This window comes from Bacillus sp. B1-WWTP-T-0.5-Post-4 (genome assembly GCF_009183795.1).
GTDB lineage: Bacteria > Bacillota > Bacilli > Bacillales > Bacillaceae_G > Bacillus_A > Bacillus_A cereus.
The window spans coordinates 1-48,683 of sequence record NZ_WEIJ01000019.1 but is presented as its reverse complement, the minus strand read 5'-3'; the positions used below and the strand labels follow the sequence as shown (position 1 = coordinate 48,683).

The following is a 48,683-nucleotide window of genomic DNA, read 5'->3' as shown; positions in this document are numbered from 1 at the left end:
GCCGATCACCCTCTCAGGTCGGCTACGCATCGTTGCCTTGGTGAGCCGTTACCTCACCAACTAGCTAATGCGACGCGGGTCCATCCATAAGTGACAGCCGAAGCCGCCTTTCAATTTCGAACCATGCAGTTCAAAATATTATCCGGTATTAGCCCCGGTTTCCCGGAGTTATCCCAGTCTTATGGGCAGGTTACCCACGTGTTACTCACCCGTCCGCCGCTAACTTCATAAGAGCAAGCTCTTAATCCATTCGCTCGACTTGCATGTATTAGGCACGCCGCCAGCGTTCATCCTGAGCCAGGATCAAACTCTCCAATAAAGTTAGTTTGTCTAGCATCTAAAATAAAAATTGACGTTTCACGTTGTTTGTTTCGTTCAGTTTTCAAAGAACTACTTCGTCGCTCAGAAGCGACTTTATCAATATAACATTTCGTTATATTTTCGTCAACAACTTTTTTCAATAAGTTGTTTTTCGTTTGTTTTGTTTGTTACCTTTCGTGGCAACGAATATAAATATACCAGTTTGATTATTAAAATGCAATAGTTTTTCTAATAAAATTTTTAACTTAGTAAAAAAGTATAAAAACAGCACCTTTCTTCTATATAAATATAATTTCTCGCACTATCAAGATTTACTATACCCACGCAACTCATGCTCAAATAAAAAAAGCTTTGGAGAAATCTCCAAAGCTTAGTCTTGTTTATGGCGCATAGCAGGGAATAATAATACATCACGAATAGATGGTGCATTTGTTAATAACATAACTAGACGATCAATACCGATTCCTAATCCACCCGTAGGAGGCATACCGTACTCAAGAGCTTCAATATAATCGTCATCCATCATATGAGCTTCATCATTACCTTGTTCGCGCTCTTTTAATTGCGCTTCAAAACGTTCTTTTTGATCGATTGGATCATTTAACTCAGTGAATGCATTTGCATGTTCACGCGCAACGATAAATAATTCGAAACGATCTGTAAATCTTGGATCTTCATCATTCTTTTTCGCAAGCGGCGAGATTTCTACCGGATGACCGTAAATAAATGTTGGTTGGATTAATTTATCTTCTACTTTTTGTTCGAAGAATTCATTTATAATATGACCAACTTCCATTGTATCTTTAATTTCTACATTATGTTCTTTTGCAAGCTCACGTGCTTCTTCTACACTCATCGGATTCCAGAAATCAGCTCCAGAGTATTGCTTAATCGCATCTACCATATGAAGACGTGTCCATTCTGGTTCTAGATTAATTTCATAATCACCATACTGGATTGTTGTTGTACCCAGTACTTTTTTCGCGATATGAGCAACCATATCTTCTGTTAACTTCATAATATCTTTATAATCAGCGTATGCTTCATATAATTCAATCATCGTAAACTCAGGGTTATGACGAGTTGATACACCCTCATTACGGAATACACGGCCGATCTCATATACTTTTTCCAAACCACCTACAATAAGACGCTTTAAATGTAGCTCAATTGCGATACGCATATATAATTCCATATCTAACGCATTATGATGTGTAGTGAAAGGACGCGCAGAAGCTCCACCTGCAATTGCATGCATCATAGGTGTTTCCACTTCAAGATAACCGTTGTCATCTAGGTATCTTCTCATCTCACGAATGATTTTACTACGAGTAACGAACGTTTCACGACTTTCCATACTTGTAATTAAGTCTAAGTAACGTTGACGGTAGCGTTGTTCAACATCTTTTAATCCATGGTATTTATCTGGTAATGGACGAAGAGATTTCGTTAATAGCGTAAAGCCTGTTGCTTTTACTGAAAGTTCTCCAACGTTTGTTTTGAACACTTTACCTTCAATACCTACTAAATCACCTAAATCTGCTGTTTTAAATAATTCGTACTCGTCATCTCCAACAGCATCTTTACGAACATAAATTTGAACTTGTCCATGTAAATCTTGAACGTGTGCAAATCCAGCTTTCCCTTTTCCGCGTTTTGTCATAATACGACCAGCGATAGAAACAGCGATTTCCTTCTCCTCTAATTCTTCCTTAGAGAACTCTCCATATAGACTCACTAAATCAGTTGTTGAATTTGTGCGTTCAAATCTTTTACCGAACGGGTCAATTCCTTGTTCACGTAAATTATGTAGCTTTTCACGACGAACAATCAATTGGTCGTTTAATTCTTCGTGGTTCATGTTATCCATGATATTGATATCACTCCAGCTCTATTTAATTTTACAATATATACAGTATAGCATTTTCTACTCAACTAGAAAAACTGCCAGCAACTAACTGGCAGCTCTTCTTTCTTTCACGTAATTATAGGAAGTGTATAGAAGAATGTCAATCTCCTATGTCCATTATTAACCAACGTAAATTGTTTGTTGTTTCGCTTCCACTTCTTCTACAAATGTACCTAACACATTCGCAAGGTCTTCCCGTGTGTTACAAGCATTAATACCATTACGTACACTCGCATTACCACGAACACCTTTTAAATACCAAGCTGCATGTTTTCTCATCTCTCTTACAGCGACACTTTCGTTCTTTAAGTCAATAAGACGATCTAGATGTAACATACATACATCAATTTTCTCGCGCACTGTTGGTTCCGGCATTAATTCACCCGTCTCCAAATACTTTACCGTACGATAAATCATCCACGGATCTCCAAGAGCCGCACGACCAATCATAACACCATCTACACCAATTTCATCAAGCATACGCTTTGCATCTTGCGGCGTTGCGACATCACCATTTCCGATAACCGGGATATTTACAGATTGTTTTACTTGTTTAATAATATCCCAATCCGCTTTTCCTTCATACATTTGCACTCGTGTACGTCCGTGAACCGCCACAGCTTGGCCACCAGCACGCTCAACAGCCCTAGCATTTTCTATTGCGAAAATATGTTCTTCATCCCAACCGATACGCATTTTAACTGTAACCGGCTTTTCAACAGCATCTACAACCGCTGCTACCATTTCATATATTTTATTCGGATCTAAAAGCCACCTTGCCCCCGCATCACATTTAACGATTTTCGGCACTGGACAACCCATATTAATATCAATTATGTCTGCTGTCGTATATTTATCTACATATTTCGCAGCATCTACAAGAGTTTCTTTCTCTCCACCAAAAATTTGTAAACTTAATGGCTTTTCTCTCTCGTCGATATATAACATATCTAATGTTCTTTTATTATTAAGTAATATTGCCTTATCACTTACCATTTCAGCACAAACTAAGCCGGCACCAAATTCTTTTACTGTTAAACGGAATGCAGAGTTACACACTCCCGCCATCGGTGCTAGTACAACCGGATTTTTCATCTCGATATTTGCAATCTTTAACAATCAACCTACTCCTTCCTGTACAATCACTTTGGCATTAATTCCTCTATCGAAACATTTAATGCCTTAGCAACTTCTACTACAAAATCTTGAGAAGGCGATCTATTCCCTCTCTCAACCTCACCTAAAACAGATACAGATACCCCTAGTTCTTTAGCAAAACCTTCTTGTGTATAGCCTTTTAGCTTTCGAAAAGCACGAATGCGTCTTCCCCATTTTTCTGCTTCCATACCGTTACTCCCTCTCGCCTTTTCATTTCTTCTACTTGTGAACGTGAAATGTTTTGTTTTATGTCTTGATTAATCTCTAACAACGGAACGATAACAAAAGCTCTTTCAAACATCCGCGGATGCGGAACAATAAGATTCTCTGCTTCAATATTCTCTTGATTATAAAGTAAAATGTCAAGGTCGATAGTCCTCGGCCCCCACCTAATTTCCCTTTTTCTTCCTAGGTCATTTTCTACTTTTTGTGTTACTTTCAATAACTCTTGTGGTGATAAATTGGTAGAAATTTTTATAACTAAATTTAAAAAACAACTTTGGTCAGTATAGCCAACTGGCTCAGTTTCATATACAGATGAAATATCATCAACCTGAATATAAGGATTTTTATTTAAAAACTGAATCGCTTCAGTTAGATACGTATAACGCTCTCCAATATTTGACCCTAATGCAATGTAAGCTATATTGTTCATGGACGTTCTCTCGTAATTTCTACTGCTACAGCACGATAATGACCCGGTATCGGTGGATCCGGCTTAATTACCTTAATTGTACAGCGTGAAATACTTTCATATTGTTTTAATATATCTGCAGCAATATTTTCAGCGATACTCTCCACAAGCTTATACTTTCTATCCTCAACAACTTTTCTACATAATTCGAAAAGCTCTCCATAATTGACCGAATGCTCTAAGTCATCACTTTCCCCTGCACGCTTTAAATCCAACTCCACCGTTAAGTCAACTTTAAATCTCTGACCTAATTTATTCTCCTCTGGGAACACACCATGATAACCATAAAACTCCATATCATGGATATAAATTTTATCCAATTACCTTACCCCCTTACCAATCATCGCATCCATCATTTTAGCCATACGCGCCATTTCTTTCACATCATGGACACGAACAAACTCACAACCCTTTTCAATACCAAGACAAACGGTAGCTCCTGTTCCCTCAAGACGTTCCTCCACTGGCAAATCTAATACGTGCCCAATAAAGGACTTTCTCGAAGTACCTAAGAGAACCGGATAACCTAGCACATTTAACTGTTCTAAATTACGCATCGCCTCTAAGTTCTGCTCAGGTGTTTTAGCAAAACCGATACCTGGATCTAAAATAATATTCTCATCTGGCACACCAGCATTTTTAGCAATTTTAATACTGTCATACAAATCAGCAATCATATCCGCCATTAAATTACGATAATTCATATTATCGCGGTTATGCATTAAAATGATGGGTACATCATAATGAGCTGCGACTTCAGCAATTTTTGGCTCCGCCTTCGCTCCCCAAATATCATTAATAATATGAGCACCAGCCTCAATTGCTTGCTTTGCAACTTCAGCTTTATATGTATCGATAGATATAGGCAATTTTACTTCTTTTGAAACTGCTTGAATCATCGGGACAACTCGCTTTATTTCTTCTTCTACTGATACTTTAGCAAAACCTGGGCGAGTAGATTCGCCACCAATATCAATAATATGAGCACCTTGACCTTGCATTTCTTTTGCGTGACGTACCGCAGCATCTACCTCGTTGTAACTCCCACCATCAGAAAACGAATCTGGTGTTACATTTAAAATCCCCATAATTAATGTTTTTTCATTTAAATTCAATGTATATTCGCCGCAGCGCAAATCATAATCCCACTTCAAACTACACATCTCCTCTTCGTAATTCATTTCTGCTCCATAATTTCTCTCTTTGCATTCCATAAAGGTACATTAAACTTTTTGTAACCACTCCTACTTTACCCGGGAAATCCTGCGCTTCTATACGATAAAGCGGAACAATTTCTTGAATGGAGTTTGTTACGAAGACTTCATCCGCTGAAAGTAGCTCATCTTTTGTAAAGAAACCTTCCTTTACTTCTATATTTAATTCTTCAGCACTCTTTATAATAAACGCACGAGTGATACCATTTAAAATCCCTGTCTCTAACGAAGGTGTATATAAAACATCACCTTTCACAAAAAATAGATTCGAAACAATGCCCTCTGCAACATAACCTGCTTCAGTGAGGAAAATACCTTCCTTACTCACAACATTTCCAATTTCACGCTTCCCTAAAATATTATTTAAATAGTGATGAGACTTCAGGCGAAATGTCCCTTCCGGTGTATTTCGCACTTGTTTTAGAATAACACCTTCTTTTTCCACTACATCCCCTGGAGCTGTTAAAGGTTTTATAAAAACAATAACAGAAGGCTCTTCATACATTTCCGTTTTTAATCCTATTTCATCTATACCCGCTGATACATTAAAACGTACATATGCATGCTTCAATTCATTCTTAGCGAGTAAATCTTTCAAAATAAGCATCACATCATTTTTTGTCATTGTCCATTTAATTTGCAATGTATCCAGCGCCTCTATTAAACGGTTATAATGATCATCCAATAAGAAAGGATGACCATTATAAATACGAAACGTTTCAAAAACTCCAAGACCATATAAATAACCATGATCATAAGGAGAAATTCTCGCTTCACTTGCTTCTACATACTGACCATTTACGTAAATTAACATAATGTCGCACTTGGACTGTATTTACGAATGAAATTCTGCAACAGCTCTTTCCCATGAGAAGTCATAATAGATTCTGGATGGAATTGCACACCCTCTATCGGCAATGTCTTATGACGAAGTGCCATAATTTCCCCTTCCTCTGTCCAAGATGTTACCTCTAAGCAATCGGGTAACGTCTCTTTCTTAACAATAAGGGAATGATAGCGCGTCGCAGTAAACGGATTAGGAATATCCGAAAAAATCGTCTTTCCATCATGATGCATAAGCGAGGTTTTTCCATGCATTAATCGCTCTGCACGGACAACCTCTCCCCCAAACACTTGTGCAATAGATTGATGCCCTAGACAAACACCAAAAATCGGAGTCTTTCCAGCAAAGTATTTAATAGCTTCCATACTAATCCCAGCTTCATTAGGACTACATGGGCCTGGAGAAATCATTAGAAAATCTGGTTTCATATTCTCAATATCTGAAATGGTCACTTCATCGTTACGTTTAACAACGAGCTCTTGTCCAAGTTCTCCAAGAAACTGCACTAAATTAAATGTAAAAGAATCATAATTATCAATCATTAATATCATTTCTCTCACCTAACCGTTTCTTCGCTACGTTCTTTTGCACGCCATAAAGCAATCGCCTTTTTTAACGACTCTTTATATTCATTTTCCGGATTTGAATCAATTACAATTCCCGCCCCTGCTTGTACATGAGCTTTTCCATCTTTAGCAAGAAGTGTTCTAATTACAATATTCAATTCTGTATCTCCAGAATAACCAATCCAACCGATTGAACCTGTATAAATCCCTCTTCGAACAGGTTCTAATTCCTCAATAATTTCCATCGTACGTATTTTTGGGGCACCAGTAATTGTTCCCCCAGGGAATACAGCCTTCACTAAATCAAAAGCATCCTTATCTTCTTCCACCTCACCACGCACATTAGAAACAATATGCATAACATGTGAGTATTTCTCAATTACCATAAATTCATCTACTTCTACAGTTCCATATTTACAAACACGTCCTAAATCATTTCTTTCTAAATCCACAAGCATTACATGCTCTGCTCTTTCTTTTTCGTTCTCAATTAATTCTCTTGCTAATTCTTCATCCTCTTGCTCATCCGCGCCTCTAGATCTCGTTCCAGCAATCGGTCTTGTACTTACTTCAGTTCCTTGTTTCTTAATTAACAACTCTGGCGATCCACTAACAATTTGAAAATCCCCAAGCTCCAGGTAACCCATATATGGAGATGGATTAATCTCACGAAGACTTGTATAAATTTCTAGTGGGTGTGTCTGTAACGTTCTTTCTTGTCTCGTCGACAAGTTTACTTGGAACACATCACCCGCCCCAATATATTCTTGAATACATTCAACTGCCTTCATAAAGCTGGCTTCAGTAAAAGCAACTGCTTCACTTTTCTTTTCAGGACTTTCAAAGGGCACGGTCACTTCAGGCGCTTCTGTCATCCAAAGACTCTTCCACTCATTTAGCCGTTCTTTCGCCTCTTCATATTTATCTATATAATGCGTAATAACCCATAACACTTGTTCTTTTTGATCATAGACAAATACGTCATCAAATAATAAAAAGAAGATGTCAGGTATATTAATATCATCTTCCGCAAGAGAAGGCAGCTTTTCAATATAACGGATACAGTCATAACTGAAATAGCCAATTGCACCACCTTGAAAAGGCGGATACTCTGGGTTATAGTCCGTCTTCCATTGTTCCATATATTCTTGCATTAAATCTAACGGATTCCCTCGTTTTATTGTTTCCTTACCACTTTCACTTATATGTAACGTTTCATCCTTCCCTCGAATTACCGCTACTGGGTTCAGCCCTACAATGTTATAACGACCGCCACGGCCGCTTTCTAACAAAATATGTTGCGATTTACCCTGAGAAAGAAATTTATATTGCTTAAAGAAATCTAACTGATATGGAATAGAAAGCGCTAAAGATTTTCTTCGTTGCATATCAACACCCCGTCTTCTTTTATCCCACCCTCTTAGATAAACCAGCTCAAACTACATAAGTTATTTATATAGAGATTGATTATACTCGAAGGCTAGTGAAAATAATTTAATTATACTACCTCTTATTTTACATGAAGTTTTCTAGTCATTCACTCTTTTCCTATTTCCAATCCCAAAAGAAAAAGCACCCTTTTTCAAGGATGCTTTTTCAATCGCATTTAATTAGGATTCAAATTGATAAAGTGGTGTACTTAAATAACGTTCACCGTTACTCGGGATAATAACAAGTACCTTTTTCCCTTTACCTAACTTTTTCGCAACTTCTGTTGCTGCATAAATAACTGCGCCTGAAGAGATACCAACTAAAATACCTTCCTCTTTAGCCACTCTTCTCGCATATTCAAATGCTTGCTCTGTTTTCACTTGAATAATTTCATCATATACTTCTACATCCAACGTCTCCGGAACAAATCCCGCCCCAATTCCTTGGATTTTATGTGGACCTGGCTTCCCACCAGATAATACTGGTGAATCTGCAGGTTCTACTGCATAAATTTTAATATCTTTATACGCTTCCTTCAGTACTTCACCAGCACCAGTAATCGTTCCACCTGTACCAATACCTGCAATAAACGCATCTAATTGGTCGCCCATTTGTTCAATAATTTCTGGACCTGTTGTTAAACGGTGAATTTCTGGATTCGATTGGTTTTTGAACTGTTGTGGTATAAAGTAGCCATGTTCTTTTGCTAATTCAGTCGCTTTACGAATTGCTCCACCCATTCCTTCAGGCCCTGGAGTCAATACTAATTCCGCACCGTAAGCACGTAATAAATTACGACGCTCAATACTCATTGTTTCTGGCATTACTAAGATTGCATTATATCCTTTAGCAGCCGCTACCATCGCTAAACCAATTCCTGTGTTACCACTTGTCGGCTCAATGATTGTATCGCCCTCTTTTAATAATCCCTTTTTTTCAGCATCTTCAATCATAGCTAATGCGATACGATCTTTAACACTACTCCCCGGATTCATAAATTCTAATTTTAAGTATATATCTGCGCTGTCTGATTCTACGATGCGGTTCAACTTAACGATCGGCGTTTTCCCGATTAATTCTGAAACTGATTGTGCCACTCGCATTCCTGTCACTCCTAACACCGAGTATTTTTATTGGTTTTATCTATATTTAGATTTTGTCAGAAAATTCCCTGTTTGTCAATTCATTTGGAGGATTGCTCCTCTTAATTCCCTTATTACAAATTCTCGATTAAATTTGTAATATCTTCTTTAGAGAACTTGTATCGTTCATTACAGAAATGACAGTGAACTTCTGTCTCTTCCTCTTCTTCACGAACTTGCTCTAACTCTGTTTTACCTAAACTAATTAATACACTCTCAATACGCTCGCGTGAGCATGTGCAATTAAATTGAACATCCATTGTTTCTAATACTTTTACTTTATCTTCTCCAAGAACTGCATATAGTAGCTCTTCCGGAGAAAGACCTTGTTCAATCAACGTTGATACAGGTGGAATCTTTTGTAAACGGTCTTCAATAAATGAAATCGTTTCATCTTGCGCACCCGGCATAATTTGAAGGATGAATCCACCTGCCGCTAATATGCTATCATCTCCATTTACAAGAACACCAACACCTACAGAAGAAGGCGTTTGTTCAGAAACTGCAAAATAATACGTAAAGTCTTCTCCTAATTCTCCTGAAACGATTGGAGATTGACCAATAAACGGCTCACGCATTCCAATATCTTTAATTACAGTTACAAACCCCTCTGTACCTACCGCTTGATATACACGTAACTTCCCTTGTTCTGTTCCTTCAAAATCAACATGCGGATTCGTTACATAACCACGTACATCTCCATTTGCATGAGCATCTACTAAGATAGGGCCAATTGGACCGTTACCTTCTACCTTAATCGTTAACTTTTGCTCGCCCTTTAACATTGCGCCCATCATTGTACCCGCAGTCAAAGAACGCCCTAGTGCCGCTGAAGCTGTTCTCCATGTATCATGACGTCTTTGCGCCTCACTTACTGTATTTGTTGTACGCACACTATACGCACGCACTTCTCCATCAAATGCTAACGCTTTTACTAAATAATCTTTCATACGTATTTATTCACCTTTCTCATGCTGTAAATTTGCATTACGTTCATATAACATATACAAACCTTTTAACGTTAAAAACGGATCTACAATATCAATTACATTCGATTCTTCGGAAATTAATTTTGCCAATCCACCTGTTGCAATAACTTTAGGTTCTTGTCTAGCTTCTTCTTTCATACGCTTAACAATACCTTCCACTTGTCCAACATAACCATAAAGAATACCAGATTGCATCGCACTTACTGTATTTTTCCCAACAACACTGCTTGGTTTTGTAATTTCGATACGAGGAAGTTTTGCTGCTCTGCTATATAAAGCCTCTGCTGAAATCATAATTCCTGGCGTAATAACTCCACCCATATAATGTTTTTCTTCGTTAATATAACAATATGTAGTAGCCGTACCAAAATCAACAATAATGAGCGGACTTCCATATAAGTGGATTCCTGCTACTGCATTTACAATTCGGTCTGCGCCTACTTCACGCGGATTTTCATATTTAATATTTAGTCCTGTTTTTATCCCAGGCCCTACTACAAGCGGTTTAATTTTAAAATATTTTTCACACATGCGCTCTAAAGCAAACATAATTGGTGGTACGACTGAAGACACAATAATACCTTTCACATCTTCAAACGAAAGACCCTCATGCTCAAGCAATTGCTTTACAAGCATTCCATATTCATCTTCTGTCTTATGACGATCTGTTTCCATGCGCCAATGCTGACGAAGTTCCCCCTCTTCAAACACACCTAGTACAGCATTTGTGTTCCCTACATCCAATACAAAAATCATATTCTCACCACTTATCTTATTTAATCTATATTTGTGCAGTATGTATAAAACTTATAAAAACATCATATCACACATACTTATATAATCAGCTTTCCTACCCTCATCATTTTACAAAAAGATTGCTCTCTATTTCAATTTTTAATACTAGTTTTACTTAAATTACTTTATCCACTAAGTTCTCAATAGTAATTAACAAAGATTTTAACAAACAAAAAAGGAGTGACGATAGTCACTCCTTCACTTCTTACTTATCTTCTTTATCTTCATCGTCTTTCTTCATGTTGATGTTTACTTTCACATCATCTGAAGATGTTGGACGTTCTGGCAATCTGCCGTAATCACATAAATGATTGATTTGCTCTGCATCTAATGTTTCTACTTCAAGTAACGTTTGTGCGATAATATCTAGTTTATCACGGTTTTCAGTAAGAATTTGTTTTGCACGAGCATAACATTCTTTCATAATTGATTGCATTTCCATATCGATTTCATGTGCAATCGCATCACTATAGTTTTGTTCTGAGTGGAAGTCTCTTCCTAAGAACACTTGACCACCTTGCGAGCTACCAAATTGCATCGGTCCAAGTTTGTCACTCATACCAAATTCCGTAACCATACGTCTTGCAATACCAGTCGCACGTTGGAAGTCATTATGAGCACCTGTACTCACTTCACCAAATACAATCTCCTCAGCTACTCGGCCACCAAGTAAACCAGTGATTTTATCAAGTAACTCTGGTTTCGTCATGAAGTAACGATCTTCTTTCGGAAGCATTACCGCATATCCACCAGCCTGACCACGAGGGACAATTGTTACTTTATGAACGACATCTGCTTCATCGAGAACAACACCAATTACAGTATGACCTGCTTCATGGAAAGCAACGATATTACGTTCTTTTTCAGAGATAACACGACTTTTCTTAGCTGGACCTGCAATAACACGATCCGTCGCTTCATCGATATCACTCATATCAATTTTCTTCTTATCTTGACGTGCAGCTACTAAAGCAGCTTCGTTTAATAAGTTTTCAAGATCCGCACCAGAGAATCCTGGTGTACGAGTCGCAATCGCTCTTAAATTAATATGCTCATCAAGTGGTTTATTACGCGCATGTACTTTCAGTACAGCTTCACGGCCATTTACATCTGGACGATCTACTGTAATTTGACGGTCAAAACGACCTGGACGTAATAACGCTGGGTCAAGAATGTCTGGACGGTTTGTCGCAGCAACGATAATAATACCTTCGTTTGCACCGAATCCATCCATTTCAACAAGTAATTGGTTCAATGTTTGCTCACGCTCATCATGACCACCACCAAGACCTGCGCCACGTTGACGACCTACTGCATCAATTTCATCAATGAAAATGATACAAGGAGCATTTTTCTTTGCATTTTCAAATAAATCACGTACACGTGATGCACCGACACCGACAAACATCTCTACGAAGTCAGAACCACTGATAGAGAAGAATGGAACGCCAGCCTCACCTGCAACAGCACGTGCTAATAAAGTTTTACCTGTACCTGGAGGTCCAACTAATAGGACACCCTTTGGAATACGAGCACCAACTTCAGAGAACTTACGAGGGTCTTTCAAGAATTCAACTACCTCAACAAGTTCTTGTTTCTCTTCATCCGCACCAGCAACATCTCTGAAACGAACTTTTTTCTTTTCATCATTATATAACTTCGCCTTACTTTTCCCGAAGTTCATAACACGGCTACCGCCGCCTTGAGCTTGGTTTAATAAGAAGAAGAATAAAATGAAGATGATGACAAATGGAATGATTGAAGTAAAGAATGTTACCCAAGCACTTGTTTCTTCTGCTGGTTGATACTTAACTTCGGCACCTTTCGCTTTATCATTAATTTTCTTTTGTAATTCCTCAGTATTTGGTGCATAAGTAACAAATTGTTCTCCTTGGCTAGAGTTATTAAATTGTCCTTTTACCTCAAATACACCATTTTTCGGTTGAAGTTGCACATTACGCACTTCACCGCTTTCTAGTTTAGTAATGAATTTGTCGTAGCTAACTGATGTCGTTTTTTGTGTCGAACCATTAAAATAGCTCACGATTCCAATTACTACTAAGAATATCAGTAAATAAAAGATGGTATTACGGAAGATACGATTCATTCCTAACCTCCTCTCACGGCATAAACACTATAGTAAATCGTAACATAGAAAAACTTTCCTATACAATTGTGAAGCCTATATTTAATTAATTTGAGTAAACGCTTGGTTTTAATACGCCTACATAAGGAAGATTACGGTACTGCTCTTTATAATCTAATCCATATCCTACTACAAATTCATGTGGAACAGTAAATCCAACATAATCCGCTTTCAGATCAACCTTACGGCCTGTTGGCTTATCTAATAATGTAACAATTTTTACAGACTTCGCTTTACGATATTTGAATAAGTCTACTAAGTAGCTTAGTGTAAGACCACTATCAATAATATCTTCGACGATTAAAATATCGCGACCTTCTACAGAAGTATCAAGATCTTTTAAAATTTTCACTTCGCCTGTTGAAACTGTAGAGTGACCGTAACTAGATACAGCCATAAAATCCATTTCAAGATATGTATCTGTTCTCTTTAATAAATCTGCCATGAATGGCATTGCGCCTTTTAATACACCAATTGCAAGAGGTACTGTGTTTTTATAATCCTCTGCAATAATTGCACCTAGTTCGCGCACCTTTTCTTGTATTTGCTCTTCAGAAATTAATACTTTTTCGATATCTTGATTCATCATTTCATTATCCTCCCGGAAGACTCCTTGCTTTTGTAGTGAATAATCATATATTTATCCTTCTTTGCCATCTCTTTCGAAATTGCAAATGCAGATCGTTTCAACAAGGGTACCCAAATAATAGTCCCACTTGCATCACAAACGACCGGCCATTCTTCTCTTTTTTCTTTCGGTACTTTCGCTTCGATAAAAATAGCTTTTATCTTTTTCGTACCATTCATACCTTGTATTGACATGCGATCTCCATTTTCTCTAGAACGAATACGAAGTGGATATGATATATCATTATACTTAGCAACAAATACTGTTTCATTCATGTTACTTGGTATATCTTCGCTCACCTCTGTTACAAATTCATCCCCGTTCAATAGCGTAATGGTCCCGGGTACTAATAAATCTTGTGAAAAAGGAGAGACAATTTCTTGTTTAAATCTAAAGCTACACTCCTCGTATGAACGAACAATTTTCAAATCACCCGGAAAATCAAGTGAACCTGAAGGTTGTGTCCGCTTAAAAAACTCAATCAACTTGTCAATATGTATAGAAGAAAGAGAAGATGGAATCTTATATTCATAAAGATAGTTTAATATTAGTTGAATCCCTCTTCTTTGTAAAGGCATAGACATGGATTCAAAGGCAGGAATTGATAAGCTAATTTGTTTATCACTTTTTTTTGTAATTACTTTATTCATTTTCTCAAAAGCTAATTCCTGCAAATAAGCCTCATCCTCTTGCATCTGCACGCTAAATTTTTGGAATTTCTCATGCATTTGTGGATTTTCTTCTTTCAAATGAGGAAGGACATATTTACGTAATCGATTCCTTGTATATACTTCCTTTTTATTACTCGGATCTATACGTGGCATTAAATTTAGCTTATTACAGTAATCAACAATTTCTTCCTTCGTTACGCCAAGTAACGGCCTAATTAAATATCCATTATGAAAAGGACGCTTCACTGCAATTCCTGCATATCCTTTCGGAGTACTCCCTCTTACAAGACGCATTAAAATTGTCTCGACTTGATCATCTCCATGATGTCCAAGAGCAACATATCTCGCATCATATTTCTTCATTATTCTTTCCAAAAATGCATATCTGCATTCTCTCGCAGCAACCTGTGCATTCATTCCGTATTGCTGTTGATATTGTGATACATTAATCCTTATCGTTTCACAAATAATTCCCAGTTCTTCACAAAGGCCCTGCACAAACTGTAAATCCTCATAAGATTCATCACCTCTAAACATATGATCCACATGAGCAACTACAATTTCCAACTGTTTTTCCGCTCTTTTTTCTAATAAATAATATAAAAGCGCTAACGAGTCAGGACCACCAGAAACTCCCACAACAATTGTTGAATCATTCTTTAATACATCATGCTGCTTTACAAAGTCATCTACTTTTTCAACAAATGTATCTTTCAACTTCGCAATCACCTTTCATTAAACAAGAACAGCAACCTTAGTCACCTTGTCTACAATGGTACAACTTTTACAAACATTGTGCAAAAAAAAGATATACAAAAATTACATTTTTATCTTACATCCTCCGTGTATATTCACAAAATTAATAACATTACCTTTTCCCACAAAAAAACCTAGGTATTCACCTAGGTTTTTAAAATCAAATTATAGATAAACATTCCACTTACATTTTACTGCGCCTGCATTCCTACAATCGGAATCGTAGCCCACTTCGGCATATTTTTCTTCACTTTTGCCACTACAATAGTCATATCATCATTTATATAACCATCACAAGAGCGAATCACTTCTTCCATAATGATATCAGCAATTTCTTGCGGGTCTTCGGTTTGCAATTCTTTAATTTTTCGTTTCATCCACAATTCATGATTCTCCACATGCTGTGCTCCTTCAAAAATCCCATCGCTCATCATAATAAGAATATCGCCCGTTTTTAATTGTTCACCCACCACATCAACTTCAACATCTTCGATGATTCCCATCGGCAAATTACTTGCTTCAATTTTCAAAATATTATTTGCGCGTTTAACAAAACTCGGCGTCGATCCAATCTTTAAAAACCTTGCACTCGCATCCCGCAAATCTACCATAGCTAAATCTAATGTCGTAAACATTTCTTCTGTCGTTCTCAAAGAAAGAATTGAATTGATAGACTTAATTGCTATTTCTTCATCAATGCCTGATTGGAGTATTTTTTGTAATAATTTCACCGTTTCCTTACTTTCCATATGAGCTCTTTGCCCATTACCCATACCATCACTAATCGCAAGTGCATATTTACCAACACTTAAATCCATCATCGCATAAGAGTCACCCGAAACAAATCCACCGCCTTTTGCAGCTGTAGCCAATCCTGTATCAAGAGAATACGTCTTCGCCGAACCAAATGATATTAAACTATGGCCATTTGGATAAGACGACTTTTCTTCATGTTTAACGACAATATTTTCTTTAAGGATATCTGAAAGCATCGGTGCAACTAACTTTTCACACTCACCATGTTCATTAGATGCAACTGGAATTAACATTTCAATATCAATACTTCCTCTATCTAAACAATAAATATCAACATGCTCTACTTCAACACCAAAATCTCGGAACGCTTGCATAATCTGTTCTTCCTGCACTTGATGATTTTCACGCTCTCGTTGTATCTCCTTAGCAAAATCCTCCATAACCTTTGATACACCTAATAGTTGCTCCGCTACTATTCTACGATTTTCCTTCATTTGTTTTCGTAATTTTTGTCCCTCATAGAAGTGATCTAATTCACCGGCTACTAAATCCGTCACTTTTTTCCCTCTCACACAATGCTTGTCCCACTCACGAACTAATTTACGATTATGTTGCAGGGTTCCTTCTTCCGTTTCATTCATTATTTGTTTCATATAATCGTACGTTTTATCAAAATTCACTACCCAGCATTGATCCTTTTTAAAGCATGTTTGACATGTTTTCGCAGTAATTGTACTCAAAAACAAATCTGCTTCTGTCTCTTTATCTTCTTCCTCTACATACCCATATACAGAAAAGCTATTAGATAAAGCAGCAAATACATTTGCAAATTGGTTGATTTTATTTGCTGTAACATCACGCATCCTTCTTAAATATTGTTGTTGATCTTGCGAATGCTCTTGTGTACCTGGCATAAATTTAGCAATACGATCCAAAACAAGCTTCGGTGTTAATAAGAAGATAACAATCGCTACACCTGACTCAATTAAAGTTGTTACAATATTTGTCTGTTTGTCTACATATAATGTAATTAAGCTTGTCCCAATTAATAAACCTAAACTAACACCTAAACGCTTTCCTTCTTTTAACAATCCACCAAGCAATCCAGAAAAAGCAAGAAGGCTAAGCTGAGACAAGCTAGACACATTTGCTAAACTTAATATTAGTCCTGTTACAACCCCCACTGTAGACCCTGTGGCAGCACCCGCAATAAATGCAAATACTAGCACTAAATACCTTGTAAAAATATGTTGAATAGAAGCATCATATACAAACCAATCTGTTGTACCCGTTAAAACAGATGCTAGTAATATAATCAAACAAACAATTTCTTCCGTCTCTAATGCCTGTTGTTTTCCTTTCCTTTCCACTAAAAGCGGGACACTTTGTAAAAATATCATAGTTAATACAAAACTAAGTCCAGCCTCAATGGTACTAACGAGTAAATCGTACATGGTGACAGTTTGTTGCGCAAAATATACAACAACTAAGTGTGCGGTTAATGCGGAGATAAATACTTGAAATGGAACAAGTCCAACAGTTTTACGTGTAAATCGACTAAAGAAGATATTATAAATGAAGAAGGTAAAGATAGATGCAAAGGTAAAAAACAAATTATCTATCGATACTGAAAGAGCTCCTCCCATTAGAGCTAAAAATGCTAGCGGCATCTTATCCCGCTTCATAACATAAACAGCAGCAAAAAATGGCAGTGCAAACGGTAAAATATTTGTTAATATATATGCTCGTCCCAAAAGAAAACCAATAACAACAATAATAAATCCCCATCTAAAGAAAACTTGCTCAAATTTCATTCGCAACTTACTCGTCCACTTTATTCCACCAAGCTGACTCTCATTCATTGCCAATGCACTTGTATTCATAGTATTCCTTCCTGCTTTAGGCATATTTTTAACACCACCTGCATAGTTTAATTACTGTCATTATAAAAGATGATTGTTGGTTTTTTTGTCAAAACAACAGTTTTCACTTTTATAATCGTTCGACTTTTTATTCGAAATAACTCTACAGATATACAGGGTATGTAAGTTATTTTCGATATTTTAATTAAATATTCAGAAAATATAGGGTGATTTTGTAGAAGTGTTGTATATCTTAATTTATTTAACAAAAAAAGATCATGCAAATTTGCATGATCTTTTTAGATGACCCGTACGGGATTCGAACCCGTGTTACCGCCGTGAAAGGGCGGTGTCTTAACCACTTGACCAACGGGCCGTTAAATTAAATATAGCGGCGGAGGGGATCGAACCCCCGACCTCACGGGTATGAACCGTACGCTCTAGCCAGCTGAGCTACACCGCCATGTCGTCTTATTTAACGGACAATTAGTATCTTACATCAGATACTGATTAAAGTCAACACATCTCAAAAACTTTTTTGAAAATATTTTTTACATATAAAAAAGCACCCTGAGCCATCACTCTGGGTACCTCTCTATATGTTAAAAACTAAACGTCCTTATTATCCGCGACGCGCGCCACGGCCACCACGTTTAGACTCTGTGTTACGCTTTAAAGAAGTTAAACGATCTTCGCTATCTTTTAAGAAGCGTGCCATCTTTTGCTCAAATGTTTCTTTCGGAGCTCGGTCGTTACCGCCACCGCGATTATCTCTGTTGAAAGAGCGATTATTACGTTGTGGACGTCCAGAACGTTGTTGATCACCACCGCGTTGGTATTCACCACGTGGACGATCTCCTTCTGTTTTTTCACGTTCTTTCGCTTTTTTGATAGATAAACCAATCTTTCCATCTTTTTCAACATTAATAACTTTTACTTCTACTTGGTCGCCCACTTTTAAGTGATCGTTAATATCTTTTACATAGTTATCAGCAACTTCACTAATATGAACAAGACCCGTTAAGCCCTCTGGCAGCTCCACAAAAGCCCCAAAATTTGTAATACCTGTTACTTTACCCTGTAACTTGCTGCCTACCTCGATTGACATAAAAAAAATGCTCCTCCTTAGTGGTTAAAAAGTCAAATTTTACTTTATTATATATAATCCTAAAATATAGTGTCAATAAGACATACTCTACTTAGAAACAGGAAAAATTATCTCCCCTTTACCAGAGAAGAAATAATCCCTTCTAGCAATCTTTAATACGTACTCTTCATCATTTAACTTTTGAACTTCGTCTTTTAGACTTTTTTCTTTATTCGTTAATGAATCCAGTTCTTTTTTCATGTCCTTAACTTTTGCTTCTTTTGCTTTAATGGAACTGTTTTGTTGATAAAACGTTACACTAATACTCGCAATAATTGTAAAAGTAAAGACAAGAAAAACCGCTAAACGGCGATAAAGTCGCTTCCTGTTCTCATCCGTTTGTATTATATGCTCTTTAACAGGATTTGGACTCTGTTTTTCGATTGTTCTTTGTCTCAGTTCCCTCATTTCCGAGGTCCCCCTAACTTCTTTTTTATATGCTCCCATAGTTGGAAGATATGTCCCTTCAATTTTGCTATATATTGCAGGAACCCTATATGTTTCACTATAAAAAGTTTAACACGATTAGGGAGAAGTTTCCATATGAGCGAAGCAATAAATCGAACAGGCCAGAAAAAAACTTTCCATATGAAAAGTAATATCCAAATCACCATTTTCCATAACACATGTCCAATTGAAAGCAGTATACGAAATAAGAATAATATAAATGCAATAAATAGCTGCGCTATAATAATAACAGGTTTTATCATGAGTAGCTGTATAATTCGAACAAAAAAATATGTTGTTTGCATAAAAATATAGATGAGAAAATTTAACAGCTTCATGTATAGTGCCTTCAATAAGCTTTGATATGCCGCAAAACCACATAATAATGCCAAAAACACATATATACGTAGCTCAGCTTCATTTACGAGAAGCAATACATAAAAGACGAATAATGCTTGGACAATCCAAAATAATATATCATGTATAAATACAAGCCAACGTTTACGTTCTTGGCGCTTTAAAAAACGTTGATATGTATCTAAAGACGCTCCAATCCAAGCACCCATTCCAATCATTGAAAGCATTGTATACAACTGAATTGTTAAGCTCATTTAAACAACTTACTAAAGAAACCTTTAGTTTTTTCCCCTTGATTTTCATCAATATACAGCATCTCATTAACTTTCCCTTTAATCGACACAATACCTTTTTCCACATCTAAATTTTTCATTTGTAAATTTTGACCACGAATCGTTAAAAAACCCATTACGGTCTCTAGTAAAAACTCTTCGCTATCAAAACTCTCTACCTGCTTCACACCGGTAATATCAATTATACGCCTGCCACGCATAATAATGTCATGCTCTACAGAAACATTTTGTTGATTAGAAGACGTAGGTGAGTAACCATTATTCACGTAAATCCCCCCATAGGTTTTTACTAGCTAATAGTAATGTATGAGGGGATAAATGATTTTAGAACAAGCCTTCTTCCGCTTTTACTTTTTCTTCACGAACTAAGCTATACATATTTGCTGCATCTTCTTTTTTAGTTGTTTCTTTTAATTCATTTATTTTCACAGTCACTATTTTTTGACCAAAACGAATTGTTAATTCATCAGCTACTTTCACATCAGAACTCGCTTTTGCCACTTGACCATTAATAGATATTCTTCCTTGATCAGCTACTTCTTTCGCTAATGTTCTTCTTTTAATTAAACGTGATACTTTTAAAAACTTATCTAGACGCATATCAAATCCCCCTATTAACGCTCTGTTTGTTTCGCTTCTTCCCATAAAACATCTAACTGTTCTAATGATAAATCTTTCATCTCTTTATTCATTTCAGCTACTTTTGCCTCCATGTATAAAAAACGACCAGTAAATTTCTCATTAGTTGAACGTAACGCCTCTTCTGGATCTATTTTGTAATGACGAGCTATATTAACAAATGCAAATAGTAAATCACCAAACTCACCCAGCATCTTTTCCTCATCCATATTTGTAACCTCTTGTTGGAACTCTTGCCATTCTTCCAAAGCTTTCTCTATCATCGGTTGCACATCAACCCAATCAAATCCAACCTTACCAGCTTTCTTCTGAATTTCATAGGCGCGTAGTAACTGTGGCAAACTTTTGGGAACGCCATTTAAAACAGATTCTTTCACGAATCCTTTTTCTTGTTTTTTAATTTCTTCCCAATTTGCAATCACTTCATCAGCGCTGTTTACATCCGTATTTCCAAACACATGCGGATGGCGACGAACCATTTTCTCAGATAGAGTTCGAATGATATCATCTATAGAGAACCAACCTTCATCTTCTCCGATTTGAGCATGAAGCATAACTTGTAATAATATATCACCTAATTCTTCTACTAAGTGATCATCATCCTCTTCATCGATTGCTTCCAACACTTCATAAGCTTCCTCAATTAAATATTTCTTTAATGATTGATGTGTTTGCTTTTTATCCCACGGACAACCATTTGGACCACGAAGTTCCGCAATAATTTCTCTAAGAACATCAAACTGTTGATACAAGGACGCACGCTCCTGAACTGGCGGCACGTACACACTCGTTAAATTATTCAATTCCGTTTCATGATCTAACATGTACAACGGTACCTTCTTTACTTGTTCAAATGAAGTTCCTGCAGCTGTTACGATATACACTTCATAATCATCTGGTAACATCTCCATTAATGTTAATTTCACATCAGATGCAACGAATGCATCATATACTTGGCAAAAGATTAAATGTTGACGCAGTTCTAATTGCCCTCTTTCAAATGATGTAGCATCAAGTAATTGGAATCCTTCAATCGGATCAATCTTTAGACTTGCAAACATAGGATCAAGGAAACTTTGTCCACCCTCAATTCGCACTTCAACATTTGAAACTTCTCCTTTTTCTAACAGCAGCTGAACTGTTCTTTCTGCTACAAGTGGATGCCCGGGAACAGCATAGATAATTTCTGTACCTTCCGCTTGTTCTAACAATTTATTCGCAATTGTTTCATATACAATTTCAAACGTATCATGTGCTTCATATACAGCATCAAAAGACGTATATTGTACGCCTTCTTTCTCCAATTCTTCTATAACTGGATGTTCTTTCGTTCTAACAAACAGATGGTCTGCTTCTTTTATTTTTCGATATACACCCATCGTTAGCTGATCTAATTCACCAGCTCCTAAACCTAAAATAGTAATGATTCCACTCACAACCAGTCACCTCTATCCACTCTTCTTCAATGAACCTTCTTTTTTCTCTTGTTTCATAACGGTTCCTAATTCTTTTTTTGTAAATACACGTAATTTCAAAATAAAAAACATATATGTCAATCCGCCGATGGCTACACCTAACAACGCTTCAAGCGTCGCGCTTCCTCTATGTTCCGTATTAATTACTAATCCAGACATCTGTAACACACGTGTGAACACCATTAATACAAATCCCATACAAATACCACTAATTACTATCCCTAACATATTTCGCTTATTGATAAGTGACCCTGATACAGCTCTCGTAAGCAACAAACTATTTAATCCAGAGATTATAATTAACGCACATAAAGTCGCAAAAGCTGCACCTTTCACACCAAAATAAGGCATGAATATATAATTTAACGCTAACTTTAAGCAACCTCCAAATACAACAAATAATGCTGGCTTAAACGTTTGCCCTAATCCTTGTAAAATAGAAGCTGTCGTAATTGACAATGAACTAAATAAAATAGATAACGATAAAATAGATAAAACATCTGATCCATCACTGTTTTCAAACAACATAATATTGGTAGGTTGAATAATACAAGTTAGTCCAATAGCTGCTGCAAGTCCAATAACAAATGTTATTTTCATTGCTAACTTTACCTTTTCTTGAATAAAGGAAAGATCTCCTCTTTCCTTCGCCGCTGTAATAATCGGAATAAGTGACAACGAGAAAGAAGTCGTCACAACAGTACCTAATTGCATTAGCGGAATACTTCTATCATAAACACCCTTTAATACCTTTGCATTTTCAGCCTGTTCTCCCGCACCAATAAGTAAGCTGTAAAAGGACACTGAATCAGCCATCTGTATAAAAATAAGCACTAAATTACTAACACAAATCGCTAACCCCTGCCAAAAAAGGATTTTAACTATCTTCCTTTTACCCTTAATTCTCGCTGCACTTTTGAAGAATATAGAACGAAAATCTTGACGCATATACAATATAAGTACAATAATCCCAATAAGTCCACCCGCAATTGAGCCTAACATAGCCCCTGCACCAACTGTATATAAATCAAATCCGTGAGCAATTAGGAATAGCGATAAAAACACAATAATAGAAACTCGAATTGTTTGTTCTATTACTTGCGAAACAGCCGTTGGCATCATATTATTAAATCCTTGAAAATACCCTCTTGCTACAGACAAAAATGGCATCAATAAGAATGAAAATGAAATAACACGTAGTAACTTATCTAAGTGTATATCGCCCATAGCTGCCGCAATTGTTTCGGCCCCAAAAAACAATGTAAAGAAGCCTATAAAACCAATTCCTAATAAGAACCAAAAAGATACACAAATAATTTCTTCTGCTTCTTTTTGTTTTCCCCGCTCTAGTCGTTCTGCAACCATTTTCGAAATGATAACAGGAAATCCATAAGTAGCTAAAATTAAACAAAATCCATAAAACGGGTAAATTTGTTGGTAAATATAAAACCCAATATCCCCCGCTATATTTTGATATGGAATACGGTAAAAAGCGCTTAATACTTTTGTAACAAAACTTGCAATCGTTAATATAATAGCCCCACGCCAAAAGGCTTGATACTTCTTCGCTTCCATACAAGAAAACTCCTTTTTCTATTCTCACCTCTCGTATTATATCATAAAGAAAAGAACAAACTCCCTTACCAACACGGGTAATAATGAGTTCCTACATGTTAAAAATATTCAACGAAAAAAGGTAGCAAAGTGCTACCTTCATTCAATATACATATATCTCCAAATAATTGATTTCTCAAAAAGAAAGATCATAATTAGGAAAGATTGCTACTTCTAAAATCAATATACCCTTACTGTTCCATTTGTTTCGCTAAGAAACTGGCAGCAGTATTAACCGCTTTATGCTCGATCTCGCTTATAATGGCTTCTTTTGAGAAAATAATGACGGCTCCAATCGGATCTCCGTTTGCAACAATCGGTCCAACTGTATAAGAATGAACCTTTTCTGTTACACCATCAATAATGGAAATATCACTTTCATCCGTCATAATAACAGACTTTCGTTCTTCCATCGTTTTTTCAATTAGATCGCCAACACTTTTATTTAAGTATTCTTTTTTCGATACGCCTGATACTGCGATGATAGAATCTCGATCACACACAAGCACATTATGTCCTAAGCTGTCATATAAAGCATCAGCATATTCTTTTGCAAAATCACCTAGCTCACTAATTGGAGAATACTTCTTTAAAATTACCTCTCCATCGCGATCAACAAATATTTCTAGTGGGTCTCCTTCTCGAATACGTAAGGTTCTACGAATTTCCTTCGGGATTACTACCCTGCCTAAATCATCAATTCGACGTACGATTCCAGTTGCTTTCATTCTAATGCTGCCTCACTTTCTACTGATGATCAAAGTGGTGAATTTACCTGTTCATGTAAAAATCACCAACTGTTAGACATAGTATTTTACACATTAGTTCTTCTATGCACGTCGAATTGTATTTTTTTATCTTATTTTAGGCATTTATTACTTCTTTTTTTACATCTGGTAAGCCTTTTAATAAATTTTCAGCAATTGTTAACCACTTCGATGTCTCTAAGCCATTTGTTTTCATAACAATTTTCAATTGTGATCCTTCCATTCCTAAACCGATCATACGTCCAAAACTATTTCCGAGCATGAATAATTTTCCACCATCAATATTTTGGCTTGCTTGTTCAGAAAACAGGAATGTTACTTCAAATTTATTCTGCTTAATTAATTCAATTTGTTCTTTCATTGCCAACACTTTAATATTTGCAATTTGTAATAAATAACCAACTTCTTGTGGATAATCGCCAAATCTATCGATCATTTCTTCCTGCAATTCTTCAATATCCTCAATTGCAGAAACACCTCTAAATTGTTTATACATCATAATTTTTTGCTTACTATCTGAAATATAAGCATCTGGTAGATATGCATCTACCTCTAAGTCAATTTCAACATTAACTATATTTTCAGCCCCATCTGTTCCTCTACGCTGTTCAATTGCATCTTTTAACATTTGAGAATATAAATCAAATCCGACAGAATCAATAAATCCATGCTGTTCTGCCCCTAACAAATTACCTGCTCCACGAATAGATAAATCTCTCATCGCAATTTTGAAACCAGATCCAAGTTCCGTGAACTCTTTAATTGCTTGTAGACGCTTCTCTGCAACCTCTGACAGCACTTTGTCACGTTTATATGCAAAGTATGCATATGCAACACGATTAGAACGTCCAACACGCCCACGAAGCTGATACAACTGTGATAATCCCATACGATCTGCATCAAATACAATTAACGTATTTACATTCGGAATATCTACACCCGTCTCAATAATTGTTGTACTTACAAGAACATCATGCTGTCCTTCTAAAAATGATAGCATAACAGACTCTAATTCGCTTTCGTTCATTTTCCCATGTGCGTACGTTACGCGGGCATCTGGAACTAACATCGAAATTTCATCCGCTTTTCTTTCAATATCCTCTACACGGTTATATAGGAAGTAAACTTGACCACCTCTTGCAAGCTCTCGCTCTATCGCCTCTCGTATTAATGCTGGATTATACTCTACTACATACGTTTGGACTGGGAAACGATTTTCTGGTGGTGTCTCAATAACAGATAAGTCGCGCACACCAAGCATAGACATATGAAGCGTCCGCGGAATCGGAGTTGCCGTTAATGTTAATACGTCAACATTCGCCTTCAATTGTTTAATTTTTTCTTTATGTGTTACACCAAATCTTTGTTCTTCATCAATAATAAGAAGCCCTAAATCTTTATACGTAACATCTTTAGATAAAATACGATGTGTTCCGATTACAATATCTACTGTTCCATCCTTTAAGCCCTTAATTGTTTCATTTTGTTGTTTTCTCGTACGGAATCTACTTAATAAGCCTATATTGATCGGATAATCTTGAAAACGCTCTCGAATTGTTTCATAGTGTTGCTGCGCAAGAATCGTTGTCGGTACTAAAATTGCAACTTGTTTTTCATCCATAATTGCTTTAAATGCCGCACGAATAGCCACTTCAGTCTTTCCATATCCTACGTCACCACAAAGGAGCCTATCCATTGGGCGTCCGCGTTCCATATCTTTTTTAATCTCGTCAATAGAACGTAACTGATCCTCTGTCTCTTGATACGGGAAAGATGATTCGAACTCTTGTTGTTCTGCCGTATCTGGCGTATATGCATAGCCTTTTGAAGCTTCGCGCTCAGCATATAGTTTAATTAGGTCATCCGCAATGTCTTGTACAGATTTTTCAACTTTCGTTTTAACCTTCTTCCAATCACTACCACCTAATTTATAAACTTTCGGATCCTTACCTTCAGATCCTACATATTTTTGAACTTGATCAATTTGTTCAATTGGAACGTATAGCTTATCATTACCTTGATATTTAATATTTAAATAATCTTTATGAACACCATTAATCTCTAATGTCTCAATACCTAAAAATTTACCTATACCATGATTTACATGAACTACATAATCTCCAACTTTTAATTCCGAATAACTTTTAATACGTTCAGCATTCGATAACTTTTGTTTACGTTGTGATTTTTTAACTTTCTTATGAAAAAGCTCCTTTTCAGTAATGACAACAAGCTTTTGCATCGGCATTTCAAAACCTGCATGTAAATCACCTACAGCAATTTGTAACCTTCCAGGCAATAAAATATCTGTACCTTCTACAATATCTGCCTCAATATCATAATCACTTAAAATATGTTGTAATTTTTTCACACGTTCATCATCTGTTCCAAGTACAACAGTCGTAAAATGCCCTTCATTCCATCTATCAATTTCTGTTTTTAACAAATTCATCTGTCCATGGAAATCTTGCATTGTTTTACATGTTACATTAACAATATTTTGCGGATGTGTGTGTGCGATATGACGCAAGAATAACGTTAAATATACAAAACTTCTTTTTTTATGATGAAGAAACCCCTCGAATGGGTGAGAGAAAGATAAATCTTGAATAATTGTTCCTTCACCAAGAAGTGATATATACCATTCCGCCTCTTCTGTTTCAAGATGCGATGCTGTTTCTTGAATACGGGAAATCTCGTCTAAAATTACAACACCGTCTTCTGGTAAATAATCTATCAGACTAGCAGGTTCTTTATAGAAAATAGATAAGTATTTAAACATCTGTTCTATACTTTGCCCGTTTTTCAACATCTCAATTTCATGACTTACCGTCTCAAGCACTGTAGTCTTTAGTTTATCATCAGAAAGTTTTTGCATCGTCTTAGTCAAACCTTCTTCAAGATGCTGAATTCCTGATTTTAATTCTTCCTGTGAAAATAAAAACTCTGTTGCTGGACCAAACCTAACGCTTTCTTTTTTACCTTGAGAACGCTGTTCATCCACATCAAATAATCGAATAGAATCGACTTCTGTATCAAAGAATTCAATACGAAATGGTAGTTCTTCAGTTAAAGGATAAATATCTAATATTCCCCCACGCAAACTGAACTCCCCTGGAGCTTCTACCATCGACTTACGTTCATAGCCAATATGATGTAAAGTATGCAAGAGCGCATCTAAATCAATCTCTTGCCCTAGATTGATTTCAACTTGCTTTTGCTTCCACAATTCTTTTATTGGTAAAAATCTACGCAATCCTGCCACTGGCGCTACAATGATTCCATTCTCTCCCGCAGCCAAGCGATTTAACACTTCTATACGTTGCGCCTTCAATTCTGGACTTGCAACTCCAATTTCCGATGCTATCAGTTCATTCACTGGATATAACCACACATCTTTTTCACCAAGTAACGCCACTAAATCTTCATGTACTTTTTGTGCTTGGTATAAGTTATGCGTCACGATTAATTGTGATTTTTTTGTTTTTTTATATAAAGCCGCCATTAATAATGAACGAGAAGACGTTGCCATCCCTGATATAAGTTGTTCTTTTAACCCATCTTCTAATCCATTAATAACCGATTGTATCTCTTCATTTTTATAAAATTGCTCTAATAAACCTATCATTTTTAAAACTCCTCTCAACATAAAGAGCAAGTCATTCTATTTTATGCAAATATTTTGGAAAAGGAAAACAGAAAAATGCTTTGGACATGCCAAAGCGACAACATTTTATTGCAGAAATTTTTCATACTCATAATACTCAGGATAAGATGCGAGCGTTTCTTGACACGATTCACAAATCGTTTTTATATATATATTTCCATTCTCATGAAAATGAATCATTTCTACTACTTCTTGCTCTGTTAGTTGAAATAAAACGTCGCTATATACTTTTTCTGCGTTAATGGAGCCTACATTACCTCCGCAGTGTCTGCAATAATAATACCCTTCCATACTAGCCTCCTAAAAATTCAATTACTACTAGTATGGGTAAAACAAAAGAGAAATATTCCCAATCTCATTTTTAACTATTGAAAGTATTCATGATTTGGAGAAAAGGCTTATTTAGCCACTCTTCACATGCATCCGCTGCTTTTTCAATAGAATGGTTAACATCCGGAATCTCTTCAGATGTAAAGCGTCCTAATACATAATCGACTACCTTCATTCCATTTTTCGGGCGATCGATTCCCATACGGATACGTTGAAATTCTTGTGTTCCTAGGTGCGAAATCGTTGACTTTACACCATTATGTCCACCAGCACTACCTTTCATGCGAAGACGCAATTTACCTACAGGAATGTCCAAATCGTCGTACATAACAACGAAGTCCTCAACATCAATTTTATAATAATCCATGAGTGGACGAATACTTTCCCCAGATAAGTTCATGTATGTTAGCGGCTTTAATAAGATTACCTTTTCTCCATTAACAAACCCTGCACCAAATACACCTTTAAATTTTTGTTCATTCAAAGAAATGTTCCAACGCTTCGCAAGTTCATCAATGGCCATAAATCCAATATTATGCCTTGTTAATTCATATTCTCTACCTGGGTTCCCAAGTCCTACTATCAATTTCATTCTTGTACCACTACTTTCTTTTTTCGATACGAAAAGACGTAACCAATTTTGGTTACGTCTCATTCTATCCAATTAATTGAATAATACACTCACAGATTCTTCTTCGTATACACGAATGATTGCTTCTCCGATTAATGGAGCAACTGAAAGTTCATGTACTTTGTCGATTTTCTTCTCTTCTGGTAATACGATAGAGTTCGTTACAACTAACTCTTTAATATTTGAATTTTGAATACGCTCAATTGCTGGACCAGATAATACTGGGTGTGTACAGCAAGCATATACTTCAGAAGCACCGTTCTCAACAAGAGCGTTTGCTGCTAATGTAATTGTACCAGCTGTATCAATGATGTCATCAATTAAAATCGCTGTTTTACCTTCAATATTACCGATAATGTTCATTACCTCTGATACATTCGGGCGAGGACGACGCTTATCAATAATAGCGATTGGCGCTTTTAGACGATCTGCCATTTTTCTTGCACGAGTTACACCACCATGGTCAGGAGACACGATTACGATATCTTTAAGACCTTTTGTTTCAAAGTAATCTGAAAGAATCGGTACACCCATTAAGTGGTCGATTGGGATATCAAAGAACCCTTGAATTTGTGGAGCATGTAAATCTAGAGTGATTACACGAGTTGCACCTGCTGTTTCAAGCAAGTTTGCTACAAGTTTCGATGTAATTGGTTCACGAGAACGCGCTTTACGGTCTTGACGCGCATAACCATAGTAAGGAATAACAATATTAATTGTTTTCGCAGATGCACGTTTTAATGCATCAATCATAATAAGTAATTCCATGATATGTTCGTTTACTGGGAAGCTTGTAGATTGAATAATGAATACATCGCAACCACGGATACTTTCTTCAATGTTAATTTGAACTTCTCCATCACTAAAACGATCAACAGAACATTTTCCTAGCCCTACTCCAATATGCTTTGCAATCTGCTCAGCAAGTTCCTTATTAGAGTTTAAAGAGAATACTTTCAAATTAGAATTTAGATATTGAGTCGACATCTAGATTAACCCTCCACATTATGATTTTTTCTTATTCAGCAATTGATCAACATAGTCTTCTTTGTTAACTTGACGTGCACGTGCTACCGATAATGCTTTTGATGGAACATTCTCTGTAATTGTAGAGCCTGCTGCCACATAAGCACCATCTTCAACTGTTACTGGAGCAACAAGGTTTGAATTACATCCAATAAATACCCCATTACCAATCACAGTTTTGAATTTATTCTTACCGTCATAGTTCACCGTAATTGAACCACAACCAAGATTCACGTCTTCTCCAACTTGTGCATCCCCGATATAACTCAAGTGTGAAGCTTTACTTCTATTACCAAAGACAGTTTTTTTGATTTCCACGAAGTTTCCAACGCGTACTTCGTCTCCAATAACTGAATCTGGGCGAATATGTGCAAATGGACCAACCGATACTTCTGTACCAAGCTTACTATCATGTACAGTAGATTGTCGAATTGTCGTACGATCTCCAATTTCACTATCGCGAATTACTGTATGCGGTCCAATTTCACAATCAGAGCCAATTACAGTGTTCCCCTCAATAATTGTTCCTGGATGAAGAACTGTATCACTACCGATAACTGCATCAGCAGAAATATAAGTGTTACTTGGATCAATAATTGTAACACCGTTTACCATGTTCTTTCGGTTGATACGGTTTTTCATAATAATTTCCGCTTGCGATAGAGCGACTCTGTCGTTAACACCTAACGTTTCGTCGAACTGCTCTGTTTGATAAGCTGATACGATATGACCTTCATTTTTTAAAATCTCAATAACATCTGGAAGGTAATATTCACCTTGCACGTTATCATTTGAAACTTTAGAAAGTGAAGCAAATAAAGCCTTATTATCAAAACAATACGTACCTGTATTGATTTCTTTAATAGCTAATTCTTTCTCATTTGCATCTTTATGCTCAACAATCTTTTCAACATGACCATTCTCATTACGAACAATACGGCCATATCCAGCAGGCTCTTCTATGTATGCTGTTAGCACCGTCGCCATTGCTCCTGCTTCTTTATGTTGCTGAAGTAATGCTTCCATTGTTTCAGCAGTTATTAGAGGCGTATCACCACAAATAACTAAAGTTGTTCCTTCTTCATTTGCAAGTACACTTGCAGCTTGATCTACAGCATGTGCTGTACCAAGTTGTTCTGCTTGTAATGCAAATTCACTTACGTTCCCTAGCTGTTCTTGTACCATTTCAGCACCATGTCCAACAACCGTTACAAGTTTCTGCAATCCTAATTGAGATACTTGATCGACTACGTGTTGTACCATAGGTTTTCCACATACAGGATGCAGCACTTTGTATAGCTTAGACTTCATACGTGTGCCTTTACCTGCAGCTAGAATCACTGCAAATCTGTTTGACATATAGACCCTCCATCGCAACCTATTTATCCATTAAAGATATTATCCTAAATCATCATATATTTCAAGAAACACATTTTAACTATTAAATTTTACCATAATTCTTATAAGATGTTTTACTCTTTAGTATCTTTTTTAAGAAATAAGCTATACTATTTAAAATGATTTTGAAAAAATTAGTAGTTTCTTCTTTTTATGTTAATAAATTATGCAGTTTCCAAATATAAAGCAAAAAAAAACAAACTCCTGTAAATGCTTACAGGAGTTTGCTACAAAATTATAAGGCTTTTTGTCAAAAGCCCTTTTCATTCGAATTTTACGAAGCACCTGCTTCTTCAAACTCAACCTCTTCTAACTCGCCTAAACGATGATACTCTGTTAAAACCGCATCTTGAATTTTAGAGCGTGTACCAGAATTAATTGGATGTGCAATGTCACGGAACTCTCCATCTGGAGTACGTTTACTTGGCATTGCTACAAATAATCCATTATTACCATCAATTACACGAATATCATGAACAACAAATTCATGGTCTAGAGTAATAGAGGCAATTGCTCTCATGCGGCCTTCTGTGTTTACGCGGCGTAATCTTACGTCAGTCACTTCCATCTTGTGTTCACCACCCTTTTCTAAATAAGCGATATATTTGTATAAATTCCACAAATTTTCTATTTCCCCTTTAATTTTTTAAAAATTTTTAAGATAAAAATTTTTAAAGTAGTTGAATATAGAGATTAGTGGAGGTTATCGCTTACAAAAGGTTACTTAACTAGGGCGATTACTTCAATTTCAACGGAAACATCTTTCGGTAATTTTGCTACTTGCACACAAGATCGAGCTGGTTTATGAGTAGAGAAATAAGAGCTATACACTTCATTCACAGCATTAAAATCATCCATGTCCTTTAAAAATACTGTTGTTTTTACGACTGTATCAAATGAAGCACCTGCTTCCTCTAATACCGCTTGTAAATTTTGAAATACTTGTTCTGTTTGTACTGTTACATCTCCTGTTACAAGCTCCCCATTTGCCGTCAATGGAATTTGTCCTGAGCTATAGAACATGTTATTTACAATAATCCCCTGTGAATAAGGTCCAATTGCTTGTGGTGCCTTGCTTGTTTGAACAACTTTCATACTTTTCACCCTTTTATTATTTATTTTACTCTTTAAAAATAGTGTACGAAAGGCAGTTTGTCCACCTATTTTATAATCTATAAATAAAATAAAAAAAGATAGAGCTATCTGCTCTATCTTTTATTCCGCCTCTACAAGCCCTTCATCAAATGGCGCAAGAGAATAATTCCCTTTTTCCACTTGAATCGTTTTTTCTTTCACATCAACTTCCGATAGACGAATTAATGATACAAAATTATTAATTAGTCGTTCTTCAATATCTGTGGATTCTACTAATACACCAATACCAACAACATTAGCCTTGAACTCTTCTAACATACTCATCATACCTTGAATTGTTCCGCCAGCTTTCATGAAGTCATCAATAATTAAAACATTCGACCCTTCTGGAAGACTGCGTTTTGCTAACGTCATTGTTTGAATTCGTTTAGAAGAACCCGACACATAGTTAATACTAACAGTCGGACCTTCTGTTACCTTATTATCTTTCCTTGCAATTACAACTGGTACATCTAAGTAATTTGCCACTGCATAAGCAAGTGGAATCCCTTTCGTTGCCACCGTCATAACTGCATCAATTGGTTGCCTAGCAAAAACAGAAGCAAACAAACGACCTGCGCCATTAATATGGCGAGGATTACTCAATAAATCTGTCATGTATAAGTAACCGCCAGGCAAAATACGATCTGGGTTTTCAAATAAGCCACAAAGCTCATCAATAATTAGATCTGCCTCTTCTTCACTTATATACGGTATATATTTCACTCCTCCTGCTGCTCCTGGTATCGTTTGCAATGTGCCGACCCCTTGTTGTTCAAACGTTTGCTTAATAATAACTAAATCTTCACTAATGGAAGACTTAGCCGATTGATACCTTTCAGCAAAAAAAGTGAGAGATACTAGCTGACGAGGGTTTTGTAGCAAGTAATAAGTCATATCGACTAACCTTGTACTTCTTCTAATTTTCATACTCTCACCTCAAATCACGAATATTCTAAACAAATCATAACGTATTATACGTCTTTATTCAAGCGTTTCTCGCTCTCCTAATAAACGTACCGCATAGACTTGTTCACAAAATCCTTTTAATCCGTTATAAATGCGATGCATTCGTGAATCATGGTGTACAAGTCCGAATACAGTTGGACCACTTCCACTCATTAATACAGCATCCGCTCCAAATCGCTTCATCTGTGATTTAATACGGGCAACTTCAGGATGCATTCCAAATGTTACATCTTCTAAAACGTTACCAACAGTATCACAAATTCCTTTATAATCACCAGAATTTATGACATCAACCATTTTATCTACATTTGGATGTGTAACTCGATTTAACTTTAAATTTCCATACACATCAGCAGTAGATACACCTATATGTGGTTTCGCTAAAATAACCCAACAAGAAGGCGGAGTCTTTATATGCTCAATTTTCTCTCCTCTTCCAGTGGCAATTGCTGTGCCTCCGTATACACAGAACGATACATCTGATCCAATTTCTGCGCCAAGCTCTGCTAACTCATCAATTGTAAGCCCTAAATTCCATAATTTATTAAGACCACGTAATGTCGCTGCTGCATCACTACTTCCACCTGCTAATCCAGCTGCTACTGGAATCGTTTTTTCAATAGTAATAGATACACCTTTTTTTACATTAAACTTCTCTTTTAATAATTTCGCTGCCTGATAAGCTAAATTTCGTTGGTCGTCTGGGACATACCGATTATGGGATAAAATTTCAATACGGTCTTCTGCTAATTCCGTTAGTTCTAGACGATCTGCTAAATCAATGGTTGTCATAATCATTTTCACTTCATGATATCCGTCTTGTCTTTTTCCCAGTACATCTAACGACAGATTAATCTTTGCTGGTGCTTTCACTAGTAGCTTCAATCTATTCACCCACTCTATGTACTCAATCTTTTATCGTTTATTTTACCATAAATTTATAGTAAGACGATGACACTTCCCTAATTATAACGAAAAGCATTCAGAATGAAACTACTTATGTAAAATGATGGCACCTTTTAGAGTACAAAAAGCCGAGGAATGTCTCCTCGGCTACCGTAGCATAGAAAGTATCTTAACTACTGGTTTCGTTTCATTAATTGCTGTTCTGCAATTTCTATAGCACGTTTCACCATGTTACCAGCATCTTTCGCACGAATTCCGCCCCATCCTTCTTTCTGAACAACATCATAAAAGCCAAGCTCTTTTGCTAGCTCTTCTTTAAATTGGTTTGACATGACACCTCTTCGTCTACTCAATGCAGAGTCCCTCCTTATTTTGCTACGGTATAGTTAGTATGCAAAATAATATAGCTTTTCATTTATGGGAATATATGTAATGATATACGGATTATAAAATGACCTCATTATGAGGGTCTCCATAAAATGTTAACTCTACTGTCTCTGTTAAAACATCTGCATAACTATAAGATACACGTTGCAACGCATCTTCTTGTTGATCCAATTGTACAACAAAAACGGAACGGTATGTTTCTGCTAGTACACCTGATTGCTCCACAGTTTTTCTTCTTCCACTATTTGCTTTTAACATAAGTCGTTGTCCAAGATGGTGATCTAATTCGCTTTTAATTTCATCTAAACGTTTTGACATATACTTCGCTACACCTCGCTGTAATTTAGATTGAACACTTAAAGCACGATATATCTATCCTAATTATTAACCGCGATTCACAGCTAATATCATCCTGCGTTTGAATAGATAGAAGAAATACTATATTGTAAAAGTCTCATTACGTAGTCTGTACGTTCTTACCTCTTTTTATCCAAATTCATTTAAATCCTTCCATACAAAAAAGCAAGATACATATGTATCCTGCTTACTCTTCGTAATGTTGAAAAGGTAATCCCGTTCGTAAAATCCCTCTCGTTTCAATTCCACCTAGTCCCTTTTCACCAGTAATTGTATTACGTACGACATCCCATACATTGACTCTCTCCATAAATGAAGTAAAACTAATTTTACCAACTACATATACAGGATCTAGTGCATGAATATTAATTCTAGATGGTGAACTAGCGAAATTGGCCCCTGCACGAATTAGTGCCTCAAAATGTGATTGACATGCCCCAGCAAAAATAACAAGTTGATCCAGTGATGGATATTTTTTTCGCACTTCACGAACAGCCTGTACAAAATGCCTTGAATGCCTATATGCCGCTAAATCTCCCTTCACTCCTTTTGATTTTGTATATGCATCATGCCCTGTAATAACGAGAATGTCTGGGCGAAAGTGATCTATTAAGTCTACTACTTTTTCATGCATCTCCGTTTCTTTACAATGAATACCTTGAACAGGAACGCCAATTTTGTTATATAAGTCTAAGCACTTGCGCAAATATAAAGGGTCTCCATCTATATGCAATACACGTCCCGGCATTTGAAAATAATTCACCTCACTTGTGTATCCACCAGTTGAAGTATGTTCATGCCTTTGTTTCATCAGTACATAATCTTGTTGAAACAAACGATACGTGCGCTCCATTGTTTCTTTCTCACGCTTCACCCTTTTTTTATGTTCTCTTTGATCTATACTAATTAAATCTTCAAGTGGCGCATCCGCCACCAGTCTAATTTCCTCTCCAAACAATATAGCTATCTCACCTTTTATTTCTATAATACGAAAAAGAATATCCCTCTTATGAGAATATCGTTCCACTAATTCTCCAACATGTAAAACCATTCTCCTACCTCCAAACTCATTAGGCCATCTTACCTGTTTTTAAAGTATGAATTTAGAGAGAGAAAGGTGACAAAAGGGACAGTTCAAGTTGAACTGTCCCTTTCATATTCTTATGATAATTTATGAAGAACTAATGCATTACTTAATGTTGCAAACTCTTCAATAGATAGCGTTTCGCCTCTTCGCTTTGGATCAATTCCTACTTCTGTTAAAATTCGATCCAATAACTCCTTATCTTTCGGGAAACCATTTAAATTATTTGATAAATTATTCATTAAAGTTTTACGGCGCTGTGCGAAACTTGCTCGTACTACTTCAAAGAAGAACGTTTCATCTGTCACCTCTACAACCGGTTTAGGACGCTTTAGAAGGCGGATAATTGCAGAATCAACGTTTGGCTGTGGTACAAACACTGTACGCGGTACAGTCATAACTGTTTCAACCTCTGTATAATACTGAATAGCAATCGATAAAGAACCATACTCTTTCGTTCCAGGTTTAGCAGCTAAACGATCTCCAACTTCTTTTTGCATCATAACAACAAATCCACGAACTGGTAACTTTTCTTCAAGCAATTTAAATAAAATTGGCGTTGTAATATAGTATGGTAAGTTAGCTACTACCATTACATCTTGCCCTTCTTCAAATTGCTCATTAAATACTTCATGTACATCTGCTTTTAGTACGTCTTTATTAATAACTGTAACGTTACCATATGGCGCTAACGTCTCATCTAAAATTGGTAATAGTCTTTGATCAATTTCAAAAGCCACTACTTTTTTAGCACGCTTTGCTAATTGCTCTGTTAATGCACCAATACCTGGTCCAATTTCAATTGCACCACTTTCTGAACCAATTTCTGCATGATCGACAATACGATTTAATACATTTGTATCAATTAAAAAGTTTTGTCCTAAACTTTTTTTGAATGAAAATCCATACTTTTCAACAATGTCTTTTGTACGATTTGGCGTTGCGATATCCTTCATCTTTTTTCCTCCTGTATTACTTGCTTATAAGCTTCTGCAAATGATTCCTTTGAAACTTGAAACATCTGTAATCGTTTATGTAACTGTTTTGCATTTGTATAACCAATCTTTAATAGCTTACCCATTCTTTCTCTGCGGCTCTTTGCCATTTCTCCGCCCACTAAGCCTGCATCGACTAAATCACTCCAACTAATTTCACTTGTGTAAGCTTCCATTTCTTCATGTATATTCTCTAGAGCGCGGCGAATCGACTCATTAGAAGCGTGTTCGATTCCAACACCCTTTTTCCTTTTAGCAAGCGCTTCTTCCTTCGGTAAAAAGGCATGCTTACAGCCAGGAACCTTGTCAGAAATAATTTTTCGAATACGCTCTCCAGGATAATCCGGATCTGTGAAAATAATAACTCCCCTTTTTTGCTGCGCTAATTTAACTTGCTCAATAACATGATCACCGATTGCTGAACCGTTCGTTTCAATTGTATCCGCATCAACAGCACGCTTAATCGCAACTGTATCATCTTTACCTTCTACAACGATAATCTCTTTTATTTTCATGCTTGCCTCCACACTCATTTCGTCTCTACTTAGTAAAACAAAAAAATGACGACTTTTCCATTATTATTTTCCCCATTCTTATATTTTAAAAAATAGAATAGAAAAATCTTTGTTCTCTGTCCTTATTGTAACACTTCATCATTCACATTTATTTTCTTCATCACTTCTACTAGTTTTTCTCAAAATAAAAAAGAACAGGTTTCCCCATTCTTTTTTATTCAACACCAAATAAAACTTTTGCATTTTTAGTTGTCATTTCTGCTACTTCCTCATAAGAAATTCCTTTTAAATTCGCAATTTCTTCTGCTACGAGTTTTACATAACTCGGTTCATTTCGTTTCCCTCGAAATGGGTGCGGTGTTAAATACGGACAATCCGTCTCTATTAACAATTTCTCTAATGGAATCTCCGTAGCAACCTCTTTCGGCTTCTTAGCGTTTTTAAATGTAACTGGTCCACCTAACGAAATTAAAAAGTTCATATCAACACATCGCTCTGCTACCTCTACGCTGCCGCTAAAGCAATGCATAATGCCTCCTACTTCAGCTGCATTCTCTTCTTCTAGAATATCAACAATATCTTGAGTTGCATCGCGGTTATGTATAATAATCGGCAATTTTACTTTTTTCGCTAATGCAATTTGTTTACGGAATACTTCTTTCTGTATTTCTTTTGGAGACTTATCCCAGTGATAATCTAAGCCCATTTCTCCAAGTGCAACGACTTTAGGATGAGAAGCAAGTTCTTCTAACCAAGCTAAATGTTCTTCTGTCATGTCGATTGCATCAACTGGGTGCCACCCAACCGCAGCGTAAATAAAATCATAGGCTTCAGCTAATTCCATCGCCTTTTTTATCGTTACTTCATCAAAACCAACAACAACTGTATAAGTAACTCCCGCTTCTTTCATTCGGGCAATAACCTCTTGCAAATCTCCTTCGAATTGCTCTGCATTCAAATGTGAATGTGTATCAAACAACATAATACATAACTCCTTTTATATTGAAATCAAGTTTATTCTACAAAAATAAGTTCTTTAATGACTTAACGATAACAATACTACAATCTTAATGCAAAAATAGAGAGTGTAAAAAGAAAAAAGACGCTTCACACATGTTACACGTGAAACATCTCTTTTCTTGTCTTAATTACTTGATTTTTGTACCATTTGGTAGATTTTGGTCAATTGATGCTAATGACAATACGCCATTCTCTTCACCCGCTAAAATCATACCTTGCGATAATTCACCGCGTAATTTTACAGGTTTTAAGTTTGTTACACAAATAACCTTTTTACCTTTTAAGTCTTCCGGCGAATAGAATTTTGCAATTCCAGAAACAACTTGACGCTTTTCTGTACCTAAGTCTAGTTGAATTTTTAACAGCTTGTCTGCTTTTTTCACAGGTTCAGCAGATAGTACTTCAGCTACGCGTAATTCTACTTTAAAGAAATCATCAATTGTAATTTCTTCTGCCTTCGGTTCTTCTTCTTTTTTCTCTTCTACTTTAGGAGCAGAGTTTTTCATTTGTTCTTTAATGTACTCTACTTCCACTTCCATTTCTAAACGAGGGAAAATTGGGTTTCCTTTTTCTACTTTTGTTCCAGCTGGAATGCAGCCAATTGTAGAGAGACTTTCCCAAGATTTATGAGCTTCATCAGTAAGGCCAAGCTGAGCAAACATCTTGCTTGGTGCTACTGTTAAGAATGGCATAAGCATAATACCTGTTTGACGAAGTACTTCTGCTAAATGAGCCATTACAGAGGCTAACTTTTCACGATCATTCTCATCTTTTGCTAATACCCATGGTTGTGTTTCATCAATATATTTATTCGTACGACTAACTAGTTGCCAAATAGATCCTAACGCTACAGAGAACTCCATATTCTCCATTGCTTCTTCTACTTTTTTCAAAGTATCTTGTGCAAACGCTACTAACGTTTCATCAAATTCCGTCACATTTGCTTTAAATGCAGGGATTTCTCCGTTAAAGTACTTATCAATCATAGCTACTGTACGATTTAATAAATTACCTAAGTCATTTGCTAAGTCGAAATTAATACGCTCCACAAATCCTTCTGGTGTAAATACGCCATCAGATCCAAATGGAACTTCACGAAGTAGGTAATAACGTAATGCATCTAATCCGTAACGATCGATTAATGTAACTGGATCTACTACGTTTCCTTTTGACTTACTCATCTTTCCATCCTTCATTAAAATCCAGCCATGAGCAAAGACTTTCTTCGGAAGAGGTAAATCTAATGCCATTAAAATTATCGGCCAATAAATTGTATGGAAACGAACAATTTCTTTCCCAACTAAATGCACATCTGCAGGCCAGAATTTTTTATATTTCTCTTCATTTGCTGTTCCATAACCTAACGCCGTAATATAGTTAGATAATGCGTCAACCCATACATAAATAACGTGTTTTGGGTTACCAGGAACACGAACTCCCCAGTCAAATGAAGTACGAGAAACTGCTAAATCTTCTAATCCTGGTTTAATAAAATTATTAATCATTTCATTTTTACGAGACTCCGGCTGAATGAAATGTGGATTATCTTCATAGAACTTTAATAGTCTGTCGACATATTTACCCATTCTAAAGAAATAAGATTCTTCACGAACAAGTTCTACATCATGACCACTATCTGGGCTTTTTCCTCCAACTACTTTGTCGCCTTCCATAATTGGATCTACTAATTGATGCTCTGTATAGAACGTCTCATCTTGTACAGAATACCAACCTTCATATTCATCAAGATAAATGTCACCTTGATCTACTAATTGTTTAAAGATTTTTTCGACAACATCTTTATGACGATCTTCAGTTGTACGAATAAAATCATCATAAGAAATATCCATCTTCTCCCAAAGCTCTTTAATTCCTGCAACAATGTTATCAACATATGCCTGTGGCGTAATATTTAACTCTTCTGCTTTCTTTTGGATCTTCTGTCCATGCTCATCAGTTCCTGTTAAATAATGCACATTATAACCTTGCATACGCTTATATCGTGCCATCGCATCTCCTGCTACTGTCGTATAAGCATGTCCAATGTGTAATTTTCCACTTGGATAATAAATTGGGGTAGTAATATAAAAGGACTTATTTTCCTCTGTCATTGTTTTGGACCTCCCGAATAACCTCATATGTATTTATAAACAGTATATCAAAAACTCATATATAAAGTGAAACTTTAATCAGTAGGGTTTTTGTTCCTCCCCACTAATTATTAGCCCACGTTAATTGGGCTTTTACGAGCAGCCCAAATCTAACTTATCTTCTTTACGCCAACCTAATTTTCAATTTAGGTCTTAATGCTCGATATCTTTATCATCTATTGCTCATATTTCAAAAAAATATACAATATCCACTTTAAATTTATTATTTTTTCAGAAAATAATGTAAATAATTGTGGAATTTCCTCTCAATCTATTATATATAAGAAATAAGAAATCTATAAATCTTTTTAAAAAATATAGAATTTAAGAATTGACGGAAATGTAAATGATTGGTATCATATGTCCATAGGGTATTTTGTCGAAAAATGACGAATCTAAAAATAGACTCGAAACTTATAAACTATTTATTTAGGAGGAAAAAAATTATGAAATCTACTGGTATTGTTCGTAAAGTTGATGAATTAGGTCGTGTAGTAATTCCAATCGAATTACGCCGTACTTTAGGTATTGCAGAAAAGGACGCTCTTGAAATCTATGTTGATGACGAAAAAATCATCTTAAAGAAATATAAACCAAACATGACTTGCCAAGTAACTGGTGAAGTATCTGACGGTAACCTTTCTTTAGCTGAAGGTAAAATCATCTTAAGCAAAGAAGGCGCTGAGCAAATCTTAAACGAACTTCAAGATTATATCGAAACAGCAAAATAAGCTTCTCAATTATGAGAAGCTTATTTTTTATCGACATGATAGATTTGATATACATCTCTTTTCGACAAATCTCGATCTTTAGCGACTGTTTTAATCGCTTCTTTTGAATTCATACTTTTTTCATTTATATAATATTCAATATGATCATATACCGAAAGAGATTCCCACCATTGTTCTTCTGGAGCAGGTTCTTCTGTTGAACCAGCTACTAAAATACAAAATTCACCACGTACTTCATTTTGCTTCGTCCACTCAATTGCTTCTTCGATTGTTCCTCGAATAAATTCCTCAAATTTTTTCGTTAACTCTCGACATAATACAATCTCTCTATTCCCCAACACTTCCTGCATCGAAATTAAAGTATCATCTAAACGATGAGGTGCTTCATAAAACATCATTGTAGTTTGTACATAACGAAGCTTTTCTAACTCCATCTTCCGTTCCTTTTTGTTTCTCTGCAAGAAACCATAGAAATAAAACTGCTTTGTTTCAAGACCGGATGCAATTAATGCTGTAAGGGCTGCATTTGCTCCAGGAAGCGGAATTACATGATATTGCTCAGCTACTGCCTCAACGACAATATCGTAACCTGGATCAGAAATACACGGCATACCAGCGTCACTAACAAGTGCTACATTCTTTCCATCCTCTAATTTCTCTAATAGTTTCTTCCCACTTACTTCTTTATTGTGCTCATGATAACTCGTGACAGGTGTTTCAATTTCAAAATAATTACAAAGTTTTTTCGTTTGTCTCGTATCTTCAGCAGCAATTAAATCAACTTCTTTTAAAATTCGGATTGCACGAAATGTCATATCTTCTAGATTTCCAATAGGAGTTGGTACTAAATATAAAACTCCCTTTTCATTTTGTTGAAAGCTTTTTTGTTGCCACATAGCGTTCTCCTTTTTGCATATATGCCTCTTTTTGTTTTCTCGTTAATTGCTTAAAGTAATACTCCGCTTGCATAGCTGTACGCTTATCATCGTGGGTCTCTACATATTTTAAAACGACAGGAAGCCTGACGCGTGTATACTTAGCCCCTTTGCCGCTATTATGAGTCTGAATTCTCTTTTCTATATGGTTTGTATATCCAGCATAATAACTTCCATCAGAGCACTCTACCACATAAAAAAAGTGCTTATTCTTCTCCATATAAAATTGAACGTAGCTCCTTTGTATATTCGTTATTGTTCTCATATACAACGAGAGGCGGTAAAATTTTCAAATCTGCATTTCCATCCTTAATTCCTTCAATTAACAATGTATTTGCTTCTTTTCCAACCTTAGGATAAACAAATTGCACACGCTTTGGTTCAATTTTATATTTACGCATTAATGTGACAATGTCTAGTAATCGCCCTGGACGATGTACAAACGCTACTTTCCCACCTTGTTTTACTAACTGACTACTTGCAGATACAACATCTTCTAATGTACACATAATTTCATGACGAGCTATCGCTAAATGTTCATTCATATTTTTCTCTGAAGTTTGAGGTGTTTGAAAATATGGTGGATTACATGTAACAACATCATATTGATGACGCCCAAGTTTCTCTGGCATATCTTTCAAATCTCCATGTATGAGGTGAATTCTTTCTTCCAACCCATTGTATTGAACACTTCTTACTCCCATATCATATAAGCGTTCTTGAATTTCCACACCAGTAATATTTCCTTTTGTTCTTGTACTTAATAGAAGGGGAACAACCGCGTTACCTGTACACAAATCAAGTAAATTCCCCTTTTGAATTGGTACCCATGCAAAATCTGCAAGTAAAACGGCATCTAAAGAAAAATTAAATACTGATGGGCTTTGTATAATCTTCATGTCTTGTGCTAATAAGTAATCTAAACGTTCATCTTCATATAAATTCATATACTGCTCCTTTTCTTACCCTTAACCTACCCTATTTCATGTATAAAAAATTACCTTTCCAATTATAATTGGAAAGGTAATTTCACTTTTTATTTAAGAATGAAAGACAGAACAAACAATCTCCCTCTTTACGTACACTTCCATAATGTAGATTGCAAATATGAAAACCTTCTTGATATAGTCTCGCTAAATTGTCATAGCCTTCACCAATATCTGTTTTCGGCTTCACTTCTTTACGTTTTTGAGTTTTTTGTTTTTCTTTATTCTGCACTTCTTCAAAACGGTGTCGCAAATTGTTATTTTCCATTTTTATATGTTGGTTTTCTTCCAACAACTCTGCAAGATGCTGTTTTAACTCTCCCAACTGTTTATATAAATGTCCAATTTGCTCTTCCATACTAGAAACCGATTCAAAAATATCTTTTTTCTCCACAAGCACCCACCTCATTAATCTGTGGTTTGACTCGAAACGACCCCTTTATTCACTAACTCATCTAACGTATATTCTACTATCCGTTCCTTGTCTACTAGTTCCACTTGAATTAATCTTTCTAAAATATTTAATCCGATAACACGGCCAGTACCATGCGGGGTTTGTATACGTTGATCTAAATCAGGAAGTTGTTCCTTTGCTGCCTCATATTCATCATTCTCATATTTTAAGCAACACATTAAGCGACCACATAAACCAGAGATTTTTGCAGGATTTAATGATAAATTTTGATCCTTTGCCATTTTAATGGATACAGGTTCAAAATCCCCTAAAAAAGTAGAACAACAAAGCATACGACCACATGGACCAATACCACCTAGCATCTTCGCTTCATCACGAACACCAATTTGTCTTAGTTCAATTCTTGTTCTAAAAATTGCGGCTAAGTCCTTCACTAGTTCGCGGAAATCGATCCGACCATCCGCAGTAAAATAGAAAATAATCTTATTACGATCGAATGTATACTCTACATCTACAAGTTTCATATCAAGATTATGCTCTACTACCTTTTGTTGACAAACTTGATATGCTTCTTTGGCAGCATGTTTGTTCTCTTCAACAATGGTACGATCATTTTCATTTGCAATACGAATAACCTTTTTTAGCGGTAATACAACGTCGTTTTCATCAACTTGTTTTTTGGTAATAACTACTTTTCCGTATTCAATACCTCTTACCGTTTCTACAATGACAAACTCATTTTCAGAGATATCGAACTGGTTTGGATCAAAGTAATATACCTTTCCGGCCTTCTTAAAGCGAACACCTACTACATCATACAAAACGGTCATCCCTCCTGCAACCGCAACACTAACTGTTCGAACACAAGCTGCGCATTTACATTAGCGTTGATTCTATTTTTTGCCTCTAATATATTAAAGAGAGCTGATACAATGCGCTTCTGAGCATAGGAAAACGATTCAAACATCTCTTTCTGCTCATGAAAAACAAGACGATCTTCTTCTCCAAGTTGAACATATAATAAATCCTTATAAATAAGGAGTAACATATCTAAACCTTGCTGTAATTGTTCTTTCTCTCCAAAGTGTTTTCCCCATTTTTCTTGTACAAAAAAAATAGAGGTTTTATCTTTTTCGAGCGCTTCACATAATTTTATCACTAAAGCTCGTGCTTGTGCAAACCATTCATCACTACATAAAGCTAAAGCTTCATCAAAACTATTTGTAAGTTGAGCAGCAAGTGTCGATAAAGATGCTGTAATCCCTTCATCCTGTAATCTTCTAATTAAAGATTCCGTAGGTAACGGTCTAAACGTAACAACTTGGCAGCGAGATAAAATCGTATTTAAAATTTGATGACTTTGTTCAGTAAGTAAAATAGCAGTTGTATCACTACTTGGTTCTTCTAAAAATTTCAAAAGTGTATTTGCCGCATTTGCTGTCATACGATCTGCGTGCTCAATAATATATATTTTTTTATTTGCCTCTAATCCTGTTTTGGAAAACTCTTCTTGTAAATCATGAATTTGCTGCTTCTTAATAGATAATCCGTCTGGTTTTACAATATGTAAGTTAGGGTGGTTACCTGAATCAATTCGCTTACAGTTTGTACATACATGGCAGGGCTCTACTCCATTCCGCTCAGAACAGAGGAAACTCTTTGCCATTTGAATTGCTGTCGCAAACTTTCCTGTCCCTTTCCCTCCCTCTAACAAGTAAGCGTGGGATATACGCTCTTTTGCAATGCTATTCATCAACATTTTTACACCGATGGGTTGTATAGCAGAAAGCTGCTCCCACGTCTTCGTCATAATGCATACCTCACTTATTTCATTCTTTCCTTCTATTATAACAATTTATCTTCTATAATCTGAACAACTTCTTCTATAAGTTTTTCCATCGGTTGATCAGCATTTACCAATACAATACGATCCGAGAAACGTTCTACAACTTGTAAATACCCTTCGCGCACACGTTTATGGAAAGAGATATCTTCCATATCTAGTCGATTTACTTCACGTCCTGCATCTTTTTCAATCCGAGCCAAACCAACCTCAGGCTCAATGTCTAGATAAATTGTTAAACTAGGCATACAGTCCTCTGTTGCGAAACGATTTATTTCAAATACCTTATCCATACCCAATCCTCTTGCATAGCCTTGGTATGCTAAAGAGCTATCTATAAAACGATCACATAACACGAGGTAGTTCTCATTAAGTGCTGGCATAACTTTTTCTACTAAATGTTGTCTGCGCGCAGCAGCATAAAGAAGCGCTTCTGTACGTGCTTCCATCATCGTATATTCTTGTTTATGTAAAATCGTCCTAATGTCCTCAGAAATTGCAATACCGCCTGGTTCCCTTGTCGCCATTACCTTTTGTGCTTTTTGTTCAAAATATGGCAATAAGCTTTTAATTAACGTTGTTTTACCTGAACCTTCTGGGCCCTCAATTGTTACAAATAATCCCTTCATCCTAAAACCTACTTTCTATATCATACACTTTCATATATTTCGTATTACCTTGAAAACGAGCTCCTGCTCTTTCTAAATACATAATTTGCTCTTTATGCTCTGAAGTAATTCTCTCTCCATACATAATTAATGGAATTCCAGGTGGATACGGAATCACCATTTCCGCCGCTATCATTCCAACAGCATCTTCTATAGATACTATCTTTGTTTCATATCCGTCTAGTTGTTTATACGTATACGGTAAAAGAGAGAATTCACCATTATAAGTATAACGAATAGATTCCCTCTTGTCTTTCACCTCATAATGTTGCAATGCTACTCGGATCATCTCTATAACCTTCATATATCCCTCATTTACTTGTAAGGGTAAAATAAATAGGACATTGTACGGATCAGCCATCTCTGTATATATACCGACCTTTTCAAATACAGACTGTAATTCGTACCCTGATAACTGACAACGAGTTTGTACGGTGACCTTTAACTCATCTTGCAACGGATATTCTAAAATGGCGATTTGGGGAATAGAACGTAATTGTTCCTTAAATCTTCGTAAAAACTCAACAATTTCACTGTGACCTTCTTCTTTTATACGCGCCATTGTAAAGCGTGCTATATCCAAGGAAGCCATAATTGGATACGATGGACTACTAGATTGTAGCATACTTAAATAAGTAGTAACCTTATCTTCGTCTACTAAATGACTATTTATATGTAAATAGGAACCCATTGTCATTGCGGGTAATGTTTTATGTGCAGAATGAACTACAATATCTGCACCATATGTTAATGCTGACTTCGGAAATGGTTCTCCCAAACATAGATGTGCCCCATGTGCCTCATCTACCAAAACAGGGATTTTATGTGCATGTGCAAAAGCGATGCTTGCCTCTAAATCCATCCCCATACCATAATAATTAGGATGCGTTAAAATAAGTGCTTTCGCATTTGGATACTTTCTAATTGCGTTCTTAATAATTTCATTACGAACTCCCACTGGTACGTTATAAGCTTCATCAATCCATGGATCTAAAAAAATGGGATTTGCTCCCGCAAGTTTTAAACCATTAATAATTGATTTATGACAATTTCTTTGTACAAGAACAATATCATGTTCCCCGCAACAAGACAAAATCATTGCTAAGTTCCCGACTGTTGAACCATTAATTAAAAAATAACTTCTCTTTGTATTATAAACTTCAGCCAATAATTGTTGTGCCTCATCTATACATTCAAACGGACTATGCAAATCATCTAGTCCTGCTAATTCAGTTACATCAATAGATAGAATACCTTTAAACTCTCTTATTGCCTCCTGAGGGAAGTTTAAACCATTCTTATGACCAGGAACATGAAAGGATAACGGCCCTCTTTCTTTAAACTCTATTAACGCCTCATATAAAGGCATACGATTTTGATTCATCTACATCTCTTCCTTATTATTCATTCTCTATCTATTATACAGAACAAAAAAAATAATAGGCATATGCCTATTTAAAAATATGATACTTCTAATTTTCGAAGCTGCTTTAAATAATATATATATTTCGGATCATCTGTCTCTGTATTCACCATATCCTTTTCACATTCATGGCATATTAAATTATTATAAACATATATACCTTCTTTTCTTTTTGTCTCACAAACAATACAAACTTCACTTTGTAATGTCATAATCTTCCCTCCCTATTTAAGTGAACCTATTTTATACTTCTAATCCTTAACAATTTACAGAAAAATATACACCCATCTTTTATATAATATGATTAACTCTTGGGCAACGTGTTTGTATTTCCATTACTTCTTTCCCATTCTTTTTAACAATACAAAAAAACACAAGTCAAATGACTTGTGTTTTTAGTTGCTTGGCGACGTCCTACTCTCACAGGGACAAGGTCCCAACTACCATCGGCGCTAGAGAGCTTAACTTCCGTGTTCGGTATGGGAACGGGTG

At 36.1% G+C, this 48,683-nt stretch carries 50 protein-coding genes, 2 tRNA genes and 2 rRNA genes; 1 reads left to right on the top strand and 53 read right to left on the bottom strand.

Annotation, left to right across the window (positions count from 1 at the left end; all coding sequences use genetic code 11):
- The 43 genes from GBN91_RS27770 to metG all read right to left on the bottom strand — a co-directional run.
- Positions 1–319, bottom strand: a 16S ribosomal RNA gene (locus GBN91_RS27770); the annotation flags it as partial.
- A gap of 372 nt (positions 320–691) precedes the next feature.
- Entirely contained in the window at positions 692–2,191 is a 1,500-nt protein-coding gene (lysS, locus tag GBN91_RS27765; protein WP_000369668.1) for a lysine--tRNA ligase, read from the bottom strand.
- Between the two features lie 159 nt (positions 2,192–2,350).
- Positions 2,351–3,349, bottom strand: coding sequence for a tRNA dihydrouridine synthase DusB (gene dusB / locus GBN91_RS27760; protein WP_000912251.1), 999 nt, complete (start codon positions 3,347–3,349; stop codon positions 2,351–2,353).
- A 23-nt stretch (positions 3,350–3,372) separates the two neighbouring features.
- On the bottom strand, positions 3,373–3,576 hold the full coding sequence (locus GBN91_RS27755) for a helix-turn-helix domain-containing protein (RefSeq protein WP_000387031.1): 204 nt from the start codon (positions 3,574–3,576) through the stop codon (positions 3,373–3,375).
- Positions 3,528–4,043: a 2-amino-4-hydroxy-6-hydroxymethyldihydropteridine diphosphokinase gene (gene folK, locus GBN91_RS27750; protein ID WP_001059450.1), complete on the bottom strand. Its 516-nt coding sequence runs from the start codon at positions 4,041–4,043 to the stop codon at positions 3,528–3,530. The genes GBN91_RS27755 and folK overlap by 49 nt, the downstream gene beginning before the upstream one ends.
- Positions 4,040–4,402, bottom strand: a complete 363-nt coding sequence (folB, locus tag GBN91_RS27745) for a dihydroneopterin aldolase (RefSeq protein WP_000358062.1) — start codon at positions 4,400–4,402, stop codon at positions 4,040–4,042. The genes folK and folB overlap by 4 nt, the downstream gene beginning before the upstream one ends.
- Entirely contained in the window at positions 4,403–5,263 is an 861-nt protein-coding gene (gene folP / locus GBN91_RS27740) for a dihydropteroate synthase (protein WP_002164656.1), read from the bottom strand. It lies immediately after the preceding gene.
- Complete coding sequence (gene pabC / locus GBN91_RS27735) at positions 5,238–6,110, bottom strand: aminodeoxychorismate lyase (RefSeq protein WP_149215516.1); 873 nt, start codon at positions 6,108–6,110, stop codon at positions 5,238–5,240. Before pabC ends, folP begins: the two co-directional genes overlap by 26 nt.
- A complete protein-coding gene (gene pabA / locus GBN91_RS27730; RefSeq protein WP_000602290.1) occupies positions 6,104–6,691 on the bottom strand; it encodes an aminodeoxychorismate/anthranilate synthase component II in 588 nt (195 codons plus the stop codon). Before pabA ends, pabC begins: the two co-directional genes overlap by 7 nt.
- Positions 6,692–6,696: 5 nt before the next feature.
- On the bottom strand, positions 6,697–8,094 hold the full coding sequence (gene pabB, locus GBN91_RS27725) for an aminodeoxychorismate synthase component I (RefSeq protein WP_001189717.1): 1,398 nt from the start codon (positions 8,092–8,094) through the stop codon (positions 6,697–6,699).
- A gap of 222 nt (positions 8,095–8,316) precedes the next feature.
- Positions 8,317–9,240, bottom strand: coding sequence for a cysteine synthase A (gene cysK, locus GBN91_RS27720; protein WP_001261712.1), 924 nt, complete (start codon positions 9,238–9,240; stop codon positions 8,317–8,319).
- 113 nt (positions 9,241–9,353) lie between these two features.
- Complete coding sequence (gene hslO / locus GBN91_RS27715) at positions 9,354–10,229, bottom strand: redox-regulated molecular chaperone HslO (RefSeq protein ID WP_000656372.1); 876 nt, start codon at positions 10,227–10,229, stop codon at positions 9,354–9,356.
- Positions 10,230–10,235: 6 nt separating this feature from the next.
- On the bottom strand, positions 10,236–11,024 hold the full coding sequence (locus tag GBN91_RS27710) for a type III pantothenate kinase (protein WP_000578368.1): 789 nt from the start codon (positions 11,022–11,024) through the stop codon (positions 10,236–10,238).
- Positions 11,025–11,268: 244 nt separating this feature from the next.
- A complete protein-coding gene (gene ftsH, locus GBN91_RS27705) occupies positions 11,269–13,170 on the bottom strand; it encodes an ATP-dependent zinc metalloprotease FtsH (protein ID WP_001079674.1) in 1,902 nt (633 codons plus the stop codon).
- An 85-nt stretch (positions 13,171–13,255) separates the two neighbouring features.
- Positions 13,256–13,798 carry a hypoxanthine phosphoribosyltransferase gene (gene hpt / locus GBN91_RS27700; RefSeq protein ID WP_000981842.1) on the bottom strand — a complete coding sequence of 181 codons (543 nt, stop codon included), beginning with the start codon at positions 13,796–13,798 and terminating at the stop codon, positions 13,256–13,258.
- Positions 13,795–15,225, bottom strand: a complete 1,431-nt coding sequence (tilS, locus tag GBN91_RS27695) for a tRNA lysidine(34) synthetase TilS (RefSeq protein ID WP_000655463.1) — start codon at positions 15,223–15,225, stop codon at positions 13,795–13,797. Before tilS ends, hpt begins: the two co-directional genes overlap by 4 nt.
- A 230-nt stretch (positions 15,226–15,455) precedes the next feature.
- Positions 15,456–17,927, bottom strand: coding sequence for a stage II sporulation protein E (spoIIE, locus tag GBN91_RS27690; RefSeq protein ID WP_001123552.1), 2,472 nt, complete (start codon positions 17,925–17,927; stop codon positions 15,456–15,458).
- A gap of 259 nt (positions 17,928–18,186) precedes the next feature.
- Positions 18,187–18,258, bottom strand: a tRNA-Glu gene (locus GBN91_RS27685).
- Positions 18,259–18,271: 13 nt separating this feature from the next.
- Positions 18,272–18,345 (bottom strand) — tRNA-Met (locus GBN91_RS27680).
- A 159-nt stretch (positions 18,346–18,504) separates the two neighbouring features.
- Positions 18,505–18,990 (bottom strand): S1 domain-containing RNA-binding protein, encoded by a 486-nt coding sequence (locus tag GBN91_RS27675; RefSeq protein ID WP_000021451.1) that lies wholly within the window; start codon positions 18,988–18,990, stop codon positions 18,505–18,507.
- 87 nt (positions 18,991–19,077) lie between these two features.
- Positions 19,078–19,437: a cell division protein DivIC gene (gene divIC, locus GBN91_RS27670; protein WP_001208739.1), complete on the bottom strand. Its 360-nt coding sequence runs from the start codon at positions 19,435–19,437 to the stop codon at positions 19,078–19,080.
- Entirely contained in the window at positions 19,434–20,087 is a 654-nt protein-coding gene (yabQ, locus tag GBN91_RS27665) for a spore cortex biosynthesis protein YabQ (protein WP_000059772.1), read from the bottom strand. The genes divIC and yabQ overlap by 4 nt, the downstream gene beginning before the upstream one ends.
- Positions 20,084–20,392 (bottom strand): sporulation protein YabP, encoded by a 309-nt coding sequence (yabP, locus tag GBN91_RS27660; RefSeq protein WP_001059104.1) that lies wholly within the window; start codon positions 20,390–20,392, stop codon positions 20,084–20,086. Before yabP ends, yabQ begins: the two co-directional genes overlap by 4 nt.
- A gap of 58 nt (positions 20,393–20,450) precedes the next feature.
- The gene (locus GBN91_RS27655; RefSeq protein WP_001234876.1) at positions 20,451–20,726 is read right to left on the bottom strand and encodes an RNA-binding S4 domain-containing protein; all 276 of its coding nucleotides are present in this window, start codon (positions 20,724–20,726) and stop codon (positions 20,451–20,453) included.
- 14 nt (positions 20,727–20,740) lie between these two features.
- The gene (yabN, locus tag GBN91_RS27650; RefSeq protein ID WP_000014239.1) at positions 20,741–22,201 is read right to left on the bottom strand and encodes a bifunctional methyltransferase/pyrophosphohydrolase YabN; all 1,461 of its coding nucleotides are present in this window, start codon (positions 22,199–22,201) and stop codon (positions 20,741–20,743) included.
- Positions 22,202–22,213: 12 nt separating this feature from the next.
- Positions 22,214–23,815: a putative polysaccharide biosynthesis protein gene (locus GBN91_RS27645; RefSeq protein WP_000387579.1), complete on the bottom strand. Its 1,602-nt coding sequence runs from the start codon at positions 23,813–23,815 to the stop codon at positions 22,214–22,216.
- Between the two features lie 230 nt (positions 23,816–24,045).
- Positions 24,046–24,582, bottom strand: coding sequence for a stage V sporulation protein T (gene spoVT / locus GBN91_RS27640; protein WP_000648302.1), 537 nt, complete (start codon positions 24,580–24,582; stop codon positions 24,046–24,048).
- A 136-nt stretch (positions 24,583–24,718) separates the two neighbouring features.
- Positions 24,719–28,249 carry a transcription-repair coupling factor gene (gene mfd / locus GBN91_RS27635; RefSeq protein WP_152122770.1) on the bottom strand — a complete coding sequence of 1,177 codons (3,531 nt, stop codon included), beginning with the start codon at positions 28,247–28,249 and terminating at the stop codon, positions 24,719–24,721.
- A gap of 105 nt (positions 28,250–28,354) precedes the next feature.
- The gene (locus GBN91_RS27630; RefSeq protein ID WP_000399438.1) at positions 28,355–28,579 is read right to left on the bottom strand and encodes an anti-sigma-F factor Fin family protein; all 225 of its coding nucleotides are present in this window, start codon (positions 28,577–28,579) and stop codon (positions 28,355–28,357) included.
- A gap of 70 nt (positions 28,580–28,649) precedes the next feature.
- Positions 28,650–29,210: an aminoacyl-tRNA hydrolase gene (pth, locus tag GBN91_RS27625; protein ID WP_000767702.1), complete on the bottom strand. Its 561-nt coding sequence runs from the start codon at positions 29,208–29,210 to the stop codon at positions 28,650–28,652.
- 72 nt (positions 29,211–29,282) lie between these two features.
- Positions 29,283–30,236, bottom strand: a complete 954-nt coding sequence (locus tag GBN91_RS27620; RefSeq protein ID WP_000107420.1) for a ribose-phosphate diphosphokinase — start codon at positions 30,234–30,236, stop codon at positions 29,283–29,285.
- 18 nt (positions 30,237–30,254) lie between these two features.
- Entirely contained in the window at positions 30,255–31,634 is a 1,380-nt protein-coding gene (glmU, locus tag GBN91_RS27615; protein ID WP_000071041.1) for a bifunctional UDP-N-acetylglucosamine diphosphorylase/glucosamine-1-phosphate N-acetyltransferase GlmU, read from the bottom strand.
- Positions 31,635–31,947: 313 nt separating this feature from the next.
- On the bottom strand, positions 31,948–32,241 hold the full coding sequence (gene spoVG, locus GBN91_RS27610; protein ID WP_000454041.1) for a septation regulator SpoVG: 294 nt from the start codon (positions 32,239–32,241) through the stop codon (positions 31,948–31,950).
- A 152-nt stretch (positions 32,242–32,393) separates the two neighbouring features.
- The gene (locus GBN91_RS27605) at positions 32,394–32,768 is read right to left on the bottom strand and encodes a RidA family protein (RefSeq protein ID WP_000869815.1); all 375 of its coding nucleotides are present in this window, start codon (positions 32,766–32,768) and stop codon (positions 32,394–32,396) included.
- 120 nt (positions 32,769–32,888) lie between these two features.
- Positions 32,889–33,737 (bottom strand): pur operon repressor, encoded by an 849-nt coding sequence (gene purR / locus GBN91_RS27600; protein ID WP_000702466.1) that lies wholly within the window; start codon positions 33,735–33,737, stop codon positions 32,889–32,891.
- A gap of 54 nt (positions 33,738–33,791) precedes the next feature.
- Complete coding sequence (gene ispE / locus GBN91_RS27595; protein ID WP_000772104.1) at positions 33,792–34,661, bottom strand: 4-(cytidine 5'-diphospho)-2-C-methyl-D-erythritol kinase; 870 nt, start codon at positions 34,659–34,661, stop codon at positions 33,792–33,794.
- A 194-nt stretch (positions 34,662–34,855) separates the two neighbouring features.
- A complete protein-coding gene (gene sspF, locus GBN91_RS27590; RefSeq protein ID WP_002094215.1) occupies positions 34,856–35,035 on the bottom strand; it encodes an acid-soluble spore protein SspF in 180 nt (59 codons plus the stop codon).
- Between the two features lie 91 nt (positions 35,036–35,126).
- Entirely contained in the window at positions 35,127–35,387 is a 261-nt protein-coding gene (veg, locus tag GBN91_RS27585) for a biofilm formation stimulator Veg (RefSeq protein ID WP_000044347.1), read from the bottom strand.
- A gap of 226 nt (positions 35,388–35,613) precedes the next feature.
- Positions 35,614–36,477: a sporulation peptidase YabG gene (yabG, locus tag GBN91_RS27580; RefSeq protein WP_000242868.1), complete on the bottom strand. Its 864-nt coding sequence runs from the start codon at positions 36,475–36,477 to the stop codon at positions 35,614–35,616.
- 110 nt (positions 36,478–36,587) lie between these two features.
- The gene (rsmA, locus tag GBN91_RS27575; RefSeq protein ID WP_000651548.1) at positions 36,588–37,466 is read right to left on the bottom strand and encodes a 16S rRNA (adenine(1518)-N(6)/adenine(1519)-N(6))-dimethyltransferase RsmA; all 879 of its coding nucleotides are present in this window, start codon (positions 37,464–37,466) and stop codon (positions 36,588–36,590) included.
- Positions 37,463–38,020, bottom strand: coding sequence for a ribonuclease M5 (gene rnmV, locus GBN91_RS27570; RefSeq protein WP_000692836.1), 558 nt, complete (start codon positions 38,018–38,020; stop codon positions 37,463–37,465). Before rnmV ends, rsmA begins: the two co-directional genes overlap by 4 nt.
- A gap of 214 nt (positions 38,021–38,234) precedes the next feature.
- On the bottom strand, positions 38,235–39,002 hold the full coding sequence (locus tag GBN91_RS27565) for a TatD family hydrolase (RefSeq protein ID WP_000895851.1): 768 nt from the start codon (positions 39,000–39,002) through the stop codon (positions 38,235–38,237).
- 166 nt (positions 39,003–39,168) lie between these two features.
- Positions 39,169–41,151, bottom strand: a complete 1,983-nt coding sequence (metG, locus tag GBN91_RS27560) for a methionine--tRNA ligase (protein WP_414826881.1) — start codon at positions 41,149–41,151, stop codon at positions 39,169–39,171.
- Between the two features lie 485 nt (positions 41,152–41,636).
- Between metG and GBN91_RS27555 the strand changes: the two genes are divergently transcribed.
- Positions 41,637–41,921: an AbrB/MazE/SpoVT family DNA-binding domain-containing protein gene (locus tag GBN91_RS27555; protein WP_000843036.1), complete on the top strand. Its 285-nt coding sequence runs from the start codon at positions 41,637–41,639 to the stop codon at positions 41,919–41,921.
- A 20-nt stretch (positions 41,922–41,941) separates the two neighbouring features.
- Here GBN91_RS27555 and rsmI read toward each other — a convergent pair whose 3' ends face one another.
- The 10 genes from rsmI to rrf all read right to left on the bottom strand — a co-directional run.
- A complete protein-coding gene (gene rsmI, locus GBN91_RS27550) occupies positions 41,942–42,817 on the bottom strand; it encodes a 16S rRNA (cytidine(1402)-2'-O)-methyltransferase (protein WP_000267821.1) in 876 nt (291 codons plus the stop codon).
- Positions 42,786–43,076 carry a GIY-YIG nuclease family protein gene (locus tag GBN91_RS27545; protein WP_000414350.1) on the bottom strand — a complete coding sequence of 97 codons (291 nt, stop codon included), beginning with the start codon at positions 43,074–43,076 and terminating at the stop codon, positions 42,786–42,788. Before GBN91_RS27545 ends, rsmI begins: the two co-directional genes overlap by 32 nt.
- Positions 43,063–43,803, bottom strand: coding sequence for a tRNA1(Val) (adenine(37)-N6)-methyltransferase (locus GBN91_RS27540; RefSeq protein ID WP_001055366.1), 741 nt, complete (start codon positions 43,801–43,803; stop codon positions 43,063–43,065). The genes GBN91_RS27545 and GBN91_RS27540 overlap by 14 nt, the downstream gene beginning before the upstream one ends.
- An 82-nt stretch (positions 43,804–43,885) precedes the next feature.
- Entirely contained in the window at positions 43,886–44,236 is a 351-nt protein-coding gene (gene yabA, locus GBN91_RS27535; RefSeq protein WP_000412063.1) for a DNA replication initiation control protein YabA, read from the bottom strand.
- A 14-nt stretch (positions 44,237–44,250) separates the two neighbouring features.
- Positions 44,251–45,078 carry a PSP1 domain-containing protein gene (locus GBN91_RS27530; protein WP_000272429.1) on the bottom strand — a complete coding sequence of 276 codons (828 nt, stop codon included), beginning with the start codon at positions 45,076–45,078 and terminating at the stop codon, positions 44,251–44,253.
- Positions 45,079–45,083: 5 nt separating this feature from the next.
- Positions 45,084–46,067: a DNA polymerase III subunit delta' gene (holB, locus tag GBN91_RS27525; protein ID WP_000169561.1), complete on the bottom strand. Its 984-nt coding sequence runs from the start codon at positions 46,065–46,067 to the stop codon at positions 45,084–45,086.
- 35 nt (positions 46,068–46,102) lie between these two features.
- Positions 46,103–46,729, bottom strand: a complete 627-nt coding sequence (gene tmk, locus GBN91_RS27520) for a dTMP kinase (RefSeq protein WP_000677218.1) — start codon at positions 46,727–46,729, stop codon at positions 46,103–46,105.
- A gap of 1 nt (position 46,730) precedes the next feature.
- Positions 46,731–48,152: an aminotransferase class I/II-fold pyridoxal phosphate-dependent enzyme gene (locus GBN91_RS27515; RefSeq protein WP_006920522.1), complete on the bottom strand. Its 1,422-nt coding sequence runs from the start codon at positions 48,150–48,152 to the stop codon at positions 46,731–46,733.
- 71 nt (positions 48,153–48,223) lie between these two features.
- A complete protein-coding gene (locus GBN91_RS27510; RefSeq protein WP_000175076.1) occupies positions 48,224–48,403 on the bottom strand; it encodes a sigma factor G inhibitor Gin in 180 nt (59 codons plus the stop codon).
- 189 nt (positions 48,404–48,592) lie between these two features.
- Positions 48,593–48,683 (bottom strand): 5S ribosomal RNA (gene rrf, locus GBN91_RS27505); the annotation flags it as partial.

Coding starts and splice junctions, on each gene's coding strand:
- lysS (WP_000369668.1), bottom strand. CDS start 2,191: ATGGATAACATGAACCACGAAGAATTAAACGACCAATTGATTGTTCGT.
- GBN91_RS27755 (WP_000387031.1), bottom strand. CDS start 3,576: ATGGAAGCAGAAAAATGGGGAAGACGCATTCGTGCTTTTCGAAAGCTA.
- folK (WP_001059450.1), bottom strand. CDS start 4,043: ATGAACAATATAGCTTACATTGCATTAGGGTCAAATATTGGAGAGCGT.
- folP (WP_002164656.1), bottom strand. CDS start 5,263: ATGAATTACGAAGAGGAGATGTGTAGTTTGAAGTGGGATTATGATTTG.
- pabC (WP_149215516.1), bottom strand. CDS start 6,110: ATGTTAATTTACGTAAATGGTCAGTATGTAGAAGCAAGTGAAGCGAGA.
- pabA (WP_000602290.1), bottom strand. CDS start 6,691: ATGATATTAATGATTGATAATTATGATTCTTTTACATTTAATTTAGTG.
- pabB (WP_001189717.1), bottom strand. CDS start 8,094: ATGCAACGAAGAAAATCTTTAGCGCTTTCTATTCCATATCAGTTAGAT.
- cysK (WP_001261712.1), bottom strand. CDS start 9,240: ATGCGAGTGGCACAATCAGTTTCAGAATTAATCGGGAAAACGCCGATC.
- hslO (WP_000656372.1), bottom strand. CDS start 10,229: ATGAAAGATTATTTAGTAAAAGCGTTAGCATTTGATGGAGAAGTGCGT.
- GBN91_RS27710 (WP_000578368.1), bottom strand. CDS start 11,024: ATGATTTTTGTATTGGATGTAGGGAACACAAATGCTGTACTAGGTGTG.
- ftsH (WP_001079674.1), bottom strand. CDS start 13,170: ATGAATCGTATCTTCCGTAATACCATCTTTTATTTACTGATATTCTTA.
- hpt (WP_000981842.1), bottom strand. CDS start 13,798: ATGATGAATCAAGATATCGAAAAAGTATTAATTTCTGAAGAGCAAATA.
- spoIIE (WP_001123552.1), bottom strand. CDS start 17,927: ATGCCTAAAGCAGGAAGGAATACTATGAATACAAGTGCATTGGCAATG.
- GBN91_RS27675 (WP_000021451.1), bottom strand. CDS start 18,990: ATGTCAATCGAGGTAGGCAGCAAGTTACAGGGTAAAGTAACAGGTATT.
- divIC (WP_001208739.1), bottom strand. CDS start 19,437: ATGAGGGAACTGAGACAAAGAACAATCGAAAAACAGAGTCCAAATCCT.
- yabQ (WP_000059772.1), bottom strand. CDS start 20,087: ATGAGCTTAACAATTCAGTTGTATACAATGCTTTCAATGATTGGAATG.
- GBN91_RS27655 (WP_001234876.1), bottom strand. CDS start 20,726: ATGCGTCTAGATAAGTTTTTAAAAGTATCACGTTTAATTAAAAGAAGA.
- GBN91_RS27645 (WP_000387579.1), bottom strand. CDS start 23,815: ATGGAAGCGAAGAAGTATCAAGCCTTTTGGCGTGGGGCTATTATATTA.
- spoVT (WP_000648302.1), bottom strand. CDS start 24,582: ATGAAAGCAACTGGAATCGTACGTCGAATTGATGATTTAGGCAGGGTA.
- mfd (WP_152122770.1), bottom strand. CDS start 28,249: ATGATAGGTTTATTAGAGCAATTTTATAAAAATGAAGAGATACAATCG.
- GBN91_RS27630 (WP_000399438.1), bottom strand. CDS start 28,579: ATGGAAGGGTATTATTATTGCAGACACTGCGGAGGTAATGTAGGCTCC.
- pth (WP_000767702.1), bottom strand. CDS start 29,210: ATGAAATTGATAGTAGGACTTGGGAACCCAGGTAGAGAATATGAATTA.
- GBN91_RS27620 (WP_000107420.1), bottom strand. CDS start 30,236: ATGTCGACTCAATATCTAAATTCTAATTTGAAAGTATTCTCTTTAAAC.
- glmU (WP_000071041.1), bottom strand. CDS start 31,634: ATGTCAAACAGATTTGCAGTGATTCTAGCTGCAGGTAAAGGCACACGT.
- spoVG (WP_000454041.1), bottom strand. CDS start 32,241: ATGGAAGTGACTGACGTAAGATTACGCCGCGTAAACACAGAAGGCCGC.
- GBN91_RS27605 (WP_000869815.1), bottom strand. CDS start 32,768: ATGAAAGTTGTTCAAACAAGCAAGGCACCACAAGCAATTGGACCTTAT.
- purR (WP_000702466.1), bottom strand. CDS start 33,737: ATGAAAATTAGAAGAAGTACAAGGTTAGTCGATATGACTTATTACTTG.
- veg (WP_000044347.1), bottom strand. CDS start 35,387: ATGTCAAAACGTTTAGATGAAATTAAAAGCGAATTAGATCACCATCTT.
- yabG (WP_000242868.1), bottom strand. CDS start 36,477: ATGGTTTTACATGTTGGAGAATTAGTGGAACGATATTCTCATAAGAGG.
- rsmA (WP_000651548.1), bottom strand. CDS start 37,466: ATGAAGGATATCGCAACGCCAAATCGTACAAAAGACATTGTTGAAAAG.
- rnmV (WP_000692836.1), bottom strand. CDS start 38,020: ATGAAAATAAAAGAGATTATCGTTGTAGAAGGTAAAGATGATACAGTT.
- GBN91_RS27565 (WP_000895851.1), bottom strand. CDS start 39,002: ATGTTGTTTGATACACATTCACATTTGAATGCAGAGCAATTCGAAGGA.
- metG (WP_414826881.1), bottom strand. CDS start 41,151: ATGACAGAGGAAAATAAGTCCTTTTATATTACTACCCCAATTTATTAT.
- GBN91_RS27555 (WP_000843036.1), top strand. CDS start 41,637: ATGAAATCTACTGGTATTGTTCGTAAAGTTGATGAATTAGGTCGTGTA.
- rsmI (WP_000267821.1), bottom strand. CDS start 42,817: ATGTGGCAACAAAAAAGCTTTCAACAAAATGAAAAGGGAGTTTTATAT.
- GBN91_RS27545 (WP_000414350.1), bottom strand. CDS start 43,076: ATGGAGAAGAATAAGCACTTTTTTTATGTGGTAGAGTGCTCTGATGGA.
- GBN91_RS27540 (WP_001055366.1), bottom strand. CDS start 43,803: ATGAATTTATATGAAGATGAACGTTTAGATTACTTATTAGCACAAGAC.
- holB (WP_000169561.1), bottom strand. CDS start 46,067: ATGACGAAGACGTGGGAGCAGCTTTCTGCTATACAACCCATCGGTGTA.
- tmk (WP_000677218.1), bottom strand. CDS start 46,729: ATGAAGGGATTATTTGTAACAATTGAGGGCCCAGAAGGTTCAGGTAAA.
- GBN91_RS27515 (WP_006920522.1), bottom strand. CDS start 48,152: ATGAATCAAAATCGTATGCCTTTATATGAGGCGTTAATAGAGTTTAAA.
- GBN91_RS27510 (WP_000175076.1), bottom strand. CDS start 48,403: ATGACATTACAAAGTGAAGTTTGTATTGTTTGTGAGACAAAAAGAAAA.